The following is a 55,635-nucleotide window of genomic DNA, read 5'->3' as shown; positions in this document are numbered from 1 at the left end:
TCAACGCCGTCCCGGGTGAGCCCGTCCTGGAAGTCGGCGAGCAGCTCTTCCTTCTCCCGTACGGCATGCGGCGGGATCTCGCGCTCCAGGCAGAACGCCGCCAGCGCGCCGGCGACCTCGCCCGCGTTCCACTCGACCGGGTGCAGCCGGTAGGCGCCGTTGGTGATGTGGGTGGTGCCGATGTTCTTGGCGGCGGGCAGAAGGTTGGTCATGCGCTGCGGGATCAGCGCGCCGAGCGGGATCTGGAACGGCGAGCAGCCCACGTCGATGTAGTTGTCGCCTCCCGTGGAGGGGTGCAGGTCGATGCGGTACATGCCGATGCCGACCGCGTCGTCGTAGTCGACGGCGCCCTTGTCGCCGCGTATGGCCAGCGACAGGTCCTGCTCGACCACGGTGTACAGGGCGCGGATCCGCCGCGATTCCCGGATGTAGGCGGCCTGGGCCAGCCCGTCGGCCGAGCCGGTCACGTCGCCGCGCAGCCGCAGGCCGGGGAATCCGGTTCCGCCGTCGGGGCGGGGCGCCTCGGTCTGCATCCAGTACAGGACCGAACGGGACAGCTCGCGCGCCGCCTCCAGGTGCCGGTCCGCGTCCGGCACGTCGAAGACCGGCCCCTCCATGTAGTCGATCATCGGCCAGTTGACCAGCGTGATGTCGCTGGCGTAGGCGCCGGTGACGAAGTTGCGGCGTGCGGCGATCCGGCGGAAGGTCCACAGGTTGAGGTCCCCCTCGCTGTGCCGCTGGTCCGCGTCCATCAGCAGGGGGTCGTCGCCGGGATTGGGAGTGAAGGAACGTTCCATGATCTCCAGCGTCTGGGGTTTCGGGCACCGCCAGGACAGCAGCCGGTCCCCCCAGAAAGGAGGCTGGTACTTCCGCCAGAAGTCGTAGGAGGCGGGCCTTTCGATCGTGTGGTCCCCGTCGACGTGGTCGATCGCGAAGCACACCGAGACGGCCTGCATGTTCAGCGGCTGCGCCTGCGCGGGGGCGCTCGGCTCGCCGGTCTCGGCCTGCGACTCGAACCCCGTGACGTACTCGGTCCCGGTCAGCGGCAGCAGCTCGCCGGTCTCGGTGGCGTCCAGGACGTACGGCGCGCACACGGTGATCCGGCCGCCTCCGTTCCGGTGCTCAAGCTCCACGGCGGTCACCGTGTCACCGTCGACCTGGGCGCCCACCGGGCGGTAGGGCTGCAGGACCCGCAGCCGCCCCGAGCCCCGGTAGGGCGCCAGCATCGCCTCGATCACCGCGACCGCGACCCTCGGCTCGTGGCAGAGCCGGCTCACGTGACCCGCGCCCGGATTGAGGTGCCGCCAGGCCCGGGACCGTTCGGTCAGGGGGTAGTGCTCCCGGTAGTAGCGCCGGATGCCGTCGCGCAGCGCCCGATAGCTCGCGGTGACGCCGAACCGCTCCACCCAGGGGTGCTCGTCCGGCGGCACGGCCTGGCTGGTCAGCTGGCCGCCCAGCCAGTCGTGTTCCTCGGTCAGGATCACCGTACGGCCGGCGCGCAGCAGGGCCAGCGCGGCGGCGACGCCGCCCAGCCCGCCGCCGACGACGACCGCGTCCGCAGATGTCTCAACCACGTGGGGAATCTCTCCTGTCATTTCGGTTCAGCCCCTGGCCGGAGCCAGCGTGGCGCCGTCGACCAGTTCGCAGGGCAGCAGTTCCTGTGGGGTCCCGCCGCTCTCCAGCACCCCGGTCAGCAGCTCGACGGCCCTGCGGCCCATCTCGCGCCGGGGGATGCGGAATCCCGTGAAGTCGAGGTGGGCGGGGTGCGCGGGGATGCCGAGCGCGAGGATCGACAGGTCGCCGGGAATCACGAGGCCCCGTTCCCGGGCCGCGTGCGCGATCGCGACGCTGTCGGCCGACTCCTCGACGAAGGCCGCCGTCGTTCCGGCTTCCGCCAGGCCGGCGAGAAGGTCGTCCGGAGTCCGGCCGGCCACCGGCACGTGAATCCCGTCGACGCCCAGGGCGGCCGCCGCCTCGCGGAACCCGCGCAGACGATCGGCCCGGGACTCGGCGCCCTCCCCGAGACCGACGTAGGCCAGCCGCCGGTGGCCGAGCCCCACGGCGCGCTCGACGAGCTCCCGCACGGCCGGGGGGTAGTCGGCGCCCACGTACGGCACCGGCGCACCCGCGTCGTCACGGCGGCCGATGCACACGAACGCGACCCCCTCGGACAGCAGCCGGGCCAGGTCGTCGCGGTCGACGGTGCGGCCCAGGAGCACGCATCCGTCGGCCAGCCGTACCCGGTTCTCCGCGTTGAAGATCCGCCGCGCGCCCGTCGCCCTGGCGCCGGTGAACAGCAGCAGGTCGCAGCCCACCTCCTGCGCGCACTCCTCGATGCCGAGCAGGAACGGGTGGTAGAAGTCGGCGCTGGTGGTCGGGAAGACCACCTCGTAGCTGAACACGCCCAGGATGCGGTTGCGGCGCTCGGCGAGCCGTCGCGCGACGGGGTCGGCGACGTATCCGGTCTCCCTGATCACCCGCAGCACGCGCTCGCGCGTCTCCTGGGAGATCCGCACGTCGGCGTCCGTCCGGTTGTTGAGAACCAGCGACACCGTCGTCTGGCTCACCCCGGCCATCCGGGCGACGTCCTGTTGTGTGAGGCGTCGACGGGCAGCGGTCACGTTCCGTGGCACCTCATCGATTGGTAATGCGCATTAGCAGGGAAACTGCTTCTACTTTGGGAGCAAGCAACCGCGCCGTCAAGCCGTCGCAAAGAATCAGAAACGGAAGTTTCTCCTGAGGTAATTCGCATTATCAACTTCCGGCGGGGAACTCCTCAGAGTGATCTGCCGGGTGTCACCGAGAGCCGCCGGGTTCGGCGGCATCGCGCACCCGGACTCCGGGGTGGTTGGCCCGGATGTTCCTCGCCGCGAGGCTGACCGTTCGATCGATCCGGCGCCGCCTGGTGTCCGGCCTTTTCGCCGCCGCCACCCACTCCAGGATCAGCCGTTTCGAGGATGGCGGAAAATTCTGGAAGTTCTCGCGGGCGGCCTCGTCCCGGTCGAGCGACTCCCGCAGATCATCGGGTACGGCCGAGCTCTCCGCGTCGGACAGGACCTGCCAGGTTCCCTTGGCCCTGGCCAGCTCGATCAAGACCTGACCGTGCTCGGTCATCAGGCCCAGCCCGATCATTTTCTCGGCGCGCCGCCGGTTCACCCGGCTCCATGTGCTGCGCGGGTTGCGCGGGGTGAACCGGAGGCAAGAGCTGTCCGCGTCGCGTTTGCGGGCCTGGCTGTCGATCCACCCGTAGCACAGCGCGTGCTCGATCGCCTCGTGATACCGCATGCTCGGCGTGCCGCTGTCCTTGTGGTGGATGACCAGCCACACTTCCTTCCCAGACCGGCAGTTCCGCGCCAGCCACGCGCGCCACTCGGCGGGGGTGCTCGCGAAAAGGGTGTTCACGTCACGCCCCCGCCTTCGACCCGAGAACCTCCAGGTAGTGCTGGTTGTACATGATGCCCAGCACGTTGCCGAACGGGTCGGTCACCGAGGCGGCGACGAAACCGGGACCATACTCGGTGAGCGGCGTGTACGGCGTGGCCCCCATGGAAAGCAGCCGGTCCAGGGTGGCCCGCACGTCGTCGACGTGCCAGTGGACGACCGCGCCTCCAGGGGCGTCGGACGCGCCCGGCGGGGCGTAACGCCGATCGATGAGGCCGAGTTCGGCCTGGTAGTCGCCGATCCTGAACTCGTAGTAGGCGACCGTCCGCCCGTCGACCGACCGCTCGAAATACGGCTCGGCGCCCAGCAGTTCGACGTACCACTTCTTGGCCGCCTCCAGGTCGTCGGCGGAGAAGTTGACGGTGGCCAGTCCTCGCAGCATCGGTGATTCCTTCCTTCGGTCGGTGACAATGACCATCCTCCAACCCAAAGTGCTCACCAATTGAGCACTTTTTTGGAGAAACTGGGGACATGCGCGCCGACCGTCTTGTTGCCGTCCTCCTGCTCATGCAGACCCGTGGCCGGGTGACCGCCGCCGAGCTGGCCGCCGAGCTTGAGGTGTCCGTCGCCACCGCCCGCCGCGACCTGGAGGCGCTGTCCGCGGCGGGCGTCCCGGTGTACCCGCAGCCCGGGCGCGGCGGCGGCTGGTCGCTCGTCGGTGGCGCCCGCACCGACCTCAGCGGCCTGTCGGCGACCGAGGCGCAGGCGCTGTTCCTGCTCGTCGGACCGGCCGCGGCCGTCTCGGGTGAGGCCAGGGCGGCGCTGCGCAAACTCATGCGGGCGCTGCCGCAGACCTTCCGCGCCGACGCCGAGGCCGCCGCCGGCGCCACGATGATCGACCCCACCCGATGGGGCGAGCGTGATCGCCACCGGCCCGAGACGGTCGACCTGCTGCAGGCCGCCGTGATCCGCCGGCGGAAGGTCCGCCTGACCTACACCAGCGGCGCCCGGGAACGGACCGAGCGGCTGGTCGACCCGTGGGGCCTGGTCGACAAGGACGACATCTGGTACCTGATCGCCGGAACCGAACGAGGGCGGCGGACCTTCCGGGTCGACCGGATCATCGAGGCCGAGACGACCGGCCAGCCCGCCGATCGCCCGCACGATTTCACGCTCGCCACCGCATGGCAGCAGGTCGTCGGCGAGGTGGAGCAGCGGCGTTCACACACCTGGGCGACCGTGCTCATCGAGGCCAGGTTCGTTCCAGTGCTGCAGAACCAGTTCGGACGGCACTGCCACACCGACGGCGAGGACGACCGCGGACGTGCCCGGGTCCGGCTCGCCGCGCCGACCCCGTTGGACATCGCCCGGCACCTCGCCGGCTGGGGCGCGATGGTCGAGGTGGTCGAACCGCGATCCGTCCAGGCCGAGCTGGCGCGGATCGGCGCCGAGCTCGTCGGCCGCTACGCCGACGGGCACTGACGTGGAGCTCAGCGGTGAGGTGGAGACGCCGCGGTGTGCGGCCCCTCATTCGGGTGCGGTGTGCAGCCCGGCGGCCCGGGCGCGGAGGACGACCTCCAGCTCGAACCGGTCGCCGGGGGTGCTGAGCTGGTCGGCGAAGAGTTCGGTGGCCTGGCGCAGCCGGTAGCGGACGGTCTGGGGATGGATGTGCAACCTGGCCGCCACCTCGGTGGCGTTGCCGCTCTGGAGCCAGGCCAGAAGCGTCTCGGCCAGCCGGTCGCGCTGGGCGGGGCGCAGACCGCGGAGCGGGGCCAGCCGGGTCCGCCCCATGATCTGGATCAGCGCCTCGTCCTGGAAGATCATCAACGTGGCGAGATGGTTGGCCACCCTGATGCTCCGGCTGCCGTCGAGCACGCCACGGCAGGCGAGGGCCAGGGCGTCCCGGGCGAGCCTGAGTGACACCGCCGCCCCGCCCAGGCCGACCGCGGGGCCGATCGCCACGATCCAGTCGGTGGCCAGCGCGTCGAGCAGGCCGCGCCGTCCCGGGCCGTCGGGGTCGGGAACGACCAGGCAGGGGTCGGGGCGGCCGAGGTCAACGAGCACATCGGGGGGCAGGCTCGGCCTGAGCAGTTCGTCCTGGACACGGGAGGCGAGGGCGACGCAGGCGACGGTGCGCGGCACGGTCCAGCGCACCGACCTCGCGAGATCGGCCACGGCGCGGGGGTCGGCGGGCGGATCGGCGACGAGCAGGTCGAGCAGTCTCCGGCGGCGCAGTTCGAGCTCGCCCGCCACCCTCGCCTGAGCCTCGGCGTAGCCCTCGGCCGCCGCGGCGGCGATCTCGTCGAGGTAGACGAGGATCGCCTCTCCGATCTCGCACATGCGCTGCCTGGACAGGTCCAGCCGTTCCGACTCCTCGGCCAGCCTGCGCCATGCCACCCGGGCGCAGATCCGCAACGCGGACTGGAGGGAGTCGAGCGCCCGTCCCTCGGCGGCCTCGCCGCCGCCCACGGCGCGATAGACCTCCAGCAGCCTGGAGCGACTGGCCCCCCTGTCCCCGGCCCGGTTCACGAAGCCCGTGAGCGCCTCCTCGACGGCGTGCCTGACGATACGGGCGTAGGCGTCGCTCTGCCGGGAGTATTCGGGCACACTCGCCTGGATCTCACCGATCATCTCCTCTGCCATGTCACGCAGGTAGGGGCGGAGGGCGTCGGCGAACTCACGAGGGATGTCGGCCAGCGGCTGTTCGACGGCACGGGCAAGGCTCACGTGGGATCCTCCTGCCCTCGGACGCTACTCCGATCCCTTCGATCCTTCTCCTATCCGAAGCGCGCACTTTCCTCTGTGACTCCGCTCACACAGATGACAACAAACAAGTGAGGCGGGAACGGCCACGATCGCCGTTCCCGCCTGGCTCACCGCTTAACGCGGGATTGTTCATGCCGCTTGGAGGCGCCTAGAAATAACCGGTGCCCGCGATGGTCGCCGGGGTGTCGCCGAGGTTCTTCACGCTGAAGCGGAAGCAGGACGGGGACGATGCGGGCGTGGCCCCGCTGAGGACCACGTGAGGCATGTGGTCGTCGGCGGCGATCGCCACCTTGCCGAGGCGCTTGCCCTTGCAGGTGTCGACCTTGACCACCGTCGGCACGCTGTTGTTCCTGAGCGTGACCAGGATGTCGCCCCGGTAGGCGGGCGTGGGGACGAGCTCGGGGGTGAACGTCACCTCGGCACCGGGCTCGACCGTCATCTTCAGCTTGACGGAGTCGGCGTGGGCGGGGGCGCCGGTCGCGATCACGACTCCGGCTGCCATCAGGGCGAACATCGAAGACAGGGCGCGCATCAAGCGTCACTCTCCTTTGCGTCTCTGGGGATCAGACGGAGAGAGACACTACGGAGGGTGACGTATTGAAATGACTACGTAGTCGACAGCACCAGGTAAAGCATCCTCACGGCATGGCCGCATGGGGACACCGGGCACGCCGGACGAAACCGGCGCACCCGCGCGGATCCGCCCCCTCGGTCACGCCCGCGCCCCGCCCCCGGGTCGCGGCCGCCTAGCGGTCGAGCAGCTTGCGGGCCTCGGCGACCAGGTCGAGGCCGAAGCTGAGCTTCAGGCCGAAGTAGACGATGGCGGTGGCCGCCGCGGCGGCGACGAGGACAACCAGGATCTTGACGGTCCAGCCCTGGCGGCCGAGCCAGGCCGTCCAGGCCGAGAGGGTCCGCTTGCCGAACTCCAGCAGTCGATGGGCCCAGTGGAACTCGGTGGCCAGCACGGCGAGGCCGGCGAAGACGACCAGCCAGCCGGGGCCGGGGAAGGGGACCATGATGAGGCCGCCGACGACCAGCACGGCGCCGATGACGCCGATGACGATCTTCAAGGTGAGGCGGCCGGTGCGAGTGGACCTGACGCCGTCGAGCCAGCCGTGAATGCCGGACCGCCGGGCGGCCTCCTCCTTCAGCGCGTCGGCGTCACCGGTCTCGGAGAGCCGCCCGGACTCGTCGCGAGACTTCCGCACCTCGTCTGAGATAGCCACGTACTCCCCCGGGCAGTTGGTTTCGTTCCAGAATAGGCCTGTTCACTCCACGGCAGCTCATCCTGGAGGATGAGCCACGCACCCGACCGTAGGCGCACGGCAAGCCAGGCGGCTCGACTATGGCTCGCGCCCGCAAAGCACAGGCCAACCCTCTCTCAGCCCGGGTCGTGGATCACCGGCCTTGACATGCGCACGCGAACGCCCGGAGGGCCCCACGCCCCAGGTCCGGATCGTCAATAAGTTGAAAGAACAACTAATTCATCAAGGTAAAACCATCAAGATCTGGGTGATTTTCACACCAAATATGGGTTAATGTCCGTTCATGTTCGAGGCTCCCCTTGTCAGAACCGTCATCGGCTCCTGCCCCCCGTCCACGATCAGCGGGGCGGTCCTCCCCCGCGAACATCTGCGCAGCGACCTGCGCTGGGCGGCCGGCATCGACTCCGACCCGCATCACTGGCTGGACGAGGAGGATGCGGTCACCGGGGAACTGCGCGAGCTGCGCCGGTCCGACGCGCTCAGCCTGGTCGTCGAGCTGAGCTGCATCGGCATGGGCCGCGACGCCTCGGCGCTGGCCAGGATCGCGGCCGGCAGCCGGGTGGCCGTGGTGGCGGGGACCGGGTTCTTCGCCGGCCCGTTCGCGCCCTCCTGGGTGACCGGCGCCGACGTGAACGCCCTCACCGTGCACCTGCTGTCGGAGATCGACGGCGGGCTGGACGACACCGCCGTCCGTCCCGGCGTGATCGGCGAGATCGGCATCTGGGACGAGGAGCCGACCCCCGCCGAGGAGCGTTGCGCGATCGCCGCGGCCAGGGCGTCCCTGCTCTCAGGCCTACCCGTCGCCACCCATCACCGTGGCGGTCTGGCCCTGCTGGAGATCCTGCTCGGCGAGGGCCTGCCCGCCCACCGGGTCAGCGTCGCCGACGCCGGAACCGACTGCGCGGTCCCGCGCAAGATCGCCGAGGCCGGCGGCTACGTCTGCCTCACCTCCCTGGGCCACGACCGGCTCCGGCACGCGCTGGACCTCATCGAGGCCGGGCACGCCGACCGGCTGCTGCTCAGCAGCGGCCTGTCCAAGGTCTCCGAGATCGAGCGGTACGGCGGCGCGGGCTACAGCCACCTGTTCCGCACCTTCCTGCCCCGGATGCGTGAGGCCGGGGTCTCCGAGGAGACCATTCGCCTGATCACCCACGACAACCCTCTCCGCTGGCTGACCTGCGCGGAATAGAGAGGTGGGCGACCCCGGACGGGGCGTTCATCGCGCGCCCTCGCACGGGAGCTCGCAGTTGCTCACGGGGATGTCGCGCACGGGGACCATCAGGCGCGAGCCGGGTCCTCTGGCCGCCGCCACGTCGTCGGGGTTGGCCAGCGCGCAGCGGTCCAGGGACAGGCAACCACAGCCGATGCACTCGGTCAGGCCGTCACGGAGCCGCTGAAGCTGCTTGATCCGGTCGTCCAGCTCACCCCGCCACGCCGAGGAGAGCCTCGCCCAGTCCTCTCGCGTGGGAGTGCGCTCGTCGGGCAGCGCGGACAGCGCGGCCTGGATCGTCTTGAGCGGGATCCCCACCCGCTGCGCGACCCGGATGAAGGCGATCCTGCGCAGCGTGTCACGCGTGAAGCGGCGCTGGTTCCCGGCGGTGCGGCGGCTGCGGATCAGGCCCTTGGCCTCGTAGAAGTGCACGGCCGAAACGGCGACCCCGCTGCGTGTGGCAAGCTGGCCGACGGTGATCTCAGGGTTGTTGGACACGTCTCACCTTAGCTTGACCTCAACCTTGGTTGAGGTCGCATGCTGGAATCATGACGTTCACACAGGCAGAACTCGACTACCTCGCAGGTCAGACGCTGGGCCGACTGGCCACGGTGAGCCCCGGGGGTGTGCTGCAGAACAGTCCGACCACCTTCCACCACAACCCCGCCACCGGCACGATCGACATCTACGGCCGGGCCATGGGCGCGACCAGGAAGTTCCGCAACGTCCAGGCGAACGGCCAGGTGGCATTCGTGGTGGACGACGTCGCCTCCGTCAATCCCTGGTCGGTCCGGGGGGTGGAGATACGCGGCGTGGCCGAGGCCATCGAGGATCACGACCCGCCCATGCCGTACTACAGCCGGGAGGTCATCCGCATCCACCCCAAGCGGATCATCTCCTGGGGAGTCGATCCGTCCCAGGAGGGCATGAAGGGCCGGGACGTCTGACCCGCGCCCTGAACACGGGCCTGCCGTCGAGTGCCGCGTGACGGTGCGCCGTCGTGCGGGAAGGGCACCCGAAGGCACCCGTCAGGGGTGAAAGGCCGGGGTTATGATCCATCGGTGGATGTGACGGCTCTCACACCGGATGAGGCCCGGCGCCGCTTTCGCGAGGGGCTGCGAACGCCCACCGCCGGGTGGTGCCGAGGCTGGACCCAGGCCAACCTGCTCGCCGTACCCCGCGAGCTCGCCTACGACCTGCTGCTCTTCGCCCAGCGCAACTCCGTCGCCTGCCCCGTCCTGGACGTCGGCGATCCCGGCGCGGTCAGCACCGAGCTGTTCGGCGGGGATCTCCGCACCGACCTGCCCGCCTACCGGGTCTATGAGAACGGCACGGCCGTGGCCGACGCCGACGACGTCCGCGACCTCTGGCGGGACGATCTCGTGCCCTTCCTGCTGGGTTGCAGTTTCACCTTCGAGGACGCGCTGCTGAGGGCGGGGGTCCCGGTGCGGCACATCGAGGCCGGGACCAACGTGCCCATGTATCTCACCTCGCTGCCCTGCCGCCCCGCGGGCTCGCTGAGCGGCCCGATGGTGGTCTCCATGCGCCCGATCCCGGCGGCCCTGGTGCCGGCCGCGGTCCGGGTGACCGCGCGATACCCGGCCGTGCACGGTGCGCCGATCCACGTCGGCGATCCAGGGGAGATCGGAATCGCCGACCTCGCCGCGCCCGACTTCGGAGATCCGGTCGAGGTCGGCGCCGGGGAGATCCCCGTCTTCTGGGCCTGCGGGGTGACACCGCAGGCGGCGGTCATGGCGAGCGGCGTGTCCTTCGCGATCGGCCACCTGCCCGGCCACATGGCGATCACCGACGCCAGGGACGACCGTTTCCAGGTTCCCTGAGCGGGGTCATGCGGTGATCACGGACGTGGGAGGCCGTCTCCGGATTCCGTGATCCTGGCCGCCTGCCGTTCCAGCGACGGCGCGCCCAGGCGGTTGTCGATCTCGGTGTACGGCACCGCCGGAGGCTCGTCCACGCGGATCGCCCGTAGATACTCCTCGAAACGGGCCAGCTTCCCCCCGTCCCTGGCCAGTCCCCTGCTCTCCAGCCTGGCACGCAGGGTCGGGCCGTCCGACCGGACCCAGACCAGGCGGACGGGCGGCCCGCCCAGCTCCTCCACCCAGCGCTCCCACAGCGCCGCGTCGTGCACCTGGCTCGTGAACGGCCCGTCGAGCATCACCGGGCAGCCGTGGCCGCGGATCTGCCGGGCGAGCAGGGTCAGCCCCGCGTATTCGTGCCGCTTGATCTGCTGGTCATACCAGGGGCCCTCGCGTTCGCCCTCGTCACGCCCATGGGCCCGCAGCGTCGCCGCCACGAACCCACCGTAGACGGTGTCCTTGTCCAGCAGCGCGGGCACCGGATCGAGCCGTGCGAGCAGCGCCGCCGCCACAGTGGACTTCCCGGCCCCCGGCGGCCCGCTCACCACCCACAGGGGCGCCGGTCGTGCCATCAGGTCTAGCGAAGGGACTGTCGGGTTTACCCGGCAGGGGAATCGCTTCCCTGTTACGGTTCCTTTGTTTGAAATGGTCAGGGCTTGGCCGTCGCCTACCTCTGCCGAGGGAAGCGAGAAGCCGCTCTCTTCAGGGAGCGGAGGAGTCACATCCGGATCCTCCTTCATCATCCGCAAGTGGGGATCATCAGGCGGGCAGTCCCGCGACGGCGGCGACGGTGCCGAGGAGACGGCTGAGCGTGGCCTGGTCGGCAGGACTCAGACCGGCGGTGAACTCGGCGTCCACCTCCTGGGCCTCGCGGGCGCAGTCACGGAGCAGGTCGCGCCCGGAAGCGGTGAGGGTCAAGACCTGACGGCGGCGGTCCTCGGGGTCGCGGATTCGCTGGATCGCCCCGAGGTTCTCCAGGTGGTCGGCCAGGGAGACGACCAGGCTGGGGGCGATCCCCATGATTCGAGCGATCTCCAGCTGGGAGGACCCGCCGCCGGAGTCCAGCACGGTCATCAGGCCCACGTGCTTGGGCTTCAGGTCGTACGACTCGATCCGCGCCGCGAACCGGTCGGTCATCACGGCTCCCAGCGTTCCCAGCCGGAAGGCGACCGTCGCGACCGGCGACGCGGGATTGACATCGTTCATGGCGACGATGGTACTGTCCAATAAACATTCACACTATGAATGATTTGAGGAGAGAATCGATGACGAAGATCAAGGGCTGGTGGACCCTCGCGGTGGTCAACGGGCTCGGGGCGGCCGTGTCGATGGGATTCTCCGTGGCGGGCATGATCGATCCGGCGCTCGTGGCGCCCGGCAGCGAGGTGACCTCCACAATCGACCTCTACGCCCAGGCCTACGGTGCCCGCGCCCTGCCGCTCGGCGCCGCGATCCTGTTCCTGCTGGCCACCAGGTCAAAGGGAGGCCTGATCCCGATGCTCGCCGTGGCGGGCGTGGTCCAGGCCGGCGACTGTCTCATCGGAGCCACCCGGGGCACCGCCGGGATGGCGCTCGGCGGGGGCACGCTGGCCGCGGTCCATCTGGTCTCCGTCTGGTGGCTGGCCCGTCACGGGCGACGGGCTCCGGCGCCCGCCACGGCCTGAGCCCCCTGGGCTCCGGTGACCGGCCAGTGCCCTGCGGACGTCGGCGTCGGCGTCGGTATCGGCATCGGCGTCGTCTCCGGCCGCGCGGAGGGCCTCGGCCACGGCGGCGGCGGCGAAGATCTCCCCTCCCCAGGCACAGGGCGTCCACGGCGGTCGCGCGCACCAGCAGGTCGGGGTCGCGGTCCGCTCGGCCCCGGCGACGCGCTCCAGCAGCACGAAGATGTCGTTGTGCTCCAGGTCGGCGCCGAACAGCGGCTCGCCGACATCTCGCGCGAGATAGGCGAGGTCGAGCGAGGGGCCGCGGCCGCCCCTGAATCCAGACATGAAAAAGCGGCCGCCTTCCGGCGGGGAGGACACACGGCCGTGTCAGCTTCGCGGGACGCGCCCGCAGTACTGGATGATCAGGGGCTGCAGATCTCTGTAGTCGTCCGCCAGCGCGTCACGCGCGCTCGGGTAACCGGCGCGGCCCAGTGTGGCGAGGAAGGCGTTCTCGGTCTCGGCCAGATGTGCGAACGCCCTGGCCCAGTTCACGTGGTAGTTGTCTCCGAGCAGGGGAGCCGTGACAGCGACGATCGCCTCGGCGCACGCCGACTGCACCGTCCGGGTCCCGGGCCGACCCGGGGGCGGAACGGCCGAGGCCGAACTGCTGGCGGCCACCGCTCCCGGTCCCCTCGCGAAACCCTGCTCCGCCAGCCAGACCGGAGTCATGACCGCCATCCAGAGCAGCACGAACACGGCCGCTGCCAGGGTCGACAGCCGCCGCGCCCACGGACCGGCCGGACGCGCCGGGTGGTCGCGGCGGGCACCCCCGCGCCCGAACAGCCGGACCAGGCCACGCACTCCGCTCACCAGGCCGATCATGGCGGCGCTGAGCGGGGTGCCGAACGCGGTCACCACGAGCAGGGCGACGCCGACCCAGGACGCCAGAGCCGGGACATCGCAACCGGGGGCGGCCGGGCCGCACAACCCGGGCAGCACGGGACCGATGAGAACCGCGATGGCAGCGATCCCGCCCGCCAGCGCGGCGAGCATGCCGTGCGCCGGGCCGAGCACCGCCCCGCCGCGGCCTGCCACGATCGCCGACACGACCGCGGCGGTCACCTGGGCCAGCGCCGTGACGGCCGCAAGCGCGGCGACCTGGACCAGAAGGACGTCGAACCGATCCCCGGACGACCACTTGCCGGTCTCGATGAGCAGGGTGAAGAGGGCCCTTTCCGGGAGAAGCAGATCACCGGCCGTCCCGATGACGAGGATCAGCGCGGCGGGAGCCAGCGCGAGCACCGGGCGGACCCTGGCGGCGGGCAGCACGATCACGCCGTCGGCGGCCAGATACACGTTCCGGCCTCGGCCGGGACTCCCGTGACGGAACCACGATCCCAGCGGGTGGAGCACCGCCACCCACAGAGCCGTGAGCAGCGCGGCGTCGACGAGCTGCCCGAACAGACCGTAGAAACCCCGGAGAAGGTCACCCAGCTCCAACGCGATGTTCGCCGCCGCGGTCCAGGCCCCCAGCCAGAGGCCGAAGGCCAGAGCGGCCGGCACGAGACCGCCCAGCAGCACGGGAAGAAGCGTCCTGCCCCTGGCGACCGGCAGCCACGCCGCCGCGGCCACCGCGAGCCCGCGAGTGAGCGCCACGCACATCACGAGCAGCGCCGCGGCCATGCCCGCGGTGACGCCCGGCGCACCTGCCATGGCCTCGGCCCAGGACACGTTCAGGTTGGACGGGGAGATCAGCAAACCCAGCACGATCCCTGCCGCCAGCGCCGCTCCGGAGACCACCCCGCGCGGAACCGGGCCCGCCGCGACGAGCGCCGAAAGCGTCGCCCGGTAGGCGCCGGCCCCCACGACCGTCACGGCCAGGAGCCCGTAGGGCAGCGAGGTGAGCAGCAGGGCATACCGCGTGTTGTTTGCGGACCACAGCCTGGTGATCTCCCAGAAATGGGAGAGCCCGAGGCCCGCGGCGACGCCCGCGCCCAGCGCCTCGCCGGGCACCCACCGCATCAGGATGCCCGGGTCCCGGACGACCTTCGCCCTGCGGGTGTCGCGCGGGTGCATCGGCAGCAGTGCCCGGATCCAGCCGCCGCGGCGGGGCGGGCGCGGGATGAGCCGCCCGCCCGCGACGGAGGCTCGCACGTCGGCGTAGTGTTCGCGCGATCTGAGCACGGCGGCCGCCAGCACCATGACCAGCGCCATGGAGGCCGTCGTCCTGATGCCGACGTCGGGAAGTCTGGCCGGATCGCGCACCAGCGTGAAGAGCAGCAGGGGTGCCGCGACCACCCCGCCGAAGGCCCACGCACTGGCCAGCGTCAGGTTCGTCAGGTCGACGTCGCGGTTCCTCAGGTGGGCCAGCTCGTGCAGCACGACCGACTCAACCGTTTTGTCGCCCGGGGACTCCCTCTCCCGCTGGAGCACTCCGATGTTGAGCCGCAGGTAGTAGCGGGGGTAGCGGCCGAAAGCCCGGCCGTCGGGCGTCTTCCGGTGAACGTCGAGCATGATCTGCGGGACGCGCCGCAGTCCTTCGGACTCGGCGAGCCGCCGGACGGTCTCGTGGAGACCGGCATAGGCGGCGGGGTCGGCCGGGACCAGGTGCTGGCGCCTGATGGTCAGGCGGGGCCTGATCGCATACAGCCCGACGATCGCGAGGGCGACCAGCAGCATCGCCCCGGCCCCGGCCAGTCCCCGGCTCAGGCCGATCTCGTCGAGGCAGGACAGATATCTCTGCGCCAGCGGCTCCGCCGGCAGCCGGAGGGCGTCGGCGTCGGCGGCTCGGTCACACCGGAGATAGGCCTCCCGCCAGCCGGAGGGGCCGCCCGCGACCAGATCGTAGGAGGAGCCCGCGGCGGACAGCGTGATCGCGATCAACAGGATGAAACGTGAGCTGGTCGCCGCGGGCAGCAGGAAGGGGTTGACCGGCCCGGGCGTCATCCCGGCGGAGTCCAGTCGCGCCGTCCCCACCTGTCGACGGTCCGCTCCGCGACGGCTTCGGCCTCCGGGTACCCCATCTGTGCCAGCTGCCCGGCGATCCGGCTCCGCTCGGAGGTCTCGGCCCCGGGCCGCAGGACGGGCAGCGGGGCGTCAGGTCCGGGCTCGGCCTTCCTCTTGCCCAACAGCCGCTTCAACCGCGATCCGCCGCTGCGGACCCCGACGACGATCGCCTCGGTGGCGAGCCCGCCGATCACGGCCCACATCAGGTTGGTGAACGTCGGGTCCCCCGGGTCGAAGGTGAAGCCGCCGGGCTCGTCTCTCGGCTTGCGCGCCCGGCGGGCCGCACCGGGCGAGGCGAAGTAGGCCTTGGTCATGAGATCGAAGTCGGGCAGTTCCTCCGGCGCGAATTCGGCGACCAGGGCGCGTACGAGCGCGCGTCGCTCACCCTCGGCGGGAAACGTCATTCAAGCCTCCAGGATGACGTGCGAAGGTGGTGACTCCGGACCGGGCGCTTGCCGCGTCAGCGGGGCAGGCAGCCGGTCACGCCGTAGTTCGCGCCGCGCTTGAAGAAGGACATGCGCTGGGCCGCGGTTCCGTGATCGCCGATGTCGGTCCAGGGCGTCTCGTCGCCCAGTCTTCGATGTGCCGCGGCGATCTCCTCCACGTCGCCTCTCTCGAACCGCAGGGTTCCGTCGGCCGCCGCGCCGTACAGGACCGCGCCCGCGAAGCAGTCCGCCTGCAGCTCGTAGGCGCGCATGATCAGCGAGGCGTGGAGCCGTCGTTGTACGGCGTGGCCCCACTCGTGCGCGATGACCAGATACACCCACGCGTCTCCGGAGCGATAGCCCTCCGCCATGAGATCGATGTCCCAGGCGATGTAGTCGCCGTCACGGCAGTACCACGCGTTGTAGTAGTCAAGGCGCCTCGGGCCGCAGAAGGGAGGCCTCCGCCCGCCTTTCTGGTATCCGCCGAAAATACTCGGGGGCGAGTATCTTCCACTGAAGAATTGCGACCAGTGTGTGGCCCAGTATCGGTTGACCACATAAACGGCCGTGGAAATGTCATCGTCCATGCCGTCCCACCGCCGCGCGGACGCGGAGGCGACCCCGCCTCCCGCGCCGACGGTGATCAAGGATGTCAGGGCAAGCGCCAGCAGGGCCGTTCTCCATCGCCGCATGCGCGCGACCGCCTCTCGTCGGCCCCCGATCCTGCCTTGACGGTAAATGCGCGCTTAGCGATAAGGAAGAGGAATACGCAATTTGTAATGACATTCCACGCGGGTCGTCAAATTCGGCGCCACGCATGCCCGAAATCACATCATATGTCGTAAATCATATTCACGCTGGAATGGCGCTCTTTTGTCATGCTTCCTTTCGATCATTGATCTGTTGATCCATTGAAAGGAATGACCTTGGTGACGCTCCGCTCTCCCGACGCCCGCGAAGAAGGCGGCCGCCCCGGAAGTCACCCGCGCCACCGCGGGCATGCCGGGATGATTCCCGACCAGGGTCAAGCGGTAAGGCGGAGTTTCGTCCAGACCTGATGATTTCGCGGTGCGGGCCCGCCGCGCCTGCGCGACACCTTGGGGCAGGAGACGAAGCGACGCCTGATTTCCGGCTTACCGGACGAATCGGCGCAGGGCCGTCGCGGCCTAGCGTCGGACGGGACCCCTGCGACGAAGTGGAGAGACCATGAAGATCACCGGAGTGGAACTACGCCGGATCGCCATGCCGTTGGTCGCGCCGTTCCGCACCTCCTTCGGCACCGAGACCTCCCGCGATGTGCTCCTGGTCAGAGTGGTCACGCCGGACGCCGAAGGATGGGGCGAGTGCGTGGCGATGTCGGAACCGCTCTACTCCTCCGAGTACGTGGAGGGCGCGGCGGAGGTGATCCGCCGCTTCCTGCTGCCCTTGCTGACGGACGACCTGGACGCGTACGGCGTGAGCAGGGCCATGGAGCCGATCAAGGGCCACCGCATGGCCAAGGCGGCGCTGGAGACGGCCGTGCTCGACGCGCAGCTGAGGGCGTCGGGCGAGTCGTTCGGCCGCTTCCTGGGCGCGGCGAGGGAGCGGGTCCCCTGCGGGGTGTCGGTCGGCATCATGGACTCCATCCCGCAGCTGCTCGACGCGGTGGAGGGCTACCTCGACGAGGGCTACGTCAGGATCAAGCTGAAGATCGAGCCGGGCTGGGACGTCGAGCCGGTGCGGGCGGTCAGGGAGCGGTTCGGCGACAACGTGCTCCTGCAGGTGGACGCGAACGCCGCCTACACGCTCGCCGACGCCCAGCAGCTGGCCAGGCTGGACGACTTCGGGCTGCTGCTGATCGAGCAGCCGCTGGCCAACGACGACCTGGTGCAGCACGCCGAGTTGGCCAAGCGGCTGCGCACGCCCGTCTGCCTCGACGAGTCGATCGAGTCGGCCGAGCACGCCGCCGCGGCCATCTCGCTCAAGGCCTGCTCGATCATCAACATCAAGCCGGGCCGGATCGGCGGCTACCTGGAGGCGCGGCGCATCCACGACCTGTGCAGGGCGCACGGGATCGCGGTCTGGTGCGGCGGCATGCTGGAGACGGGCCTCGGCCGGGCCGCGAACGTGGCCCTCGCCGCCCTGCCCGGCTTCACCCTGCCCGGCGACACCTCCGCCTCGCGCCGCTACTACGCCACCGACATCACCGAGCCCTTCGAGCTGGACGGCGGTCACCTCGACGTGCCGTCCGGCCCCGGTCTCGGCGTTGAGCCGATCAAGGACATCCTGGAGGAGGTCACCACGGCCACGGAGTGGATCGGCCTCGGCTGAGGCCGGTTGGGCTGCCGGACGAATCGACCCCACGTCTTGATGTTTCCCGACGAACTCCTCCGGCGGCCCTTGGCATACCGTCACGGCATGCCGTTCGATCTCCACCACCGCGCCCTTGTCGCGGACACGCATAACGACCTGCTCATGGCCGTCGCCGCCCGTCCGCCGCAGCGCTGGGCGGGCTTCTTCCGCGACCGGTGGCTGCCCCAACTGCGGGAGGGCGGTGTCAAGCTCCAGGTGCTGCCCGTCTTCATCGACACCACCCACTCCTCGGCCCGCGCCCTGCGCGACCACCACCGCAACCTGACCGACGACCAACTGAGAGGGGTCGCCGCGACCGGCGGCGTGGTCTGCGTCAACTTCGTCCCTGAGTTCCTGGCCGACGACCCGGCCGACCACACTCTCGACCGGCTCGTCGACCACATCGCCGTCGCCGGCGTCGACCACGTCGGTCTCGGTCCTGACTTCGTCCGCGAGGTCATCGTGACTCCTCCGCTCCCCGAAGAGAGCGGCTTCTCGCTTCCCTCGGCTGAGGGAAACGACGGCCAAGCCCTGACCGTTTCAAGCAAGAAAGCCGTAACAGGGAAGCGATTCCCCCGCCGGGTGAACCCGGCAGTCCCCTCGCTAGAGATGATGGATACCACCCCGCCCTGCTGCGAGGAACTCGGCTACGGCGAGATCGACCCCCTGGCCACCCTGCCGGGACTGGACGGCCCGCGTGGCCTGCCGCTGGTCACCGAGGCCCTGACCCGCAGGGGCATGCCGGAGAAGGACATCCTCAAGATCCTCGGCGGCAACGTGCACCGGCTCCTCGGCGAGGCGCTGCGATGACCGAGATCAGGGAGCTGCACAGCCTCGAGGAGTTCGGTGAGGCCTTCGGGCTCTTCACCGGCATCTGGGGCTTCGAACAGAGCAACCAGCCGATCAACCCGGAGCTGATGCACGCCCTGGCGCACGCGGGCAACTACGTCGCCGGAGCCTACGAGGGCACGCGGATGGTGGGCGCCTCCGTCGCCTTCTTCGCCGAAGGCGGAGCGCTCCACTCCCACATCACCGGCGCGGTCACCGGCCGGGGCGTCGGCTTCGCGCTCAAGCAGCACCAGCGCGCGTGGGCGCTGGTGCGCGGCATCGACCGCGTCACCTGGACCTACGACCCGCTGGTCCGCCGCAACGCGCACTTCAACCTGGCCAAGCTGGGCGCCAGGCCCGAGGAGTACCTGCCGGGCTTCTACGGCGTCATGCAGGACGCCGTCAACAGGGGCGACGAGTCCGACCGGCTGCTGGCGGTGTGGCGGCTGGCCGAGCCGCCGGTGCCGTACACGGTGGAGGGGGCGGGCGTGGCGCTGAGGGAGGATGACGGCAGGCCCGTCGCGGGCGACACGGACGCGAAGGTGCTGCTGGTCGCGGTGCCCGCGGACGTGGAGACGCTTCGCAGGCGGGATCCCGGCACCGCGAAGGCTTGGCGGCACGCGGTGCGCGAGGTGCTGGGCGGACTGCTGGAGGACGGCGCCCGGGTAACAGGTTTCCATACGAAGTCCCATTACGTGGTGGAGCGGCCCTGAGGGGCGCAGTGCTGGGCGGGCCTGACCCTCTCCTCGTGGAGCCGGCCAGGCCGATCGACCTGCTGGTCGTGGGCAGAGGGCACAGGAGCGGGCTGGACCGGCTGCTGATGCCGTTCACCCGCCGCTACTGCACCGCCCATGCCCGCCGCGCGAGGCGGCCGGGCGCCGGTGCTCAGGTGGTGGGCAGGCGCGGCACGGCCGCCAGGAGGGCGCGGGTGTAGTCGTGCGCGGGCGCCTCCACCACTTGGTCGGCGGGCCCGTACTCGACCAGCCTGCCGTGGCGCATGACGGCGATGTCGTCGGCGACGTAGCGGACCACCGCCAGGTTGTGTGAGATGAACAGGATCGACAGGCCGAGCTCGGCGCGCAGCGAGCGCACCAGGTTGAGCACGGCGCCCTGCACCGACACGTCCAGCGCCGAGGTGATCTCGTCGGCGACCAGCAGCCGGGGCGCGGCGCCGAGCGCCCTGGCGATCGCGACGCGCTGGCGCTGGCCGCCCGACAGCTCGCGCGGATAGCGGGCGGCCGTCTGCGCCGGCAGCGACACCAGGGCGAGCAGCCGTTCCACCTCCTGGGTGTCGGGCCTGCGCAGGCCCTCGGCCACCGACGCGCCCACCGTCATCCGTGGGTTCAGCGAGGCGTAGGGGTCCTGGAAGACCATCTGCACCCCGCCGCCGTCCTCGATCACCCCCGTGTACGGCACCAGCCCGCTCACCGCTCTGGCCAGCGTCGACTTGCCCGAGCCCGACTCGCCCACCAGGCCGACGACACGCCCTGGCGGGATCTCCAGCGAGACGTCGTCCACGGCGGTGAACGTGCCGAACCTGACCGTCAGGCCGTTGATGATCATGAAACCTCCCAGCAGGCGACACGGTGCGCCTTGCCGTGCTCTTCCAGTGGCGGACGCTCGGCCGTGCAGCGGCCGGTGGCCAGCGGGCACCTGTCCGCGAACGCGCAGCCCTCGCCGACCTCGGCCGGCCCCGGCTGGCGGCCGGGGATGCTGGCCAGCGGCAGCGACCTGTCGGTGGCCATGTCGGGCACCGAGGCGACCAGCGCCCTGGTGTAGGGGTGGGCGGCGGCGGCGAGCCGGTCGGCGGGCAGTTCCTCGACCACCCGGCCGGCGTACATGACGACGACCCTGTCGCACAACGCGCCGACCACCGCGATGTCGTGCGAGATGAACAGCGTTCCCGCCTGGCTCTCCTCGGTCACCTCGCGCAGCAGGCGCAGGATCTCCTGCTGCACGGTGACGTCCAGGCCGGTGGTGGGCTCGTCGGCGATGATGAGTCTGGGCGCGCCCATGAGCCCCATGGCGATGACGGCGCGCTGGCGCATGCCGCCGGAGAACTCGTGCGGGTGCTGGCGGGCGCGGCGCTCCGGGTCGGTGATCCGCACATGGCCGAGCCGGTCGACGGCCCTGCGCCAGGCGTCGGCGCGGCCGGCGCGCTGGTGCACGGTGGCCACCTCGGCCAGCTGCCCGCCGACCTTCAGCGCCGGGTTGAGCGAGGCCATGGGGTCCTGGAAGACCATGGCGAGGCGGGTGCCGAGCACCTTCCTGCGCTGCTCCTCGGGCAGCGCGTGCACGTCCTGGCCGCACAGCAGCACCGGCCCGCCGCCGACCACGCCGGGGTAGGGCACCAGGCCGCCGACGGCGTAGGCGGTCAGGCTCTTGCCGCTGCCCGACTCCCCCACGACGCCGACGATCTCGCCGGGGCCGACGGTGAGCGAGACCTCGCGCACCGGGGTGACACCGCCGGGGAAGGTGACGGTGAGGTTCCTGACCTCCAGCACCGCCTCGTCGCCCTGCCGCCCGTCCTCGTCCGCCGGGGGTGGCGGGACGGCCGGAGGCTCCCGGTGGACGTCCGCGCGGCTCGCGGTCCTGGCCAGCGCCTCGCCCAGCAGGTTGAACCCGACGCCGGCCAGCACCACCATCAGCGCGGGACCGAGCGCCACGACGGGGTTGACGTAGATCCGGGCGAAGCCGTCGAACAGCAGCCGCCCCCAGTCGTAGCCGGGCGACTGCACGCCAAGCCCGAGGAAGGACATCCCGGCCAGGCCGAGCAGGCTGCCGCCGATCATGGTGGTGAGGTTGAGGATGAGGGGTTCGGCGATGTTCGGCAGCACGTGCCTGGTGACGATCCTGGTCCTGGACACGCCGAGCAGCCTGGCGGCGGCCACGTAGTCGGAGGCCGCCACGGAGGCGGCCAGCGTCTGGGTCAGCCTGGCGAAGCCGGGAGCGACGGCGACACCGATGCCGAGCACCGCCCCGCGCGCGCCGAGTCCGGCCACGACGGCGGTGAACATGGCCAGCAGCAGCCCGGGGAAGGCCACCAGGGCGTTGACGGTACCGGTGACGAGCCGCCCCGGCCGGCGCGGCAGCACGGAGGGCAGCGTGCCGAGCACCGCGCCGATCGCCGCGCCGATGGCGGTGGCCAGCATGGCCAGCAGCAGCGACATCCTGGTGGCCACCAGCACCCTGGCCAGGATGTCGCGGCCGAGGTTGTCGGTGCCCAGTGGGTGCGCGGCCGAGGCGCCCGACAGGGCCGCCGCCGGGTCGATGAGCTCGGCCCTGTCGCCCCAGATCGGTGGCCCGGCGATGGCCAGCACCAGCATGAGCGCGACGATGGCCGCTCCGGCCGGCCCTGCAGGGGTCCGCATCAGCCCTCCTTGATGGTCGAGCGGGGGTCGAGCACGCCGAGCACGAGATCCACGGCCAGGTTGACGACGAGCACGATCGCGCCGTAGACGAGGATCACGCCCTGGGCGACGGGGAAGTCCTTCTGCGTGATCGCCTCGGTCATCCGCATGCCGAGGCCGGGCCAGGCGAAGACGTACTCGACGAGCACGCTGCCGGCGATGAGCCCGCCGAGCAGCAGGCCGCCCGTCGTCAGCGTGGCCGTCAGCGCGTTCGGCAGCACGTGCCGGATGTTGATCATGGCGGCCGGCAGCCGCTTGGCCCTGGCCAGCCTGACGTAGTCCTTGCCGAGCTCGCGTGCGGTCTCCACGCGGACCAGGCGGGCGATCAGGGCGGCGGGCCCGATCGCCAGCGCGATGACCGGCAGCACGAACGACAGAGCGCCCTCCTTGCCGGCCGGCGGGAACCAGCCCAGCGTGATGGCGAAGACCACGACCAGCGCGATCGAGTAGAAGAACTCGGGGACGGCCACCGCGGCGCCGGTGCCGGCGGTGAAGCCGAGCTCTGTGCCGCGGCGGCGGCCGTTCTCGGTGCGGATCGCCACCCACAGCCCGAGGGGCACCGCGACCAGCAGCGCGACGAGGGTGGCGAGCACGGCCAGCGCCAGCGTGTTCGGCAGCCGCTCCAGGACGATCTGGCCCACCGGCTCCCCGGTGAGGAAGGAGGTACCGAGGTCGCCGGTGAGGACGCCCCTGACGTAGGTGACGAACTGCATCGGCAGGGGCTGGTCCAGGCCGAGCGCCGCGGTGCGGGCGGCGACCAGCTCCACGGGCGCGGCGGGCCCGAGGGCGGCCCTGACGGGGTCGCCGGGAATGAGATGGATCATCGCGAACGTGGCGACCGTGAGGGCGGCCAGGGCCGCCGCGAACCTGGCCAGGCGCGGCAGGAGCAAGGCTCAACCCGCCTTCGTCATGCGGATGGAGGTGGGCGTGACCAGGCTGGCGAAGCCCTCCAGGGTGGCACCCTTCGTCGCGACGACCGCGGTGTTCTCCACCACCGGCACGAGGTCGGCGGCCTCGAACAGGGCCGACTCGGCCGCCAGCCAGTCGGGGCAGCTCTCCGCGGCAGGCCTGGCCGAAGCCTTGGCGACCAGCTCGTTGTAGCGGCTGTTGTTCACATGGGCGAAGTTGGCGCCCTTCGGCGCGCTCGGCCCGCTCAGGAATCCGGTCAGCTGGGAGGGCAGTGCCACGCCGATGGGCAGCCAGACCACGTCCCAGTCCTGGGTGACGTTGAGCGATTCGGCCAGCTTGGTGTCGATGACGCCGTTGAGCCGCACCTCGGCGCCCAGCTTCTTCCAGGTGGCAGCGAGGTATTCGGCTGCGGCGAGGACGCCCTGCCCATGGGTCGTGACGTACAGGAAGCGCAGGGTCAGCCGCTTGCCGTCCTTGACCCTGACGCCGTCAGGACCGGGCCGCCATCCGGCGGCGTCGAGGGCGGCGGCCGCGGCCGCGGGGTCGTGGACCGGCATGTGCCCGCTGACGCTGTCGCCCTTGCAGGGGCGCGGCTCGAGCATCAGGCTGGTGGCCTTCCGCCCGGTGCCCTCGGCGGCGATCGCGGCCAGTTCCATGAGGTTGACGCCCTGGGTGAGCGCCTTGCGCACGGCGGGATACCCGGTCGGCCGGTCCTCTCCCTGGTGGTAGAAGAACTGGCCGTTGGCGGCGCCGATGACGGTCTTGGCGATCGACCGGTCGGCCTCCAGCCGCTGCCTGTCGGGCCCCTGGACGGTGGCCAGGTTCAGCGCGCCCGACCTCAGCAGGTTGACGGCGGTCTGCTCGTTGGGCACGACCTTCAGCACGACCTTGGCCGGCAGCCCCGGGGTCCTGGCGGTGACGCCTTCGGGGCCCCAGGCGTAGTCCTGACGCCGGGTCAGGGTGTAGTGGTCGCCGGAGACGGCCTCGGCGAGCTGGAACAGGCCCGAGCCCGAAGTGTGCCTGGCCAGCAGCGAACGGTCCTTCAGTCCCTTGCCGCAGACGATGTACACCTGGGCCGCGCTCTCCACGATGAAGGAGAAGGGCTGGGGCATGGTCAGGGTGACGGTTCCGGCGGCGTCGTCGGCCTCGGCCTTGATGCCGGCGGGGACGAGCACGCCGTAGACGGGGGACTTGGTGGCGGGGTCGGCGATGTGGGTGAAGTTCTCGGCCACGACCGACGGGGTGACGGGCGAGCCGTCAGCGCAGGTGACGTCCTTGCGCAGGGTGAAGGTGACCGACTCGGGTCTGATGTCCCACTTCGTGGCCAGGGCGGGGGTGAGCGTCCCGTCGGGCCGCATGCCGACGAGGGTGTCGTAGGCGAAGTTCAGCACAGTGTTGGTGACGGACAGGATGCCCGTCGCGGGATCGAGGGCGCCCGGGTCGGCGGGGATGGCGGCGGTGAAGGTGGCGTTGTCGGCGAGGCCGCCGACAACGCCAGGGGTGGAGGGCGCCGCGCCGCAGGAGGCGACGAGCAGTCCGGTCAGGGCGAGCACAGTCGCCGCGGTGGTTGCGTTCATGCGAAGCTCCCGGCTGGAGGGGTGGCCTCACCTTCCCCTGTGATCCCGCGGGATTCTTCGTGCGCTGCGACGAAAGCGGCCACTCCTCTAGTGCCGCCGACCGAAGATGCGCATCATGAGCATCGCGGCGAGCCGCGCCTCGGGGTCGGCGAGATCGAGACCGCTGATCTCGGTCAGGCGGCGCAGGCGGTACCTGAAGGTGTTGGAGTGCACGTGCACAGCCGCCGCGGCGGCGTTGACGTCGCCGAAACTGTCGAGGTAGGCGCCAAGAGTGGCGGCCAGCTCGGTGCCGTGCTCGGCGTCGTAGCGCAGCAGCCGGTGGTAGGGCCCGGTCGGAACCTGGTCCTCCGCCGCGGCCAGGTCGCCCAGCTGGAGCAGCAGCGACTCGAAGTGCACGTCGCTGTAGCCCGCCACCTGTCCCGCGACGCCCCTGGAGCGCAGCACGCGCAGCGACCTGTCGGCGTCGGCCCGCGATCTGGCCACCTCGCCCAGGTCGGCGGCCAGCCTGCCGACCCCGATGTTGGCGCTGTGGCGGGGCCCGACCCTGGACAGGAAGCTCTCGGCGACGCGTACGGCCCTGGCCTCCTCCTCACCGCTGGCGTGCAGCGGCAGGAGCGCGTAGGCCACCGAGCCGACGAGGGCGGCGGCCGCCCTGGGATGGATGGCGCCGACGTGGAGGGCCAGCGCGTCGCAGAAGCGCTGGCTGTCGGCCTCGGCCTGGGCGGCGTCGGCCCGCGTCTCGGTGAGCTGCGCGGCCAGCACGCACAGCCGCTCGCTGGCCACCCCGAGGCGGCCGGCGGCCTCGGCGGCGTCCCTGCCGCCCTCCAGGATCGTGGACAGCAGGTCGGCCTGCAGCCGCCGGCGGGTGTCGGCGCCCACGCGCTGGCGCAGCAGGTGCAGGGCGACGATCTTCGCGGCGTCGATGAGCGCCCACTCGCGCTGCTCGCTGAGCGGTTCGCGGACCACGACCCAGATGGAGCCGAGGATCTCGTCGCCGGAGCGGACGGCGATCGCCACCCGGGGCAGCCCCTCGGACAGGTCGATGAAGACCGGTCTTGTGCTCTGGTAGAGCTTGCGGAACCAGCCCTGCTCATCGAGCATGCGCTGGTACACCTCGGGCACCTGGCGGCCGAGCACGGTGGCGATTCTGCTGGAGTCGGCCTCCTCCTGGCGGCCGGAGAAGGCCAGCACCCGGGCCGAGCGGTCCTCGATGGTGACCGGCGCGTCCAGCAGCGCGCACAGCGCGTTGGCCAGGGAGAACAGATCGTCGGGCGGCTGCTGGCCGGACTCCGTCAGATCGCCTTCGGCCAGCAGCGAGCGCAGCAGCGCCGCCACCTGGGACCAGGAGGCGGCGCGGGTGAGGCCGAGGACGGCGACGCCGGTCTCCAGCACCTTGGCCCGCACCCGCTCGTCGGCCGCCACGGGCTGCTTGATCACGACGCCGGAGCCGGGACCCGCCTCCAGCAGGTCGCAGATCGCCTCGGCGCCTTCGACCCCCACGCCGAGCAGCAGGCCGCCCGGGGGCAGGAGCAGCTCGTCGAGGGGGTCGTAGATGTGGACGCCGCTGACCTCGGCGTCGAGGTTGCCGGGCGAGGCGGCCACGTCGAGCACCGTGCTGCCCAGATCGTCGAGGATCCGGCGCAGACTGGCCCGTGGCCGAGTCGTCTTCTCCTCACGATAATGGGCGAAGACCGACATCAGCCGCGTAGCTCGTCGAGAGCCTCGCGGGCCGCCGCGCCGATGACGGCATCCGCCTTGGGCAGGCGGAAGCCGAGCGAGCGCGGCCGGAGGTAGACGGCGACGGCGTAGCGTCTCCCGTCGGGATACTCCACGACGCCCGCCTCGTTGCGGATGCCGAAGATCGTCCCGGTCTTGGCGGAGATCCGGACGTCGTCGCCGAAGCCCGACGACAGCCGGTGCGGCCAGACCTGCCGTTCCATGATCTGCCTGACCTCGGCGCAGGCCTGCGGCGGACCCGCCTCGTCGCGCCAGATCTTGGCCAGCAGCGTGGTGGTCTCGCGGGGGGTGGAGGCGGAGGTCCTGGCCGGGTCGAGCACCGACAGCGTGCGCAGAACCTCCGGCGGTGTGGCCGCCGCCTCCTCCCACGAGTCGGCGCCGAGCTCGGACAGGACGCTGCCCAGCAGCACGCGGCAGTCGCCGACCAGGCGCGTGGCCTTCAGCCCGAGCCCGGCGAGGGTGGCGTTGACACGCTCCACCCCCACCTTCTCCAGCAGCACGTCGGTGGCGGCGTTGTCGCTCATCGACATCATGAACAGGGCCAGGTCGCGCAGGGAGAGCTCGATCTCGTCGGCGCAGCCGGAGGTGCCGATGCCGCCGTCGCGGTGCTCCATGGTCACCGGCAGCCGCTCGGTCCTGGAGACCAGGCCCGCGGCGGCCTGCCTCGCGTACTCCAGGACGATCGGGATCTTGAAGACCGAGGCGAGCACCACGGGGTCGTCGGCCCCGTGGCACACCTCGCGCTCGCCGTCGATCTCCCTCGCGTGCAGGAACCCCTCGACCTCGGCGGCCGCGAACAGCTCACGCACGTGCCACCGCCCTGCCGCCGCTGTGGAGGAAGAGCCGCCCGTCCCGCTCGAGGAAGGTGATCGTCGTCTTGGCCTCGACGGCGATGAAGGACTCGCCCGAGTGGTGGACGAACCTCTCGGTCGTGCGCTCCACTCCGGCCTGGCGCATGAACGCGCCGGGAATGGTGGTCACCTCCAGGCCGCCGTCGACCGCGGCCACCTCCTGCACGGCGACCGGCCCTTGGTAGGTGCCCGCGTAGCGGGTGGCGTCCACCGCCGCGGACTGGTCGGGCACGGTCGGCAGCGGGGTGGGGGTCACCCCCGCCAGCTCGCGGACCAGCGAGAAGGCCAGGTCGCCGAGGAAAGCGGGCACGTCGCCGCCGTTGCAGCTCATCGCGATCGTGAAGCGGCTGCCGGGGACGATCCGCCAGAACGTGCTCTGCCCGACAGTGCCGCCGTCGTGGCCGAAGACGGGAGCGCCCCAGTCGAACAGCTCGAAGCCGAGCCCCCACCGGTCGGCGAGCAGGCCGGGCACGCCCGGCACGTCCACCTGGGCGGTGGTCATCGCCGCGACCGTCTCCTCCTCCAGCAACCTGGAGCCGTCGGCCGTGACGCCGCCGTCGAGGAACATCCGGCCGAAGCGGACCAGCTCGCGCGGCGCCAGGCACAGGGTGGATCCGGCGGGCGCGTTCGAGCGCGGCATCTGCCAGTTCAGGTTGACCGCGTTGCCGGGCCCGAGGTGCCCGACCGAGGCGCGGAACAGCACGGCCTCCTCGGCCATCAGCGCCCCGTGCGTGACGCCGAGCGGGTTCATCAGCCGCTCGCGCATGGCCCGCTCCCACGTGCCCCCGGCGAACCTGGCGGCCAGCGCGCCGAGCACGACGTACCCCGAGTTGCAGTAGGAGAACATCGCGCCCGGCTCGTAGACCTGCGGCGCGCCGTGCAGGAAGCTCACGAAGCGGTCGAGGCAGCCGTCGCCGCGCCCGGTGTCCTCGAACAGGTCGCCGGCGAACCCACCGGTGTGGGTCAGCAGGTGCCTGACCGTGACCGTCTCGGCCGCGGCCGCGTCGGCCAGGCCGAACTCGGGCAGGTACTTGCGCACGGGCGCGTCGAGGTCCACCGCGCCCTCCTCGACCAATCGCATGACCAGGGCGGCCGTCCAGATCTTGGTTGTGGAGCCGACCTGGAACAGGCTGTCGGTCGTCGTCTCCACGTCAGTGTCGCGGTTGACGACGCCGGTGGCCGCCTCGATCAGCCGGCCGTCCGCCCACACGGCGACGGCGGCTCCGGGGACGTTGTGGTCACGCGCGGCCTCGTCGAGGCGGTGCTGCAGGTCCATGGATGATCCTCAGGCGATCTTGGGCGTGGCGCGGACACCCATGTGGACGTAGGGCGAGCCGTCGGCCAGCTCGTAGAAGACCGCCGACAGCCACTGCGGGTCGTCCTGGAGGCGGCCGACGAAGGTGACGTCGTCGACGGGCAGCAGGTCCAGCTCGGCCGGCTCCTGCAGGCCCGCCAGGGCGCCCGTGACCTCCATCAGCAGCCGCAGGCCGCCGTCGCGGACCGTGACCGTCATCCGGCTGCCGACCCGCTCGTAGACTCCGGCGTACCGCGCGGCGTCCACCTCGACCGGCTGCTCGGTCGGCCCGAGCACCGGGGGGACGGCCACGCCGTCCAGCTCGCGGAACAGCTCGGTGGCCAGGTGGTGGAAGAAGGCCGCGCTGTGCCCGCCGTTGGCCACGGCGCACACGATGGTGCCGGTGCCGGGCAGCATCCACAGCATCGACGACTGGCCGATGGTGTTGCCGCCGTGGGAGACGACCCGCTGGCCGTCCCACTCGTCGAGGATCCAGCCGATGCCCCAGTGCGTGCCCAGCGTGTGCGGGTTGGGGATGGCGACCTGCGGCTCCCACAGGGCGCGCGGGTCCTTGAGCAGGCCGCCCTCCAGGTGGGCACGTCCGAAGGCGACGACGTCGGCGGGCCTGGCGGTGATCAGCCCGGCCGGGCCGCAGGAGCGCATGAGGCCCCAGACGGAGCTGGGCTCCCCGTCGACGTGACCGACGGCGGCGCCGAAGCGCAGCACGTCCTCGGGCAGGGTCCAGGTGTGGGTCAGGCCCAGCGGTTCGATGATCTGCTCGCGCAGCGCCTGGTCCCACACCGTGCCCGTCAGGTGCTCGACGACACGGCCGGCGATGACGAATCCCGCGTTGCAGTAGGACTGGGTGGCGCCGAGCGGATGGTTCTGCGCCAGGTCGGCGCAGGCGGCGACGTACCGCTCGAGGCAGTCGTCGCCGCGGCCGGTGTCGAGGAACAGGTCACCGTCGATGCCCGAGGTGTGACTGAGCAGGTGCCGGACGGTCACCGTCCCGGTCACCTCGGGGTCGCCGACCCGGAAGCCGGGCAGCAGCTCGGCGACGGGGGTGTCGAGGGTGAGCGCGCCCTGCTCGGCCAGCAGGGCCAGCTGGGTGGCGGTCCACACCTTGGTGACCGAGCCGATCTGGAAGAGCGAGTCGGGCGTCACCTGCGCGCCCGTGCGCCGGTTGAGGACACCGGCCGCGCTCTCGTGCATCTCCCCCTGGTGGAGGTAGGCGACAGCGGCCCCGGGTACGTCGTATGCGGCGATCAGCTCTCCGAGCCAATCATCCATTGCTCCAGCCACGCGACGATCCTTTCGTTGTAGTCGAGTCGGTGGGACGGGCGTCCGTTGAGGATGAACAGGTGCGAACCGCCCGGGTAGCGCACGAGCCTGGCGGGCACCCCGCGCTCGCGCAGCGCGGCGAACCACTGCTCGGCCTGCCCGACGGGGCAGCGGTCGTCGCGCTCGCCGTGCAGGACGAGGGTGGCCGCGCGCACGCCGGCCACGTGCGTGATCGGCGACTGCGCCGCCAGGTCACCGCGGCATTCGAAGGTCTTGAGCAGGTGCCCGGCGTCCGAGGTGCCCGACATGCTGGTCAGGTCGCTGACGCAGCCGCCGGGGATGGCGGCCCTGAACCGGTCGGTGGTGGCCGACAGCCAGCAGGCCATGTAGCCGCCGTAGCTGTAGCCGGTCACGGCCAGCCGGTCCGGGTCGGCCAGGCCCTCCTCGACCAGGTCGTCGATCGCGGCCAGGAAGTCGCCGGCGTCGGCCAGGCCCCACGCGCCGATCGCGGCGGTGTAGAAGACCTCGCCGTACCCGTCGCTGCCGCGCGGGTTGAGCGTGAGCACGCTCCAGCCGCGCGCGGCGAGCACCTGGTGGTAGAGGTGGACGCCGTCGAAGACGGGCGCCCACGCGTTGTGCGGGCCGCCGTGCACGTCGAGCAGGAGTGGTCCCGGCTGCTTCAGCGCCGGGTCGCGCAGCAGGAAACCCTCGACGGGGGTGCCGTCGGGTGCGGTGAACACGCGGCGTTCGAGCGGGAAGAGCTCCACGTCCGGGAGCGCGTGATCGGTGAGCCGCAGGCCGTCGAGGTAGACGTCGCCGGCGCTGCCCGGGGTGGCGGCCACGTAGGCCAGGCGACCGGCCGCGGCCGTGGCGCCCGACACGCCGAACTCCCCGCCCACCTTCGCCCGGCCGTCCAGGCCGAACAGGTGGGTGAGGCCGCCCTCACGAGCGCAGAACAGCAGCTCGTCGTCCAGCAAGAGCGGCGGGGCGCCCGGGTAGCCGGGGGCGCCCACCATGACGTTGCGGTCCAGGCCGGTCTCGATCTCGGCCAGGCCGTCGGCCTCGAGCGTGAACAGGCGGGTGTGGCCGACGGGATCGCCGGTGAATCCGGTCGCCACCAGGCGCTCGCCGAGCCACCACACGCCCGTGCAGATCACGCCCTGGTCGGTGAGCCGCTTGGGCTGCCCGCCGTCGAGATCGACGAGATAGACGGCGCCGCCGGGCACCAGGTCGCGGTCGGGCTCCATGTCGGCGACGAAGGCGAGCCGCTGCCCGTCGGGCGACCAGGTGGGCTCGCCGGCGTGGAAGTCGCCCTCGGTGAGCCTGCGCCACGCGCCTGAGTCCACCTCCACGACCACCACATGGGCGCGCCGGTCGCACAGCAGGCCGGCGCCGTCGGCCTTGTACTCCAGGGTGTCGGCCACGACCGGGTCGTGCGCCTGCGCCTCGCCGTACGGGGCGGTGAAGGCCAGGTGGCGGCCGTCCGGCGACCACACGGGCGGGCCCGCGCCGTCGGTGGTCAGCACGCGCGGCTCGCCGCCGTCCATCGGCAGCAGGTGGATCTGCGGCTTGCCGTCCACGGCGCGCAGGAAGGCGAGCGTGCGGCCGTCGGGTGACCAGCGGGGAGCCAGGTCCGCGGGGCCACCGGTCAGCCGGCGCGGCTCGCGGTCCGGCTCGGCCAGCCACACCTCGCAGTGGTTGTCGTCGGCGTCCCTGTCCGCGGTGGTCAGCGTGTAGGCGACCGCACCACCGTCCGGGCGCACCTGCGGATCACCGGGTACGGCGATGCGGAAGAGGTCGTTCAGGGAGAGGCGGGACATGGTGGAACGGTAGGTGAGAGGCCCGGACGCATCTTCGGCCGCGAGCACAAATGCGGGCGCCGTTCGTTGTGCCGCCGCACGAAGGCGGCACGGGACAGGGCCTCCTCGACGCCGAGGGGCACGAGACGCGCTGGGGCGCCGTCGTCCGTTCGGATGCTCCCGAGCGCCTGACCTCGGCAGGCCGGTCGGCGCTGACCGCGCATGACATCCGCACGATCATTGACCTGCGCAACGACGACGACCGTCAGAACAGCAGCGAGCTTCGCGCAACTGACGTCGACATTGTGCACACTCCGCTGGAAGACCTGACCGACACCGAATTCTGGGAGCACTGGGGCAAAGGCCTGCATGGCACACCGGCAGACGGCATTCTCGACAGGCCTGCTCCGGGATTGCCGAACTGACAGTCCGCATCGACATCACCGCATTCCAGCCCACCGTGGTGCGCGACATCGGTGACCGCTGATCAAGACTTTGCTTGGTCGTCTACCAGGGAATTCTGATGACCGCCGATCTGGATCGTGCCGGCCGCCCATCAGGAAACGGCCGCCCATCGGGAAATGTCGTATCCGTTCACAACAACCAAGAAGCTGACACTCAGAGCTCCAGGCCCCAGCCGTGGGGGCCGAGGACGTAGGCGGTCCCGGCCGTTCTCAGCCAACCGGCCTCGACCAGCGCATCAAGGCTGCGCCGTACCGCCTCCTCCGGCAGGGTCGTGGCGTGGGCCACCTCGTCCGCCGTCGCCGGTTTTCCGGCCACCGCGAGCCCGGCCACCGCCTCGTAAACGCGGGTGTCGACATCCGACAGAGCCTGGGCGTCAGGGATTCCCTCCTCCATGACCACACCCCTAGCGCTGCCGCGCGCCCTCGCGCAGCCGCTCGGGATCGATGTCCCGCTCGGGGTGACGGCGCAGGTATTCCCCCTCCAGTTCCCGGGTCCGCGCGGTGTGGTTGGCAAGCGCGTCATCCGAACCGTGCATGAGCGTGTCGGTCCGGGTCTTGTGCATGTGCCGCAGTTCGCGCAGCAGATCGTCTTCGGCCAGGTCTTCCGGGTTGATTCCCATCGTCATAAGAACTCGCTACCCCACCACGGCTTCTCCTCACCTTCCGGGTGACGCATCCCACGGGAACGATTTCACGAAATTAAGTCAGATTTCATGACTCCTTTGCATTGCAGGCACAAGGTCGCAGCTTTACGTTCCCGGTATGGATCTCGAGCTCCGACACCTCAAGATCGTGCGCGCGGTTGCCGAGGCCGGGAGCGTCACCAAGGCGGCCACCCGGCTGGGGTTGGCCCAGCCTGCTCTGACCACGCAGCTCAAACGGATAGAGCGGGCGCTCGGGGGAGCCTTGTTCGACCGCGATCACAACGGCGCGCGACTGACGCCTCTCGGGGAGCTGGTGCTGTCCAGGGCGATGGTGCTGCTGCCCGCCGCCCAGGAACTCCAGGAGGAGGCGGTACGGTTCGCCAACGCGAGCGGGAGCGTCCCCTGCTACCGGCTGGGCGCCACCAACGGGCCGATCCTGGGCGGGCTGGTGGACCGTCTCGCCACGGCACGGCCGTCGACACCGGTGAGCACCCACACCTCCTGGTCCGCCAGAGAACTCACCACGATGGTCATCCTGGGCCGGATCGACTTCGCGCTCATCGGCGCCTGCGGAGAGAGCCCGCCGCCGGTGGAGAGCCCGGTGGTGTGGGTGACCGTGGGGATGGACCCGGTCTTCGTGCTGCTGGACGAGGACCACCCTCTCGCGGACCGCGAGGAGGTGGAACTCGCCGAACTGGCCGGCGAACGGTGGGCGGTCACTCCTGGCGACAGCTGTTTCGGCGACTGCTTCGCCACGGCCTGCGCCCGCTCGGGTTTCACCCCTCGGACCATCTACGAGACCGACGTGGGCACATGCGCGCACCTGGCCCAGGTCGGCCGCGCCGCCGTACTGTGCCAGGCGACCTTCCAGCCCCCCGCGGGCACGGCGATGGTGCCGCTCGCCGGCGCGCCCCTGCGCTGGCGGCAGCTGCTCGGCTGGCACCCGGAGGAGCCCGCCGCGCGGGTCGCGGCGTCGATCGTCGAGCACGCGAAGGCCGCCCACGCCGACGCGGTACGGCGAAGCGCGCGATACGCCGCCTGGCTGGCCGGACATCCCCGCTTCGGCACCGTCCCCTAGCGCGGTGACCCGTCGCCCCCGAATGTCAAGAACAATAGACCTCATGAGCGAGCTTCTGAGGCTGAGCGAGGGCGCGGTGCTGACGCACCTGGTCACCCGGGCCGAGCTGGCGGCCGGCGCACTCGCGGCAGCCGACGACCTGCGGCTGTGGGCGCGGCTGGCCGACGGTGACGGGGTGCCCCTGGCCGGAGGCGGTCTGGTCCGCACCGTGATCGACGCGGGCGAACCGGTCCTGACCGGGCCCGACGGCTGGCTGGCGGGGGTGGAGCCAGAGGACATGGTCGCTCTGCGCCTGCGCGAGGGCAAACTGGAACTGTCCACCACGGTGCTGGCCGACTTCCCCGCCGAGCGGGCGATCCAGATCGCCCAGGAGTTCGGCGAGCAGGCCCTGGACGCCCTGCGTGCCTTCGCCGAGGGACTGGAGTCCAGTCCGGGCGTCCCGATCGACGTCGTGGTCCTGGAGTTGCTGATGAAGGCCCCCGAGGTCTTCTCCGACCCGCTTCCCCCACTGGCCCCGCTGCTGCGCGAGGCCTCGCTGGAGCTGCGGGGCGGCCGGGCCGGCGTCGTGGGCGCGCCGTGGGACCCCGAGTCGGTCGCCGACCTGGCTCCGCTGGACATCATCAGGCTGGCCCTGGTCCGCAGCGCGCTGCGGACCTACGACCAGCACGCCGATCTGTCCAAGGCGATCACCTATCTGTCACGCTCGGAGACGGTGCTCGCGAGGATCGCCGACGAGGTGGAGCGTGAGCCGCTCGGCCCCGGCCTGGTCGAGGCGCTCCCCCGCACCGAACCGGCCGCGCTGCTGCTGATCGCCAGGTCGGCCGAGGGCGAGGGGCGGTCGTTCGAGGCGGCCGGTCTCATCTCCGAGGTGCTCTCCCTCTCCCCCGGTCTGGCTCCTGCCGAGCGGGACGCGGCCGAGTACGCCGCGTGCCGTACCGACCCGGACGACCCGCTTCCGGTCCGGGCCGCCCACCTGTTCCGGCAGCTGCTGGCCTACGGCTACCGTCCGGCCCGCCGCCGCCTGATCGACGACCTGATCGCGCTGAGCGTCCGGGTGGCCGAGCCCGCCCTGGCCGACCTGGCGTTGTTCGAGAACGACGTCGTCGGCGAGTTCCTGGACGCGCGGGGCGAGTGGCTGCGTGACGACGAGGTGGAGCTTCTGGAGTCATGGCGCAGGACACCGCTGCGCCTGTGGGAGGTCCTCGACGTCGCCGGGGAGGAGATCACCCTGCGCGACACGGGCCGAGCGGAGAGCGGGCCGATCACGCTGGCCGACGAGCTGCTCTCGCGCCAGGCTCGGCGCGGCGACCTCATGCTGACCCGGCTGCTGGGCGACGGGGAGGGCCCACACGTGTTCGGTCACCCGTTCAAGGTGGACCCGGCACGCAAGGACGAGATGCTCGCCCTGCTCACCGATCCCGTCGACCCCTACGCGGTGGCCGCCTTCTTCAGGCGGGCCCCGCGAGCACCCGGCGCGCCTCCCGCCACGACGCCGCCTCGCTGAACGGCGTGCCGTCTTCGGGGTGAACGCGCCCCGGCATGCCACAGGCTGGAGAGCGCCGCCGCGCCGTCGATCCGGCTCGCGGCGGCGCTCGGCCGGCCGCCGTACGGGTAGTCGCCGTACGGGTCAGTCGTCGTAAGGGCCGTCGTCGTCGCCGTCATCCGGGTCGGCGTACTGCCGGCCGGAATTCGCGGCCACCATGAAGACGGACGTGATGCCCGCATCAGCCGACCGGGCCGACGTCGCACCGGCGGGCTGGGCCGACATCGTCACGGGGACGACGAGGGCGGAGACCGCCACGGCGCCGGTGGCGAGAGCGTATCTGATCTTGATCATGAGATCACCCCATGTCGAGTCGGCCACGCCCGGGTGATGCCGGGTCGCAGAACACCGGACCGATGTCGCAGGTGACGCCGGAACGGCACAAAACCTGAATTCAACGCTAGCCCGGAAAAGCACCCACGGTCTTCCCGGGAGGATAAAGGCATCAGTTTCCTCGGATTACCCTCCGGCCACGAAGAAGAACCAGAGGAGAAATTTCCGTCATGCCCGACCATGCTTCCTCGCAGGCACCCTTCCCCTGGAATTCCCCTCGGCTTTTACGAGACTTCCCGCTGGATCGCCCTCCCGCGGCCGGCCTTAAACACGAGAAGCACTGCGAGCAAAATCTCCCTCCCGGCCTTCGGGAACCGGAAAAGAATTTCCCGGAATGTTTTCCGCGCTCTCCACCGGGGCGGCCAACGGGTCCGTACGGCTCGGCGACGGACGCCCGGAGGACATGCGGCGGACCCCGGCCCCCTGACCCCGTTCACAGCCCTCGGAGACGAGGGGGCGACCCGCCGTAGCGGCCGCCTCGCCGCCGCCGGCGCCCTTCCAACCCCTCCAGACTCCGGCGACCCCTCCAGACTCCGGGGTGCCGAAGGGTTTATGCCGATGATCAAGCTAAAATAGCGGATCTCCAGGCATAATGAAGCAAAAAGCGAACGTAAGTTGCTTTGACTGGTTGGAAGCGAGGAGTGTTGACTGTGCGCATGCTGAGCGAAGCGAACAGTTCAATCGCCGGTGCGGGGGCGCTTCTGAAGATCCTGCGCGACGGTCAGGCCCGGACCCGGGCCGAACTGGTGCAGCTGACAGGGCTGGCCCGGTCCACCCTTGGACAGCGCCTCGACGCGCTGCTGAGCCAGCAGTGGATCGTCCCGACAGAGGAGGCCATCTCCTCAGGAGGCCGGCCCGCGGTCGCCTTCACCTTCAACCGCGCCGCCCGCGTCGTCCTCGCCGCCGACCTCGGCGCCACCCACGCCAGGGTGGCGATCACCGACCTCGGCACCGAGGTTCTCGCCGAGCGGGCGGAGGAGATGCCGATAGAGCGCGGGCCCGAGGAAACGCTCACCTGGCTTCAGCGCACCTTCGAGGAGATGCTCGCCGAGACCGGTCACACCACGGACGAGGTCTGCGGCATCGGCGTGGGCCTTCCCGGCCCGGTGGAGCACAGCTCGGGGCGGCCGGTCAATCCGCCGATAATGCCGGGATGGGACGGTTTCCCCGTCCCCGAGTGGCTCGGCGAGCGCCTCGGCGCACCCGTCCTCGTCGACAACGACGTGAACATCATGGCTCTGGGCGAGCACTGGGCCGCCCGCCCCGAAGCCGACCACCTCATCTTCGTCAAGATCGGCACCGGCATCGGCTGCGGCATCATCAGCGACCGCCGCCTCCACCGGGGCGCCCAGGGCGCGGCGGGCGACATCGGCCACATCCAGGTGGCCTCGGCCGTCGACATCGTCTGCCGCTGCGGCAACCTCGGCTGCTTGGAGGCGGTCGCGAGCGGCGCCGCCATGGCCGCCCGCCTGCGCGCCGGCGGCGTGGACGCCACCGGCAGCCGCGACATCGTCCGCCTCGTGCGGGGCGGCAACACGCACGCCGTCCAGCTCATCCGCCAGGCGGGCCGCGAGGTCGGCGACGTCCTCGCCTCGATCGTGAATTTCTTCAACCCCTCGGTGATCGTGGTCGGCGGCGACATCGCCGAGGCCGGGGAGCAGGTCCTGGCCGGTCTGCGCGAGGTCATCTACAGCCGGTCCCTCCCCCTCGCCACCCAGCACCTGACGATCGTCGCCAGCGAGCTGGGCGACCGCGCGGGCGTGATCGGCGCCGCCGTCATGGTGATCGAGCACGTCCTGGACCCCGGCGCCGTCGACCAGTCCGTGATCGGCTCCTGATCCGCTCCGCCGGCACCCCGCCGCCACCGGAACCGCCGGAAGGCGGCGTCGAGGACGTCCAGGACGCCGATTTCCAGATCAGTTCGGCCGGGTCGGCCGCGATGCCGTACCAGCCGAGCAGGTCGCACCACCGCCGCACACGGAGATCGTCGCAGTGTGGGCGTCCACGGCGGACAGCGCGATGCTCAGGCGCGACAGATGTGGGTACACGGTCAGCCTCCCGCCACAGCGATCCCGGTCCGGCGACCGGCGAGCACGGCCAGGTAGACGGCCTCGGTGCGTGCGGCCACGCGCGGCCAGCCGTACCTGGACCGGGCACGCCGCAGGCCCGCCTCCGACAGTGAGGCTCGCAGGTCCGGGCGGCTCAGCACGTCGCTCAGGGCCCGGGTGAGAGCGCTCGGGCGGCGAGGTGACACCAGCACCCCGCACCCGGCGACCGTGTCGAGGTGGCCGCCGACGGCGGAGGCGATCACGGGCACCCCGCAGGCCATCGCCTCCAGCGGGACCATGCCGAACGGTTCGTACCAGGGCACGGTCACCAGGACGTCGGCCGAGCGAATCAGGGCCGGAACCTCGGCGCGGCCGACGCTGCCGATCAGGTGGACCCGGCCGGTCAGGCCGTATCCGCCGGCCATGCGTGCCAGCCGCGTCGCCTCGTCGTCCTCCGGCACGCCGCCGGCGATGAGCAGCTCGGCGTCCGGCAGGTGGCGCAGGGCCTGGATGACGGTGTCCAGGCCCTTGCGTGGAACCATACGGCCGATGCTGAGGACGCGCGGTCCCGGCCCGCGAGGGGCGGCCGGCCCGTCGGGCCGGAAGAGGCCGAGATCGACTCCGCAGGGCACGACGGCGATCCGCTCGCCGCAGACGCCCATCCGTAGCAGCTCGCCCGCCTCGTCACGGCAGGTGGCCACGACCGCGTGGACCTGCCGCCCGATGTCGGCCTCTACGGCGATCCGCTCGGGCGGGCTGGTGTCGGCGGCACCCTGCCAGCGCCGTTCGACCGTGCCCAGGGCGTGGAAGGTCTGCACGACGGGGATGCCGAGGCCTCGCGCGGCCGTCAGCGCGGCCAGCCCGCTCATCCAGAAGTGGGCGTGGACCACATCGGGAGGCCGGTCGGTCCAGCGCTTCGCCAGGTGCGCGCCGAAGGCCCCCATGTACGGCAGGAGCTCGTCCTTGGGAACGGGCGCGGGAGGACCGGCGGGGACGTGCTCGACGCTCACGCCGGGACCGGCCGGGACGGTGTCCGGCTGAGCCACGGCCGTGCGGCGGGTGTGGACGGTGACCTCGTGCCCCCGCGCGGCCAGCGCGGTGGCCAGGGCCTCGACGTGGACGTTCTGGCCGCCCGTGTCGACGCCGCCGATGGCCGCGAGGGGGCTGGCGTGTTCCGATACCAGGGCGATCCTCATTGAACGGCCTCCTCCCAGGAACGCCAGGCGGTTGGCGGCCTCGACGACCTGCACGGTCGCCGTCGGCGGCAGACCCGGACGGCCGGGAAGCGGGCGGATCCGGGTTCGGACGGCCCGGCGGGGGGCGTGCCGGTCGCCGAGCATCGCGGCGGGCCCGGCGAAGGTCGTCTTTCCGCCCACATCGGTGACGGGTTCCGGGGTGAACCTCTCTCTCTGCCCACCACGGGCGACGGATCCGCCCTCCCGAGAAATTCCATAGGCCCGCCTCTCCGCATGTAACTGGATAACTACCAGGCGAAGCGATTTTCAAAACGGACATATGGGGAAAGACATGTTAAGAGCGTTATATATCGCCAAATATCTTTCTTAAGTTTTCGGGCTGTTCGCCTGGCCCGGGGTATCGAACACGTCCGCGAGAACACGCCGGAGGTACCCGTGCCGCCGCCGTGGACATGATGATCGGATCCAGCGCCGAAGCCGCCCCGTGAGAATCCTGCTCTGGCATGTGCACGGGTCGCGGACGATGGCGTTCGTCCAGGGCCGCCGCGACTACCTGGTGCCGCTCGTGCCGGACCGCGGTCCCGGCGGACCGCGGAACGCCGTGATCAGCTCTTCGCCTGCGGGATGATCGGGCCCTCGCTGGCCTGGACCAGGACGAAGCCCTGCCCCTGGAAGGCCAGCTGCGCGGCCTCGCCGCTCCCCCGGCCGATGAGCGCCCCCGCCTTGAGGGTGTGGTTGACGCCCACGCGCAGCCCGGCGCTCCAGCACACCGCGGACTGGCTGTCGGCGAAGGTCGGCGCGTGGGAGGTGTCGAGCAGCACCGGTGCCCCGTGCGCGGTGACCGCCACCCAGCCGGTGCCCTGGATCGTGGTGTTGAACAGGCCGCCGGTGGCGATGCCGGCGCCTTGCACGCGCTGGATGTCCCAGGTGAGCTGCGGGTCGAAGGCCAGCAGGTTGGTCCCGTTGACGGTGAGCGCCTCGTTCTCCAGGTAGAACAGGTGCACGTCGTCGGCGTTGCTGGCGAGGAAGAGCAGGCCCTGCCCGCGGACCCGCATCAACGGCGTGCCCTCACCGGTGACCATCTTCTTCAGGAACCGTCCCACCCCGCCGGATCCCTCGTAGTCGAAATCCATCTGCCCCTGGAAGGCGACCATCGACCCCTGCCTCGCCAGCACGTCTCCGTTCAGCTGCACGCGCAGCATCTTGGAGTTCTGCAGAGCGAAGTGACCGGGGACCTGGCCCTGATCCAGGTTCCCGAAGAACGGACTGCGCACGGCGGAAGGCCTTTCGGTGTCGGAAGAAACTCCATGGGAGAGGAATTCCATGGGAAAGGACGAGCGGAGCAGGCCAGGAGTTCCCCGGCGGATTCACTCCCGCCATGGCGATCAGGCCGACGGCCGCCGCGAGCGGCTCAGCCGTCCTTCGCACCGGCTCCGGGCAGGCGGGATGCGTCGTTCACCGTACGCCCCTCCCGCTCGATCTCCCTGCTCAGGAAGAAGTTCAGCACGGTCCGGATGGTGGCGATCGCCGCCAGCTGCCCTATCTGCGTGAAGCTCGGCGCGATGGCCGTGCGCAGCACGTCGCCGGCCAGCTGGAACTCCAGCCCCAGCGTGAGGAACCGCCCCAGGGACAGCCGTACGGTGACGAACCCGTCGTCACCCTGGCGGCGTACGGCGACCCACACGAACCGCACGAAGGCCACCGCCGCGCCGACGAAGATGACGAGCGCGCCGGCGGCCTCGACAAGGCGAACGAACAGATTGACGACCTCCACCAGGGTTTCCTCGGGTAAAAGATCAAGCATGTGCTGCTGTTACCCCTGGTCCGCAGGCCTAACCGGGGCGGCCTCACGCCAGGCAGCGCAGGGCGGCCCTGAGCCCGGGGTCGAGAGGAACGCTGTCCGGCAACCGGCCGACCGTCGCCTCGACGAACTCCGAGGGAGGCAACTGGGCGCTCACCCCGTCCGCGTACAGCCACACCCCGTCGGCGGTCAGCTCGACCTGGACCTTCGAGCCCTGCTCGCCGAGCACGAACGCGCCCACCGCGGCCCGCCACCATTCCCGCTCGTCGATCTCGTGGTCCGACACGGGCACCCCCACGTCGTCGGCGTGGGTGGCGTACTCGGAGTCGTAGTGGAAGGTCTGCAGGCCCACCGGGTACGGCCCGGCCAGGGTCTGCAGCAGCGCGTCCCGGCCGAGCGCGCGCATGCGTTCACGCGTCTCACCGTTCGCCCGCCGCCATTCCTGGAGCACCTCCTCGAGGGGGACGTCACGGCGGCGCCGTACGCACCACTCGTTGAAGCCGTTGAAACCGCCACCGACGCCCTCGCGCCGGAGCATCTCGGAGAACCCCTCGACGTCGCCGTTCAGGCAGGCGTGGTTGTACAGCTCCTCCCCGGCCAGGTGCCCCAGGACGTCCCGCACGGACCAGCCCTCGCACCGCGAGGGACGGTCCCAGCCGTCATCGCCGAGGCCCGAGAAATAGCGGTCCAGGCGGGCCGCCTCGGCGTCGAATATGTCGAAAGGATTGAGATCCGCCAGCGGATCCTTCGCATGTGAAGCCATGTCAACAGCGGTACCCACGGACACCGGTGCGGAACGGCGGGCGGCCGGTCAGTGAACCTCGACCCAGTTGAAGGTGCGTTCCACGGCCTTCTTCCACTGGGCGTACCCTTCCGCGCGCTGCTCGTCGGACCACTGCGGCTGCCAGCGCCGGTCCTCGTTCCAGTTCTGCTCCAGTTCGTCGGTCGTCTGCCAGAAGCCGACGGCCATGCCGGCGGCGTAGGCCGCGCCCAGCGCGGTGGTCTCGGCCACGACCGGCTTGGACACCGGCACGCCGAGGATGTCGGCCTGGAGCTGCATGCACAGCTCGCTGGCGGTGACCCCGCCGTCCACCCGCAGCACGTCGAGGACGACTCCCGAGTCACTGTGCATGGCCTCGACGACGTCCCGGGTCTGGTAGCAGATCGCCTCCAGGGTGGCCCGGGCCAGGTGGGCGTCGGTGTTGAACCGGGACAGCCCGACGATGGCGCCGCGGGCGTCGGAGCGCCAGTACGGGGCGAACAGGCCGGAGAAGGCGGGCACGAAGTAGACCCCGCCGTTGTCCTCGACCTGCCGGGCGAGCGTCTCGCTCTGCGCCGCGTCGGAGATGATGTGCAGCTGGTCGCGCAGCCACTGGATCGCCGAGCCGGTCACCGCGATCGAGCCCTCCAGCGCGTAGACCGGCCGGTCGGCGCCGAACTGGTAGCACACGGTGGTGAGCAGGCCGTGCTTGGACCGGACCGGCTCGTGGCCGGTGTTGAGCAGCAGGAAGTTGCCGGTGCCGTAGGTGTTCTTGGCTTTGCCCACCTCGAAGCAGACCTGTCCGACGGTCGCCGCCTGCTGGTCTCCCAGGTCGCCCGAGAGGCCCACCTCACCGCGCAGCGGCCCCCTGGGCCGGGTGCGGCCGTACAGGTCCGGGTCGGAGGAGGGCCGGATGGCGGGCAGCATCCGCCGGGGGATGCCGAAGAACGACAGCAGTTCGTCGTCCCAGTCCAGGGTCTCCAGGTTCATGAGCATGGTGCGGCTGGCGTTGGTGGGGTCGGTGACGTGCACGCCGCCGTCGGTGCCGCCGGTGAGGTTCCACAGCAGCCAGGTGTCGGTGTTGCCGAAGATCGCCTCGCCGGCCTCGGCGGCCTCGCGGACCCCCTCGACGTTCTCCAGGATCCATTGGATCTTGCCGCCGGAGAAGTAGGTGGCCGGTGGCAGGCCCGCCTTGCGGCGGATGACGTCGCCCTTGCCCTCGCGCTCCAGCGCGGCGGCGATGCGGTCGGTGCGGGTGTCCTGCCAGACGATGGCGTTGTAGTAGGGCCGGCCGGTTGTCCGGTTCCACACCACGGTGGTCTCGCGCTGGTTGGTGACGCCCAGCGCGGCCAGGTCCGCCGCGGTCAGATTGGCGTTGGCCATGGTCGTCTCGATCACCGCGCGGGTGCGTTCCCAGATCTCCACCGGGTTGTGCTCGACCCAGCCGGCCTGGGGCAGGATCTGCTCGTGCTCCAGCTGGTACCGGGCGATCTCGTTGCCGCCGTGGTCGAAGACCATGAAGCGGGTGCTCGTCGTGCCCTGGTCGACCGCTCCAACGAAGTCAGCCATGAAATCTTGCCCCCTTTGTGGCGTGTCCACCGGCGCTTCAGGCCGGTCAGCGCTCGCCTTCCGTCGGTACGCGGCCAGGCTCGGGCTCCGCGATCGGCAGGAACCGCCCCACGAGGAGCTGGTACAGGCCCGCGCCGAGCACCCCGCCGATCAGCGGTCCCACGATCGGCACCCAGAAGTAGAGCTGACCGTACTGATCACGCCAGGCCGTCTCGTAGCCGGTGAGGAACGAGGCCAGGCGCGGGCCGAGGTCGCGCGCCGGGTTGATGGCGTAGCCGGCGTCGGTGCCCCAGGCCATGCCGATCGCCACGACGATCAGCCCGATGATGAACGGAGCCATGTTCGCCCCGGGCGCGGTGTTGTTCAGGTCGGTGACGGCGAGGACGAGGAACAGCAGAATCGCGGTGCCGATGATCTGGTCACGGAAGGCTCCCCACGTGTCCACCGGAAGCACCCCGTTACCCGGCAGCGTCGAGAAGACGCCCTGGGTCTTGATCGTGTGACCGGGATCGGCCTTGGCGAGCACCTCGGTGTAGTTCCACCGCACGATCAGCGCGGCCACGAACGCGCCGGCGATCTGCGCCAGCGAGTACGGCAGCACCTTTCGCCAGGAGAAGCCCTTGAAGACCGCGAGCGCGACCGTGACGGCCGGGTTGATGTGCGCGCCGCTGAGGCGGCCCGCGGTGTAGACGCCGAGCACGACGCCGAGACCCCACCCCCACGCGATGCTGTCGTGATCACCGATGCCACCGGCGACCACCTGGGCCACGACGCCCACGCCGAACAGGATCAGGATCATGGTTCCCGCGAACTCAGAGGCTAACTCGCCGATAAGTCTGGGGGTTTTTCCTGGTTCGGCCATGTCTCCCCCTTCTTCGAAGCTGCGCGGCTCGTCCTTCCCGTGAACCGCTCCGAGGCGAAGACCGGTCATGGGCGGGCCGCTCCCAGGTACGCCGCCGTGGGCCGCGCGGCCTTCCTCGCGGCCGGCGATTGCCCGGCCATCAAATGCCAGACAGCATTACCCGATCGCTATCAAAATCTCCCAATACGGCACATATTACACATATCCCGCTATCAATAGATGGTGCGAATTATCCAAAGAAGCGTACCGAAATTGACAACAGCCCATCTCACAGGCATATCGAAGATCGTCAAGGGCTTCCGGACCCGCCGGGGCGGCCATCGGTCACAATGACGCCGTCCATCCCGGATTCTCCCTGCCCGTTACGGCCGCCGGTCGACCACGGCGAACGCCACATGTTTCCCGTTCGGCGGCGGAACCCGCCTTCCCGCCGATCACGGCCCACCCCCATTAAATTCCTATGACATATCGCGCTTTAGTAAGTCAAGTGCTTGAAAAGTAGACATGATCCATTCACGATTCTCCACGTGGGTTGTAAAGATCATGTGCACCCCGCGCCACTTTCCCCGGCGGGACCCTCCCGCCCGGCGTGAAGGAGACTGCGTGTCCAACACCCCCCGACACTGGCGAGCGGTCCTGATGGGGGCCACCGCCGTTCTCATGCTCCTGCTCCCCCAGGGCGTGGCCCAGGCCGCACCCGATCCCGACAAGATCGACAAGGCCGTCCTGGCGGAGCTGGCCGCGGATGACAAGGCCACCTTCTGGGTGCGTCTGAAAAGCGACGCCGACCTCAGCGCGGCCCGCAAGGCCACGACCAAGACCGAGAAGGCCAGGCAGGTCTTCCAGGCCAAGACCGGGCTCGCCGCATCATCGCAGGCGGGCCTGCGCAGGCTCCTCACCGCCGAGCACGCCGACTTCACCCCGTTCTGGATCGTCAACGCCATCCAGGTGACCGGCGACACCAAGCTGGCCACGGAGATCGCGAAGCTGCCCGAGGTGGAGCGGATCGAGCCCAGCCGCGCCGCCAAGCTGCCCGAACCGCTGCCGGGCGAGCAGGTGGCGAAGGTCAACGCGGTCGAGTGGAACATCGACCGCGTCAACGCCCCCAGGGTCTGGAACGAACTCGGCACCCGCGGCGAGGGCGTCGTCGTGGCCAACATCGACACCGGTGTGCAGTTCGACCACCCCGCCCTGGCCACCCAGTATCGCGGCAGGAGGGCCGACGGCAGCCTCGACCACAACTACAACTGGTTCGACCCGGCGGGGGTGTGCCCGGGCGCCGCACCGTGCGACAACAACGACCACGGCACCCACACCATGGGCACCATGGTGGGCGGTGACGGCGGCGCCAACACCATCGGCGTCGCCCCCGGCGCGAAGTGGATCGCCGTCAAGGGCTGCGAGTCCAACACCTGCTCCGACGCCTCGCTGCTCGCCGCGGGGCAGTGGGTGCTCGCGCCCACCGATCTGAGCGGCCACAACCCGCGCCCCGATCTGGCACCGGACATCGTCAACAACTCCTGGGGCGGCGGCGGCTTCGACCCCTGGTACAAGGAGACCGTCGAGGCGTGGGTCGCGGCGGGCATCTTCCCCGCCTTCGCCAACGGCAACCTCACCGGCGCGGGATGCAACTCCAGCGGCTCCCCCGGGCAGTACGTCTCCAGTTACAGCGCCGGCGCGTTCGACGTCAACAACGCGATCGCGAGCTTCTCCACCCGCGGGGCCGGCGAGAACGGCGAGATCAAGCCCAACCTCGCGGCGCCCGGCGTCAACGTGCGCTCGTCCGTGGCCGGCGGCGGCTACGACGCCTTCTCCGGCACGTCGATGGCCGCCCCGCACCTGGCGGCCACCGTGGCGCTGATGTGGTCGGCCTCGCCCGCCCTTCAGGGCGACATCGCCGCCACGCGGGCGCTGCTCGACCGGACCGCGATCGACGTCGACGACACGCGCTGCGGCGGCACCCCCGCGGACAACAACGTCTGGGGCGAGGGCCGGCTCGACGCGTTCGCCGCGGTCCAGGCCGCTCCCGTCGGGGCACTCGGCGGGCTGAGGGGCACCGTCACCGCCAACGGCGCACCGGTGGCCGCAGCGAGCCTCACCGTCACCGGGCCGCAGAGCCGTATGGTCACCACCGCGCAGGACGGGACGTACACGCTGCCCCGGCTGCTGGAGGGCGACTACCAGATCACCGTCAGGAAGTTCGGGTACGGCGACGCCACCGCGACCGTCACCATCGTGGCCGACCAGACGGTCACCAAGGACGTGCCGCTGACGCAGCAGCCCTCGGGCGCGGTGTCGGGAACGGTCACCGCCGCGGGTGCACCCGAGGCGGGCGCCACGGTGACCGCGGTGGGCACCCCGGTCAGCGCGGTCACCGACGCCGCGGGGCGGTACCGGCTCACGCTGCCGAACGGCACCTACGAGCTGACCGTCACCCCGCTCTCCCGGTGCGCGAGCGGCCTCACCGCGTCGATCACAGTGAACGGCGACCTGACCAAGGACATCGAGCTGCCACGCCGTGCCGACTCCTTCGGCTACACCTGCGCCAGCGCCGCCGAAGCGTACGTCGCGGGCACCGAAAGGCATCCGCTCACCGGCGACGACGCGGCCCAGCCGGTCACGCTCCCGTTCACCTTCCCGTTCTACGGCAGCGGCTACACCGGCGGCTGGATCAGCAGCAACGGGTTCCTGAGCTTCACCGCCTCAAGCACCACGGCGAGCAACGGAGCCCTGCCCTCCACCGGCGCGCCCAACGCGGCGCTCTATCCCTACTGGGACGACCTGGTGCTGGACGACCAGGCCGGGGTCTACACCGCCACCGTCGGAACCGCACCGAAGCGCACCTTCGTCATCGAATGGCGCAACGCCCGGTTCTACTCCGACGCCACCCAGCGCATCTCGTTCTCGGCGTTGCTCGGCGAGGACGGCTCGATCGGATTCCGCTATCGCGGCATCACCAACGACCGCGCCTCCGGCACCAGCGCCACGGTGGGCGTCGAGAACGCGGGCGGCACCGACGCGCTGCAGTACTCCTTCAACAGCGCCGCGCTCAGGGACGGCCAGAGCCTGACCTTCACCGCGAGCCGGCACGGGCTGCTGACCGGTACCGTCACCGACGCCAACGACGGCAGGCCGCTGGCGGGCGCGACGGTGAGGGTGAGCAGCGCGGCGACCCTCGCCGCCGAGAGCGACGTGGCGACCTTCACCACCGGGGAGAACGGCACGTTCCTCGGGCAGATCCCGGTGGGCGACTACCGGGTCGAGGTCTCCAAGGAGAACTACGGAACCTTCTCCCGGGAGGCCACCGTCACCGCCGGAGCCCAGACCCGGGTCGACACCGCCCTGACCACCGGCCGGGTGACGGCCGCGGCCGGCGAGCTGACCCTGGTGATGCCGGCCGAATCCACCAGGAACGGCGCGGTCGAGCTGACCAACCTGGGCAGCGCCACCGCCTACACCGTCGTGACCGATCCCGCCCAGGGCTGGCTGGGCGTGACGCCCGCCAGTGGCGAGCTCGGCTCGGGCGCGTCGGTGGCGTTGAAGGTCACCGCCTCAAGCGCGGGCGTCCAGCCGGGCACCGTTCGCACCGGCAGGCTGCTGGTTCGCTCGGCGAGCGGCCGCAATCCGCAGATCGAGATCACCGTGAAGGTCGTGGTGCCCAAGCACCAGGTCGCCATCGACGCGGGAGGCACCAAGGAGGTCGTCGACGCCGCCGGTGACCGCTGGACCGCCGACCGGAAGTACAGCCAGGGCGGCCACGGCTACGTGGGCAGCAACAGGACGCACACGGCGAGCAAGGCGATCAAGGGCACGACCGAGCAGGCGCTGTTCAAGAGCGCCCGCGAGTCGATGCTGGAGTATCGCTTCGACCAGGTGCCCAACGGCACCTACACCGTCGAGCTGGGCTTCGCCGAGACCCGGGCCATGCGTGAGGGCCGGCGCGTCTTCGACGTCATCATCGAGGGCCAGCTCGCGATCCCCGCGCTGGACCTGGCTCTGGAGGTCGGCGCCTACACCGCCACCACCCGCCAGTACACGGTGAAGGTCACCGACGGTCAGCTCAACGTGCGGTTCGCCGAGCGGACCGGCGAGACCATCGTCAACGCCATCCGCATCTCCGAACGCCCCGACAAGGCCACCCCGTAGCGGCCTGAACCGGCGTCGGCCCGCCCCGCCCCCGTGGCGGGGCGGGCCGCGCTCGTCAGACGGCTTCGGCCCAGACGCCGCTCAGCGCATGGGACACGTCGACGCGTGCCGTCTCCGCCGCCAGCTCGCGGAGCTGGTCGGCGAACACGAGCGCCTGCTCCGGTGTCATGCGCGGCTCGGGACCGAGGTAGAAGACCACGATGTCACCGCTCTGGGACACCGTGGCGGCGAAAGGAAGAGAGGGGGTTGTAACGGTTGTAAACATGATGGGGATCATTCTTTCCTACCCCACCGACAATTTGCAGGTCGTTTAATTCCGGCCCGGCTCCGCGCCCGTCGCCGGCGCCTGGCGCCGGGTCACCAGCCAGTTGATCACCCACAGGACGAGGCCGATCCCCAGCAGCACACCGGCCCGGATGTAGACCTCGGCGGGCCTGCCCGTCAGGGGACTGGCCAGGACGAAGGCCAGAACGGCTCCGATCACGGGCAGAACCGTCGGCGTCCGGTAGTGCGAATGCTCCACGGTGTCCCTGCGGAGCACGAGGACGGCCACGTTCACGACCGTGAAGACGCACAGCAGCAGGAAGGCCGTGGTGTCACCGAGCCCCGCGATCTCCCCCGTCGAGACCAGGGCGACGGCGAGCGCCGTGGTGAAGATGATCCCGACCACCGGTGTACGGCGGCGCGGATCGACCCATCCCAGGGCGCCCGGCACGACCCGTTCCCGGGCCAGGCCGTACACCAGCCGAGACGCCATCATCATGTTGATCAGCGCGGAGTTGGCCACGGCGAACATGGCGATCGCCGCGAACAGCTGGGGCGGGAAGCTGATCCCTCCCGCCTTGACCACCTCCAGCAGGGGCCCTGACGACTTCTCCAGAACCCGGTAGTCGACCAGGAGCGAGGAGGTCAGAGCGACCAGGATGTAGATCGTGCTGGTGATCGCCACCCCGAGGAAGATCGCCCGAGGGAAGTTGCGCGAGGGGTTCTCGGTCTCCTCGGCCATGTTCACCGAGTCCTCGAACCCGACGAACGCGAAGAAGGCCAGGGCCGTACTTCCGAGAAGCGCGAGAAGCAGGCCTCCGGCCTGGTCGGTGCGGACCTCGGTCAGCCTGGCGGGTTCCCCGGCGCCGGTGGCGACCGCGTACACGCCGATGGCGATGATCACCACGAGCCCGGTCAGCTCGATGAGCGTGAACACGATGTTGGTCTTCACCGACTCCGAGACGCCGCGATAGTTCAGCAACGCGATGGCCAGGATGAAGACGACACCGACGGCGACGCCGGGGACCGTGACGAACGCCTTCAGGTAGTCACCGCCGATGGCACGCGCCGCCGCGCTGGCCGAGGTGAGCCCCGAGCACATGACCGCGAACGCCACCATGAACGTCAGGAACGGCCTTCGGAAGGCCCGCTGGGTGTAGAGGGCGGCACCGGCCGCCCGTGGATACTTCGTCACGAGCTCGACATAGGACATCGCCGTCAGCAGGGCGATGACGAACCCGAGCAGGAACGGCATCCACAACGCCCCGCCGACCTTGCCCGCCACCTTGCCGGTGAGCGCGTAGACGCCGGTGCCGAGGATGTCGCCGATTATGAAGAGGACGAGAAGTTTGGGGCCGATGACCCGCTTGAGGGAAACCCGTTCGGCCTCGGGGGTGGGCAGTGTCATACGTGATCTCGTTCCCTCACCCGTGCCCTTGATGCGACCCGTCCATCGGTTCCGGGAACCTCGGGAGGCATCGGGTGGTAGAGAAGGCATGAGACGTAAGAACAGCTTTCTCCTGGTGGCGTTTCTCGCCTCGGTTCTGGTCGTCGCGGCCCCGCCCGCATGGGCGAAGGGGGTGGACAGCGCGATCCTCACCGGACCGGGGCTGTCCGCTCCCGTCACGGTGAAGCCGAGCGACCCGGCCGCGAGCGCCAGGCTGAGCACGCTTCGCATGGGCACGGCCATCGACACGGCTCTCATCAGCGAGTTGCCGGGCCGGTTCCAGAGCGAACGGCCGTCGGGCCGGCTCGGGCCGGGCTACCGGCTGGCCTGGCACGCGCCGGGCGAGCAGGCCGAGGTTGTCCAGGACCTCTATCCCTACGCGCTTCCGGCCCCGGTCGTCCACACGCCCTCGCAGAAGCTCGTGGTGCGGACCGGCTGGTATCGCGCGCCCGCCTTCCTCAAGGACACTCTCACTCAGCTCGGCCTGCCCGCCGAGCCTCCGGCCGGCACCGCCCTGACCGGTGAACCGGGTCCCGCCGCGACTTCCGGCCCGCCGGGGTGGATCTGGGGCGCAGCCACCGGGCTCGCGGCGGGCATCGCGTTCGTCGCGTTCGTCGCGCTCAGACGCCGCCGGGCGAACGCCGGGACGGCCACCGGGAGGCGATGACGGCCGGGAGACGACGACGGCCGACGCGGGCCGGAACATCGGCATACCCGTTACCGGCGCACGCGGGACAGGCTATAAAAGGGCATACCTAAATAGGACAGTAAGTATGACCGTTATTGGGATTATGTACCCCGAGCCATAAAATGCCATCCAAAATATGGCCATTAGTGCGACCATTACCATCATGATGTGGGATGAATCACGAAGCACGCTTTTCCCCAAACAGATCTATTGACCCGCCAATTACGAATGATCAACACTGGGGCGGTCTTTCAGCTGTCAAGTAGATCAAGTAAGGGGACCCATGGTCGCCACTCTGTCCCAGATCGTCCGGCTAGCCCCCGACGGATCCCGGCTCGACATCGCCCTTCCCTCCGAGGCCGGCTCGCTGGCGTGGCACGGCCACACCCGGCTCGGAGGGCCGTCCCTGGTGCGCAACTTCAGCTTCGCCCAGGCCGGCCAGCACCGCGTCATCCCCAGCAAGATCTTCCCCGGTGGCCGCACCGAGGTCTTCCGGCAGAACGGTTACGACCTGGTGCTGTACGAGGCCGCCGACCGCTCGCAGAGCTGCCTGGTGTGGGCCGGGCCGCACAACGAGGTGACCACCTGGTTCGGCGGCGCGGCTCCCCGGCGCGCCGTGCTGAACCACACCGTCTCCGCGGTGTCCTTCACCGACTCCCCCGAGGGCGCCAGGCTGGTCCCGGCCGTGCCGGCGATGAGCCTGCAGCAGTTCGGCACCGTGGTCATCGGACGCAGCGACGACCTGATCGTGATGATCAAGGACGCCCGGGCCGCCCGGGAGGAGCTGCCCGAGCACCGCGGGGCGGTCCAGGGCGACACGGAGATGTGGAAGGAGAAGCTGGAGCTGGACGGCGAGCAGGCCGCCCAGCTCGCCGGCACCCCGTACGAGTGGCGTTACATCTACGCCAACCCCACCTCCATCGCCGAGATCATCTTCCCGATGTCCCCGGACGCGGCGCGGGCGCGCGTCGCCTCCGACGACGCCCGCGTCGACTCGGTGCTGTCCGGCCTGCGGGTCACGTGGGCGGCATGACGCTCTCCACCTCACTCGCCCTGATCGCGATCGTCCTTTCCATCTTCGCGATCCTCGCCGTCGGGGGTGTCTACATACGGCTGCGGATGCTGGAGCAGTCGGTGCTGAACCCGCGCGGCGCCATGCTCGCCGACGATGCCAGGGCCGCGCCCGACGCGCTGCGTCCCACCGGCGACAACGCCCGCACGCTGGTGCTCCTGATCGACGCCGGCTGCGGCACCTGCCACCGCGTGTGGGAGTTCGCGCAGCGGCCGATCCCGGGCGTCCGCGTCGTCAGCCTGTTCTCCTCCGCCGAGACGGCCGAGGTGTTCGGCGAGCCGTCGTCCGGGTCCGTCGAACGGATCACGGATCCCGACTTGTGGACGGCCCTCTACGAGGGTTACACCCCCTGCGTCTACGTGATCGGCACCTCCGGCGAGATCGTCGAGCGCCGGTTCGTGTACGGCGACACCGACCTCTCCCTGCTCTGGACCGAACTCTTCCCCACCCTCTCCGACTCCGGGAGCCTTCATGCGCCATGACCTGATCCCCTCGCTCCACGACGTTCCCGCCGACGCCGCGCCCAGCATGGTGCGCTCGATGATCCCGGCGACGCCCGCAGCTCGCCGTACGGTCCTCAAGGGCATGGCCGTCGCGGTCGCCACCGCGGCCCTGGTGCCGTTCGACTGGGTCATCTCCCGGCGCGCGGCTTTGGCGGTCGGCCCCACCTCGGAGTGGACCCGCACCAACTGCCGGGACGCCTACTCCGGCGGTTACGCCGAGGAGCCCTCGAACTGGGGCGGCGGCCCCAAGGCCTGCTTCGGCGGCTGGCGGATGGGCGGCTACCCGTGCAACTCGAACAAGCGCCACTTCGAGGGGTTCCGCGGCTACCACGACGAGGGTTACACCTCTCACCGGGTCACCACGTGCTCCAACCGCAACGCGTGGCGGTGGACCGTCAGCGGCAAGGTCTACCGCTGCTCCGACGCCAGCACCAGGACGGTGTGGAACGACGGTGAGAGCTACACCGACCTGACGATCTCGGTGTGCAAGCTTTGATCGAACTCCGGCGCCGGGCCCTCCACCCCCTGCTGCTGGCGGTGCCGATCGTGCTCGGCCCCGCCGTGCCGGCGGTGATGAAGGGCCCGGCTCTCCTGTTCTTCTTCTGGGCGGGGCTCAACGCCGGATACGCCAACTCCGGCAGCACTTGAAGCCACAACTCGGCGTTCCTGCTGAGCGCGTCGGTCTGGCGCGGTTCTGGTGCTCTCGGTTACTTCGGCGTCGGCCTGCTGCTCGGCGCGTGGAGCGTCGCGGTGGTCGCCGCCGCGTTCGGCGGCGTGGTCCAGTCGGTGCTGCCCACGGCGGTACGGCTGGCACTGCTGGGCGTGCTCGCGGTGATCGTGCTGCTGCGGGAAACGGGGCTGATCACGTTGCGCGTTCCGGAGAACGCGCGGCTGGTTCCCGAACATGTGCTCCATCGCGGGCGTGTGCTCGGCGGCATCCAGTTCGGATTCGAGATGGGCACGGGCATGCGCACCTACTCCCCGTCCTCGCTGCCGCATCTCGTCCTCCTCGCCCTGCTGCTCGCCGTGCCGTTCCCCGGCGCGCTGGCCGCGGGGGCCGGTTTCGCCCTCGCCCGCTGGATCATGGCGGCGGCGAGCGTCACGCACAGCGACGACGGCTCGTGGTCCTTCCTCTGGGACGACAACAAGCGGCTCCTGGCGGCCGCGACCGCCGCGTCGGCCGTCGCCTCGCTGGCGCTAGGGTTGCTGGCGTGATCGTCTCGCTGGTCGTGGTCTACGACGCCACCTGCGGGAGCTGCTCGGCCATCGCCGGGCGGCTCTCGCGGGTCCTGGCCCCGCCGGTGATCGTGCGGTCCTGCCGGGACCCGCACCTGGGCCGGGAGTTCCCGGCGCTGGCGGGGCTTCCCCGGTGCGCGGCACCCTTGCTGATCGTGCGAGGGCCCGGCGGGGCCGTCGAGGTCCTGAAGGGACCGCGCATGATGTGGCGGGGCGCCACCCTCGTCGCCCCAGGGCGATGGCCCGCCGCGCTGAAGCTCGCGGCGTGGATCGGCTGGCAGCGCGCGCTGCATCTGCCCAGGCGCCGGGAGACCGGGAGGACGGCCACCTACTGAGCGCGGGGACCCCAATCGGCGTCACCAGCCGACACCGGGCGTCACCGGGCGGCGTCGAGCCCCGCCGCCGGCCGCGGGGCACGTGCCGGGCGGAGGAGAATCATAGGCGTGGAACGGATGGATCCGGACGAACGTCACCAGCACCTCCTCACCCGGGCACGGAACTCCCTCAGGGAGTTCCCCTGTCGCGAGACGTCCGGCACCATGATCGCCACGGTCCCGGGCGGGCGCGGCGGATGCTGAGGCTGGATCGGCTGGTGAACGTTCTCGGCGGCTACGGGGCCCACCTGTGCTGCGCTCCGGCGTCGCGGAACGTGGAACTGCGCAGCGTGGTGGTGCACGATCCGACCGACACACGCCCCGCGACCGGTGACGTGTTCCTGTCGGTCGGCGTGGATTCGGCGGCCGACGCCGTACGCCTGGCACGGTCGGCACGTGCCGCCGCGGTGCTGGTGCGCGGAGACCCGCCACTCGACGAGGACGCCCTCGCGGGCGCCCGTGACGCCGGGATCGCCGTGCTGCTGGTCGAACCGGAGGTGTCCTGGAGCCAGCTCTTCGGCGTGGTGTACGGCCTGGTACTCGAAGGCCGCGACACCGAGGCCGGGCGCGGGCCGACCGACCTGCTCGCCTTCGCGGACACGCTCGCGGCCGAGATCGGCTGCGCGGTGACGATCGAGGACCAGATGTCACGTGTCCTGGCCTACTCCGGCTCGCAGCAGACCGCCGACCCGGCACGGCTGGAGACGATCCTGGGCAGGCGGGTGCCGGACAGGATCCGGCGGCAGTTGGAGCGGCAGGGCGTCTTCGCGCACCTGGCGGCCTCCGACGAGCCGCTGTTCGTCGAGCCCTCACCGGCACACGGGCTCAGAGGCCGCATGGTGGTCGCCATGCGCGCCGGACGCGAGCTGCTGGGGTCGATATGGGTCGAGTGCGATCGCCCGCTGTCCGACGAGCGCCGGATCGTCCTGGGCGACGGGGCACGGGCGGTCGCGTTGCACCTGCTGCGCTCCCGGGTCAGCGCGGACCTGGAGCGTCAGGTGGAGTCCGATCTCGTCATCCGGCTGCTGGAGGGCACGGCCGACGCGCCCGCCGTGATCAGCAGGCTCGGCCTGCCCCGGGGGCAGTTCCGGGTGATCGCGCTCCAGGCGCACGTCGCCGAGGAGAGGCACGCCGCGATCCTGCTGGCCTTCGAACGCGCGACCACCGGTTTCGGCTGGTCACGGCCGGGACGCAGCGCGCTGTTCGGCAACACCCTGTACACGGTGCTGCCCTGTGACAACGACGTCGCCCCCGCACGCGACTGGCTCGCCGCAATCGTGAACGCCCTGCCGCAGCAGGTCACCGTGTACGCCGGCGTCGGCGGGGCGGCGGGGCCCGCGCAGCTGCCCGCGAGCAGGCAGGAGGCCGACGAGAGCCTCGCCCTGCGGACGGCGCGGCCCGGTGGCGCCCCGCCCGTCGTCTACGACGAATCGTGGGACGAGATCCTGCTGCAACGTCTCCGGGCGGCCGCCTCGTCGGGACGCGTTCCCGCCCGCGGGCCGGTCGCCGAACTGACCGCGCATGACGCGGAGCACGGCACCCGGTACATCGCGACGCTGCGCGCCTGGCTGGAGGCGCAGGGAGACCTGGCCGTCGCCGCAGGCCGCCTCGCGGTCCATCCCAACACCGTCCGATACCGGCTCCGGAGAATGGCCGAGATCACGAACCTGCGGCTCGACCTGCCCGAGAAACGGCTGGCGATGATCATCGCACTGGCCGCCGGCCAGGATCGGCAGCTCTAGTAGGGCTTGGAGGCGGAAACGGGCCAGGCGTTTCTGGGCAGGTCTCGGCGGCAGGTGGGGCGACTCACGGACCAGTAGGAACGCCTCCAGCCGCTCGCGCACGGCCTCGTGTTCCTGTGGTGTCATCTCCTCACCCCCGCAGGCAACCCACCGCCTCCTACCCGAGGTAACCAAGCCCTACTAGTTGAAGCAGTCCTGATTGTTGAGGGCGATGCCGTACTCGGCGACCTTGCCGTGCGTGACGCCGAAGCTGTAGTAGGCCTTCTTGTTGCCGG

Annotated in this window: 55 protein-coding genes (1 of these 55 only partly in view); 22 read left to right on the top strand and 33 right to left on the bottom strand. The window is 70.7% G+C overall.

Features of this window, described 5'->3' with window-relative positions:
- The 4 genes from ACFY2X_RS44420 to ACFY2X_RS44405 form a co-directional block, all read right to left on the bottom strand.
- A protein-coding gene (locus ACFY2X_RS44420) for an FAD-dependent oxidoreductase (protein ID WP_389950614.1) crosses the window boundary here: on the bottom strand, window positions 1–1,574 show its 5' portion. Its footprint begins 31 nt before the window's first position; the window shows 1,574 of its 1,605 coding nt (coding positions 1–1,574); it begins with the start codon at window positions 1,572–1,574; the stop codon falls past the left edge of the window.
- Window positions 1,575–1,601: 27 nt separating this feature from the next.
- A complete protein-coding gene (locus tag ACFY2X_RS44415; RefSeq protein ID WP_389950611.1) occupies window positions 1,602–2,621 on the bottom strand; it encodes a LacI family DNA-binding transcriptional regulator in 1,020 nt (339 codons plus the stop codon).
- Window positions 2,622–2,796: 175 nt separating this feature from the next.
- Entirely contained in the window at window positions 2,797–3,402 is a 606-nt protein-coding gene (locus ACFY2X_RS44410; RefSeq protein WP_389950607.1) for a YdeI family protein, read from the bottom strand.
- Between the two features lies 1 nt (window position 3,403).
- The gene (locus ACFY2X_RS44405) at window positions 3,404–3,823 is read right to left on the bottom strand and encodes a VOC family protein (protein WP_389950604.1); all 420 of its coding nucleotides are present in this window, start codon (window positions 3,821–3,823) and stop codon (window positions 3,404–3,406) included.
- A gap of 89 nt (window positions 3,824–3,912) precedes the next feature.
- On the opposite strand from ACFY2X_RS44405, the gene ACFY2X_RS44400 reads away from it, so the two are divergent.
- Window positions 3,913–4,863, top strand: a complete 951-nt coding sequence (locus ACFY2X_RS44400) for a helix-turn-helix transcriptional regulator (protein WP_389950601.1) — start codon at window positions 3,913–3,915, stop codon at window positions 4,861–4,863.
- A gap of 45 nt (window positions 4,864–4,908) precedes the next feature.
- Here ACFY2X_RS44400 and ACFY2X_RS44395 read toward each other — a convergent pair whose 3' ends face one another.
- The 3 genes from ACFY2X_RS44395 to ACFY2X_RS44385 form a co-directional block, all read right to left on the bottom strand.
- A complete protein-coding gene (locus ACFY2X_RS44395) occupies window positions 4,909–6,108 on the bottom strand; it encodes a PucR family transcriptional regulator (protein ID WP_389950599.1) in 1,200 nt (399 codons plus the stop codon).
- Window positions 6,109–6,295: 187 nt separating this feature from the next.
- Window positions 6,296–6,679 (bottom strand): hypothetical protein, encoded by a 384-nt coding sequence (locus ACFY2X_RS44390; protein ID WP_389950597.1) that lies wholly within the window; start codon window positions 6,677–6,679, stop codon window positions 6,296–6,298.
- Window positions 6,680–6,893: 214 nt separating this feature from the next.
- The gene (locus ACFY2X_RS44385; RefSeq protein WP_389950594.1) at window positions 6,894–7,373 is read right to left on the bottom strand and encodes a TIGR02611 family protein; all 480 of its coding nucleotides are present in this window, start codon (window positions 7,371–7,373) and stop codon (window positions 6,894–6,896) included.
- 322 nt (window positions 7,374–7,695) lie between these two features.
- On the opposite strand from ACFY2X_RS44385, the gene ACFY2X_RS44380 reads away from it, so the two are divergent.
- Entirely contained in the window at window positions 7,696–8,601 is a 906-nt protein-coding gene (locus ACFY2X_RS44380; RefSeq protein WP_389950592.1) for a phosphotriesterase, read from the top strand.
- Between the two features lie 27 nt (window positions 8,602–8,628).
- On the opposite strand, the gene soxR is transcribed toward ACFY2X_RS44380, so the two are convergent.
- On the bottom strand, window positions 8,629–9,120 hold the full coding sequence (gene soxR, locus ACFY2X_RS44375; protein ID WP_389950589.1) for a redox-sensitive transcriptional activator SoxR: 492 nt from the start codon (window positions 9,118–9,120) through the stop codon (window positions 8,629–8,631).
- Between the two features lie 50 nt (window positions 9,121–9,170).
- On the opposite strand from soxR, the gene ACFY2X_RS44370 reads away from it, so the two are divergent.
- Complete coding sequence (locus tag ACFY2X_RS44370; RefSeq protein WP_389950586.1) at window positions 9,171–9,569, top strand: PPOX class F420-dependent oxidoreductase; 399 nt, start codon at window positions 9,171–9,173, stop codon at window positions 9,567–9,569.
- A 114-nt stretch (window positions 9,570–9,683) separates the two neighbouring features.
- Window positions 9,684–10,463 carry a putative hydro-lyase gene (locus tag ACFY2X_RS44365; protein WP_389950583.1) on the top strand — a complete coding sequence of 260 codons (780 nt, stop codon included), beginning with the start codon at window positions 9,684–9,686 and terminating at the stop codon, window positions 10,461–10,463.
- A gap of 17 nt (window positions 10,464–10,480) precedes the next feature.
- Here ACFY2X_RS44365 and ACFY2X_RS44360 read toward each other — a convergent pair whose 3' ends face one another.
- Window positions 10,481–11,071, bottom strand: a complete 591-nt coding sequence (locus tag ACFY2X_RS44360) for an AAA family ATPase (protein ID WP_389950580.1) — start codon at window positions 11,069–11,071, stop codon at window positions 10,481–10,483.
- Between the two features lie 187 nt (window positions 11,072–11,258).
- Window positions 11,259–11,705 (bottom strand): MarR family winged helix-turn-helix transcriptional regulator, encoded by a 447-nt coding sequence (locus ACFY2X_RS44355; RefSeq protein WP_389950577.1) that lies wholly within the window; start codon window positions 11,703–11,705, stop codon window positions 11,259–11,261.
- A 59-nt stretch (window positions 11,706–11,764) separates the two neighbouring features.
- Between ACFY2X_RS44355 and ACFY2X_RS44350 the strand changes: the two genes are divergently transcribed.
- A complete protein-coding gene (locus ACFY2X_RS44350) occupies window positions 11,765–12,163 on the top strand; it encodes a hypothetical protein (RefSeq protein WP_389950575.1) in 399 nt (132 codons plus the stop codon).
- A 366-nt stretch (window positions 12,164–12,529) separates the two neighbouring features.
- Here ACFY2X_RS44350 and ACFY2X_RS44345 read toward each other — a convergent pair whose 3' ends face one another.
- Genes ACFY2X_RS44345 through ACFY2X_RS44335 form a run of 3 tightly spaced genes read right to left on the bottom strand, consistent with a single transcriptional unit; the run spans window position 12,530 to window position 16,160 of the window.
- Entirely contained in the window at window positions 12,530–15,118 is a 2,589-nt protein-coding gene (locus ACFY2X_RS44345) for a M48 family metalloprotease (protein WP_389950572.1), read from the bottom strand.
- Window positions 15,085–15,552, bottom strand: a complete 468-nt coding sequence (locus tag ACFY2X_RS44340; protein WP_389950570.1) for a hypothetical protein — start codon at window positions 15,550–15,552, stop codon at window positions 15,085–15,087. The genes ACFY2X_RS44345 and ACFY2X_RS44340 overlap by 34 nt, the downstream gene beginning before the upstream one ends.
- Window positions 15,553–15,608: 56 nt before the next feature.
- Complete coding sequence (locus ACFY2X_RS44335) at window positions 15,609–16,160, bottom strand: neutral zinc metallopeptidase (protein ID WP_389950567.1); 552 nt, start codon at window positions 16,158–16,160, stop codon at window positions 15,609–15,611.
- A gap of 619 nt (window positions 16,161–16,779) precedes the next feature.
- Here ACFY2X_RS44335 and menC point away from each other — a divergent pair.
- The 4 genes from menC to ACFY2X_RS44315 all read left to right on the top strand — a co-directional run bounded on the left by menC (window position 16,780) and on the right by ACFY2X_RS44315 (window position 19,666).
- Window positions 16,780–17,883, top strand: coding sequence for an o-succinylbenzoate synthase (gene menC / locus ACFY2X_RS44330; protein ID WP_389950564.1), 1,104 nt, complete (start codon window positions 16,780–16,782; stop codon window positions 17,881–17,883).
- A gap of 87 nt (window positions 17,884–17,970) precedes the next feature.
- The gene (locus ACFY2X_RS44325) at window positions 17,971–18,714 is read left to right on the top strand and encodes a membrane dipeptidase (RefSeq protein ID WP_389950561.1); all 744 of its coding nucleotides are present in this window, start codon (window positions 17,971–17,973) and stop codon (window positions 18,712–18,714) included.
- Window positions 18,711–19,445, top strand: coding sequence for a GNAT family N-acetyltransferase (locus tag ACFY2X_RS44320; protein WP_389950558.1), 735 nt, complete (start codon window positions 18,711–18,713; stop codon window positions 19,443–19,445). The genes ACFY2X_RS44325 and ACFY2X_RS44320 overlap by 4 nt, the downstream gene beginning before the upstream one ends.
- Window positions 19,446–19,480: 35 nt before the next feature.
- Window positions 19,481–19,666 carry a hypothetical protein gene (locus ACFY2X_RS44315; protein ID WP_389950556.1) on the top strand — a complete coding sequence of 62 codons (186 nt, stop codon included), beginning with the start codon at window positions 19,481–19,483 and terminating at the stop codon, window positions 19,664–19,666.
- On the opposite strand, the gene ACFY2X_RS44310 is transcribed toward ACFY2X_RS44315, so the two are convergent.
- The 9 genes from ACFY2X_RS44310 to ACFY2X_RS44270 form a co-directional block, all read right to left on the bottom strand.
- Window positions 19,618–20,295 carry an ABC transporter ATP-binding protein gene (locus ACFY2X_RS44310; protein WP_389950553.1) on the bottom strand — a complete coding sequence of 226 codons (678 nt, stop codon included), beginning with the start codon at window positions 20,293–20,295 and terminating at the stop codon, window positions 19,618–19,620. The two genes, ACFY2X_RS44315 and ACFY2X_RS44310, sit on opposite strands and share 49 nt — an antisense overlap.
- Complete coding sequence (locus ACFY2X_RS44305) at window positions 20,292–22,103, bottom strand: dipeptide/oligopeptide/nickel ABC transporter permease/ATP-binding protein (protein WP_389950550.1); 1,812 nt, start codon at window positions 22,101–22,103, stop codon at window positions 20,292–20,294. The genes ACFY2X_RS44310 and ACFY2X_RS44305 overlap by 4 nt, the downstream gene beginning before the upstream one ends.
- On the bottom strand, window positions 22,103–23,032 hold the full coding sequence (locus ACFY2X_RS44300; RefSeq protein ID WP_389950548.1) for an ABC transporter permease: 930 nt from the start codon (window positions 23,030–23,032) through the stop codon (window positions 22,103–22,105). Before ACFY2X_RS44300 ends, ACFY2X_RS44305 begins: the two co-directional genes overlap by 1 nt.
- A gap of 3 nt (window positions 23,033–23,035) precedes the next feature.
- Window positions 23,036–24,628 carry an ABC transporter substrate-binding protein gene (locus ACFY2X_RS44295; RefSeq protein ID WP_389950545.1) on the bottom strand — a complete coding sequence of 531 codons (1,593 nt, stop codon included), beginning with the start codon at window positions 24,626–24,628 and terminating at the stop codon, window positions 23,036–23,038.
- A gap of 87 nt (window positions 24,629–24,715) precedes the next feature.
- Complete coding sequence (locus tag ACFY2X_RS44290; RefSeq protein ID WP_389950542.1) at window positions 24,716–26,326, bottom strand: PucR family transcriptional regulator; 1,611 nt, start codon at window positions 26,324–26,326, stop codon at window positions 24,716–24,718.
- Window positions 26,326–27,174, bottom strand: coding sequence for a serine hydrolase (locus ACFY2X_RS44285; protein WP_389950539.1), 849 nt, complete (start codon window positions 27,172–27,174; stop codon window positions 26,326–26,328). Before ACFY2X_RS44285 ends, ACFY2X_RS44290 begins: the two co-directional genes overlap by 1 nt.
- The gene (locus ACFY2X_RS44280; protein ID WP_389950537.1) at window positions 27,167–28,492 is read right to left on the bottom strand and encodes a serine hydrolase domain-containing protein; all 1,326 of its coding nucleotides are present in this window, start codon (window positions 28,490–28,492) and stop codon (window positions 27,167–27,169) included. Before ACFY2X_RS44280 ends, ACFY2X_RS44285 begins: the two co-directional genes overlap by 8 nt.
- Window positions 28,493–28,501: 9 nt before the next feature.
- Window positions 28,502–29,812 carry a serine hydrolase gene (locus tag ACFY2X_RS44275; RefSeq protein ID WP_389950534.1) on the bottom strand — a complete coding sequence of 437 codons (1,311 nt, stop codon included), beginning with the start codon at window positions 29,810–29,812 and terminating at the stop codon, window positions 28,502–28,504.
- A complete protein-coding gene (locus tag ACFY2X_RS44270) occupies window positions 29,776–31,611 on the bottom strand; it encodes a S9 family peptidase (protein WP_389950531.1) in 1,836 nt (611 codons plus the stop codon). Before ACFY2X_RS44270 ends, ACFY2X_RS44275 begins: the two co-directional genes overlap by 37 nt.
- Window positions 31,612–31,661: 50 nt before the next feature.
- Between ACFY2X_RS44270 and ACFY2X_RS44265 the strand changes: the two genes are divergently transcribed.
- Entirely contained in the window at window positions 31,662–32,015 is a 354-nt protein-coding gene (locus ACFY2X_RS44265) for a tyrosine-protein phosphatase (protein WP_389950528.1), read from the top strand.
- 193 nt (window positions 32,016–32,208) lie between these two features.
- On the opposite strand, the gene ACFY2X_RS44260 is transcribed toward ACFY2X_RS44265, so the two are convergent.
- On the bottom strand, window positions 32,209–32,448 hold the full coding sequence (locus tag ACFY2X_RS44260) for a hypothetical protein (protein ID WP_389950526.1): 240 nt from the start codon (window positions 32,446–32,448) through the stop codon (window positions 32,209–32,211).
- Window positions 32,449–32,458: 10 nt separating this feature from the next.
- Window positions 32,459–32,680 (bottom strand): DUF6158 family protein, encoded by a 222-nt coding sequence (locus ACFY2X_RS44255; RefSeq protein WP_389950523.1) that lies wholly within the window; start codon window positions 32,678–32,680, stop codon window positions 32,459–32,461.
- Between the two features lie 136 nt (window positions 32,681–32,816).
- Between ACFY2X_RS44255 and ACFY2X_RS44250 the strand changes: the two genes are divergently transcribed.
- Both ACFY2X_RS44250 and ACFY2X_RS44245 read left to right on the top strand, forming a co-directional pair.
- Window positions 32,817–33,776 carry a LysR family transcriptional regulator gene (locus tag ACFY2X_RS44250; RefSeq protein WP_389950520.1) on the top strand — a complete coding sequence of 320 codons (960 nt, stop codon included), beginning with the start codon at window positions 32,817–32,819 and terminating at the stop codon, window positions 33,774–33,776.
- 43 nt (window positions 33,777–33,819) lie between these two features.
- Complete coding sequence (locus ACFY2X_RS44245) at window positions 33,820–35,280, top strand: hypothetical protein (RefSeq protein ID WP_389950517.1); 1,461 nt, start codon at window positions 33,820–33,822, stop codon at window positions 35,278–35,280.
- A gap of 123 nt (window positions 35,281–35,403) precedes the next feature.
- On the opposite strand, the gene ACFY2X_RS44240 is transcribed toward ACFY2X_RS44245, so the two are convergent.
- Entirely contained in the window at window positions 35,404–35,613 is a 210-nt protein-coding gene (locus ACFY2X_RS44240; RefSeq protein ID WP_389950514.1) for a hypothetical protein, read from the bottom strand.
- A 695-nt stretch (window positions 35,614–36,308) separates the two neighbouring features.
- Between ACFY2X_RS44240 and ACFY2X_RS44235 the strand changes: the two genes are divergently transcribed.
- A complete protein-coding gene (locus ACFY2X_RS44235; RefSeq protein WP_389950512.1) occupies window positions 36,309–37,490 on the top strand; it encodes an ROK family protein in 1,182 nt (393 codons plus the stop codon).
- Window positions 37,491–37,702: 212 nt separating this feature from the next.
- Here ACFY2X_RS44235 and ACFY2X_RS44230 read toward each other — a convergent pair whose 3' ends face one another.
- From ACFY2X_RS44230 to ACFY2X_RS44205, 6 genes are all read right to left on the bottom strand, one after another.
- The gene (locus tag ACFY2X_RS44230) at window positions 37,703–39,076 is read right to left on the bottom strand and encodes a glycosyltransferase (RefSeq protein WP_389950509.1); all 1,374 of its coding nucleotides are present in this window, start codon (window positions 39,074–39,076) and stop codon (window positions 37,703–37,705) included.
- A 425-nt stretch (window positions 39,077–39,501) separates the two neighbouring features.
- Window positions 39,502–40,170, bottom strand: coding sequence for an AIM24 family protein (locus tag ACFY2X_RS44225; protein ID WP_389950507.1), 669 nt, complete (start codon window positions 40,168–40,170; stop codon window positions 39,502–39,504).
- A gap of 137 nt (window positions 40,171–40,307) precedes the next feature.
- Window positions 40,308–40,700, bottom strand: coding sequence for a DUF1622 domain-containing protein (locus tag ACFY2X_RS44220; RefSeq protein ID WP_389950504.1), 393 nt, complete (start codon window positions 40,698–40,700; stop codon window positions 40,308–40,310).
- Window positions 40,701–40,743: 43 nt separating this feature from the next.
- Entirely contained in the window at window positions 40,744–41,460 is a 717-nt protein-coding gene (locus ACFY2X_RS44215) for a maleylpyruvate isomerase family mycothiol-dependent enzyme (RefSeq protein WP_389950501.1), read from the bottom strand.
- 48 nt (window positions 41,461–41,508) lie between these two features.
- The gene (gene glpK / locus ACFY2X_RS44210) at window positions 41,509–43,026 is read right to left on the bottom strand and encodes a glycerol kinase GlpK (RefSeq protein ID WP_389950498.1); all 1,518 of its coding nucleotides are present in this window, start codon (window positions 43,024–43,026) and stop codon (window positions 41,509–41,511) included.
- A 46-nt stretch (window positions 43,027–43,072) separates the two neighbouring features.
- Window positions 43,073–43,888, bottom strand: a complete 816-nt coding sequence (locus tag ACFY2X_RS44205; protein ID WP_389950622.1) for an MIP/aquaporin family protein — start codon at window positions 43,886–43,888, stop codon at window positions 43,073–43,075.
- A 603-nt stretch (window positions 43,889–44,491) separates the two neighbouring features.
- Between ACFY2X_RS44205 and ACFY2X_RS44200 the strand changes: the two genes are divergently transcribed.
- Window positions 44,492–48,034, top strand: a complete 3,543-nt coding sequence (locus ACFY2X_RS44200; protein WP_389950496.1) for a S8 family serine peptidase — start codon at window positions 44,492–44,494, stop codon at window positions 48,032–48,034.
- A gap of 55 nt (window positions 48,035–48,089) precedes the next feature.
- On the opposite strand, the gene ACFY2X_RS44195 is transcribed toward ACFY2X_RS44200, so the two are convergent.
- Together ACFY2X_RS44195 and ACFY2X_RS44190 are read right to left on the bottom strand one after the other, a co-directional pair.
- A complete protein-coding gene (locus tag ACFY2X_RS44195) occupies window positions 48,090–48,299 on the bottom strand; it encodes a hypothetical protein (protein ID WP_389950493.1) in 210 nt (69 codons plus the stop codon).
- A 45-nt stretch (window positions 48,300–48,344) separates the two neighbouring features.
- Window positions 48,345–49,706 carry an APC family permease gene (locus tag ACFY2X_RS44190; RefSeq protein ID WP_389950491.1) on the bottom strand — a complete coding sequence of 454 codons (1,362 nt, stop codon included), beginning with the start codon at window positions 49,704–49,706 and terminating at the stop codon, window positions 48,345–48,347.
- A gap of 88 nt (window positions 49,707–49,794) precedes the next feature.
- On the opposite strand from ACFY2X_RS44190, the gene ACFY2X_RS44185 reads away from it, so the two are divergent.
- From ACFY2X_RS44185 to ACFY2X_RS44150, 8 genes are all read left to right on the top strand, one after another.
- A complete protein-coding gene (locus tag ACFY2X_RS44185) occupies window positions 49,795–50,412 on the top strand; it encodes a hypothetical protein (RefSeq protein ID WP_389950488.1) in 618 nt (205 codons plus the stop codon).
- A 304-nt stretch (window positions 50,413–50,716) separates the two neighbouring features.
- Window positions 50,717–51,466: a hypothetical protein gene (locus tag ACFY2X_RS44180; RefSeq protein ID WP_389950485.1), complete on the top strand. Its 750-nt coding sequence runs from the start codon at window positions 50,717–50,719 to the stop codon at window positions 51,464–51,466.
- Entirely contained in the window at window positions 51,463–51,987 is a 525-nt protein-coding gene (locus ACFY2X_RS44175) for a hypothetical protein (protein ID WP_389950482.1), read from the top strand. The genes ACFY2X_RS44180 and ACFY2X_RS44175 overlap by 4 nt, the downstream gene beginning before the upstream one ends.
- Entirely contained in the window at window positions 51,977–52,504 is a 528-nt protein-coding gene (locus ACFY2X_RS44170) for a hypothetical protein (RefSeq protein ID WP_389950479.1), read from the top strand. Before ACFY2X_RS44175 ends, ACFY2X_RS44170 begins: the two co-directional genes overlap by 11 nt.
- Window positions 52,492–52,656 carry a hypothetical protein gene (locus tag ACFY2X_RS44165; protein WP_389950477.1) on the top strand — a complete coding sequence of 55 codons (165 nt, stop codon included), beginning with the start codon at window positions 52,492–52,494 and terminating at the stop codon, window positions 52,654–52,656. The genes ACFY2X_RS44170 and ACFY2X_RS44165 overlap by 13 nt, the downstream gene beginning before the upstream one ends.
- Window positions 52,657–52,758: 102 nt before the next feature.
- Window positions 52,759–53,223 carry a hypothetical protein gene (locus ACFY2X_RS44160; RefSeq protein WP_389950474.1) on the top strand — a complete coding sequence of 155 codons (465 nt, stop codon included), beginning with the start codon at window positions 52,759–52,761 and terminating at the stop codon, window positions 53,221–53,223.
- Window positions 53,220–53,579, top strand: coding sequence for a hypothetical protein (locus ACFY2X_RS44155; protein WP_389950472.1), 360 nt, complete (start codon window positions 53,220–53,222; stop codon window positions 53,577–53,579). Before ACFY2X_RS44160 ends, ACFY2X_RS44155 begins: the two co-directional genes overlap by 4 nt.
- A gap of 236 nt (window positions 53,580–53,815) precedes the next feature.
- Window positions 53,816–55,360 (top strand): PucR family transcriptional regulator, encoded by a 1,545-nt coding sequence (locus tag ACFY2X_RS44150; protein WP_389950469.1) that lies wholly within the window; start codon window positions 53,816–53,818, stop codon window positions 55,358–55,360.
- Window positions 55,361–55,635: the final 275 nt, after the last annotated feature.

It is taken from the genome of Streptosporangium sp. NPDC000396 (genome assembly GCF_042898655.1).
Lineage (GTDB): Bacteria > Actinomycetota > Actinomycetes > Streptosporangiales > Streptosporangiaceae > Streptosporangium.
This window is presented reverse-complemented; position numbering and strand designations above follow the sequence as displayed.

What these genes read in the sequence shown, in the direction of transcription:
- ACFY2X_RS44405 (WP_389950604.1), bottom strand. Translation starts at nt 3,823, where the DNA reads ATGCTGCGAGGACTGGCCACCGTCAACTTCTCCGCCGACGACCTGGAG.
- ACFY2X_RS44400 (WP_389950601.1), top strand. Translation starts at nt 3,913, where the DNA reads ATGCGCGCCGACCGTCTTGTTGCCGTCCTCCTGCTCATGCAGACCCGT.
- ACFY2X_RS44390 (WP_389950597.1), bottom strand. Translation starts at nt 6,679, where the DNA reads ATGCGCGCCCTGTCTTCGATGTTCGCCCTGATGGCAGCCGGAGTCGTG.
- ACFY2X_RS44380 (WP_389950592.1), top strand. Translation starts at nt 7,696, where the DNA reads ATGTTCGAGGCTCCCCTTGTCAGAACCGTCATCGGCTCCTGCCCCCCG.
- ACFY2X_RS44370 (WP_389950586.1), top strand. Translation starts at nt 9,171, where the DNA reads ATGACGTTCACACAGGCAGAACTCGACTACCTCGCAGGTCAGACGCTG.
- ACFY2X_RS44360 (WP_389950580.1), bottom strand. Translation starts at nt 11,071, where the DNA reads ATGGCACGACCGGCGCCCCTGTGGGTGGTGAGCGGGCCGCCGGGGGCC.
- ACFY2X_RS44355 (WP_389950577.1), bottom strand. Translation starts at nt 11,705, where the DNA reads ATGAACGATGTCAATCCCGCGTCGCCGGTCGCGACGGTCGCCTTCCGG.
- ACFY2X_RS44350 (WP_389950575.1), top strand. Translation starts at nt 11,765, where the DNA reads ATGACGAAGATCAAGGGCTGGTGGACCCTCGCGGTGGTCAACGGGCTC.
- ACFY2X_RS44340 (WP_389950570.1), bottom strand. Translation starts at nt 15,552, where the DNA reads ATGACGTTTCCCGCCGAGGGTGAGCGACGCGCGCTCGTACGCGCCCTG.
- ACFY2X_RS44335 (WP_389950567.1), bottom strand. Translation starts at nt 16,160, where the DNA reads ATGGACGATGACATTTCCACGGCCGTTTATGTGGTCAACCGATACTGG.
- menC (WP_389950564.1), top strand. Translation starts at nt 16,780, where the DNA reads ATGAAGATCACCGGAGTGGAACTACGCCGGATCGCCATGCCGTTGGTC.
- ACFY2X_RS44325 (WP_389950561.1), top strand. Translation starts at nt 17,971, where the DNA reads ATGCCGTTCGATCTCCACCACCGCGCCCTTGTCGCGGACACGCATAAC.
- ACFY2X_RS44320 (WP_389950558.1), top strand. Translation starts at nt 18,711, where the DNA reads ATGACCGAGATCAGGGAGCTGCACAGCCTCGAGGAGTTCGGTGAGGCC.
- ACFY2X_RS44310 (WP_389950553.1), bottom strand. Translation starts at nt 20,295, where the DNA reads ATGATCATCAACGGCCTGACGGTCAGGTTCGGCACGTTCACCGCCGTG.
- ACFY2X_RS44305 (WP_389950550.1), bottom strand. Translation starts at nt 22,103, where the DNA reads ATGCGGACCCCTGCAGGGCCGGCCGGAGCGGCCATCGTCGCGCTCATG.
- ACFY2X_RS44295 (WP_389950545.1), bottom strand. Translation starts at nt 24,628, where the DNA reads ATGAACGCAACCACCGCGGCGACTGTGCTCGCCCTGACCGGACTGCTC.
- ACFY2X_RS44290 (WP_389950542.1), bottom strand. Translation starts at nt 26,326, where the DNA reads ATGTCGGTCTTCGCCCATTATCGTGAGGAGAAGACGACTCGGCCACGG.
- ACFY2X_RS44280 (WP_389950537.1), bottom strand. Translation starts at nt 28,492, where the DNA reads ATGGACCTGCAGCACCGCCTCGACGAGGCCGCGCGTGACCACAACGTC.
- ACFY2X_RS44270 (WP_389950531.1), bottom strand. Translation starts at nt 31,611, where the DNA reads ATGTCCCGCCTCTCCCTGAACGACCTCTTCCGCATCGCCGTACCCGGT.
- ACFY2X_RS44265 (WP_389950528.1), top strand. Translation starts at nt 31,662, where the DNA reads ATGCGGGCGCCGTTCGTTGTGCCGCCGCACGAAGGCGGCACGGGACAG.
- ACFY2X_RS44260 (WP_389950526.1), bottom strand. Translation starts at nt 32,448, where the DNA reads ATGGAGGAGGGAATCCCTGACGCCCAGGCTCTGTCGGATGTCGACACC.
- ACFY2X_RS44255 (WP_389950523.1), bottom strand. Translation starts at nt 32,680, where the DNA reads ATGACGATGGGAATCAACCCGGAAGACCTGGCCGAAGACGATCTGCTG.
- ACFY2X_RS44250 (WP_389950520.1), top strand. Translation starts at nt 32,817, where the DNA reads ATGGATCTCGAGCTCCGACACCTCAAGATCGTGCGCGCGGTTGCCGAG.
- ACFY2X_RS44245 (WP_389950517.1), top strand. Translation starts at nt 33,820, where the DNA reads ATGAGCGAGCTTCTGAGGCTGAGCGAGGGCGCGGTGCTGACGCACCTG.
- ACFY2X_RS44240 (WP_389950514.1), bottom strand. Translation starts at nt 35,613, where the DNA reads ATGATCAAGATCAGATACGCTCTCGCCACCGGCGCCGTGGCGGTCTCC.
- ACFY2X_RS44235 (WP_389950512.1), top strand. Translation starts at nt 36,309, where the DNA reads ATGCTGAGCGAAGCGAACAGTTCAATCGCCGGTGCGGGGGCGCTTCTG.
- ACFY2X_RS44220 (WP_389950504.1), bottom strand. Translation starts at nt 40,700, where the DNA reads ATGCTTGATCTTTTACCCGAGGAAACCCTGGTGGAGGTCGTCAATCTG.
- ACFY2X_RS44215 (WP_389950501.1), bottom strand. Translation starts at nt 41,460, where the DNA reads ATGGCTTCACATGCGAAGGATCCGCTGGCGGATCTCAATCCTTTCGAC.
- glpK (WP_389950498.1), bottom strand. Translation starts at nt 43,026, where the DNA reads ATGGCTGACTTCGTTGGAGCGGTCGACCAGGGCACGACGAGCACCCGC.
- ACFY2X_RS44205 (WP_389950622.1), bottom strand. Translation starts at nt 43,888, where the DNA reads ATGGCCGAACCAGGAAAAACCCCCAGACTTATCGGCGAGTTAGCCTCT.
- ACFY2X_RS44195 (WP_389950493.1), bottom strand. Translation starts at nt 48,299, where the DNA reads ATGTTTACAACCGTTACAACCCCCTCTCTTCCTTTCGCCGCCACGGTG.
- ACFY2X_RS44190 (WP_389950491.1), bottom strand. Translation starts at nt 49,706, where the DNA reads ATGACACTGCCCACCCCCGAGGCCGAACGGGTTTCCCTCAAGCGGGTC.
- ACFY2X_RS44185 (WP_389950488.1), top strand. Translation starts at nt 49,795, where the DNA reads ATGAGACGTAAGAACAGCTTTCTCCTGGTGGCGTTTCTCGCCTCGGTT.
- ACFY2X_RS44180 (WP_389950485.1), top strand. Translation starts at nt 50,717, where the DNA reads ATGGTCGCCACTCTGTCCCAGATCGTCCGGCTAGCCCCCGACGGATCC.
- ACFY2X_RS44175 (WP_389950482.1), top strand. Translation starts at nt 51,463, where the DNA reads ATGACGCTCTCCACCTCACTCGCCCTGATCGCGATCGTCCTTTCCATC.
- ACFY2X_RS44170 (WP_389950479.1), top strand. Translation starts at nt 51,977, where the DNA reads ATGCGCCATGACCTGATCCCCTCGCTCCACGACGTTCCCGCCGACGCC.
- ACFY2X_RS44150 (WP_389950469.1), top strand. Translation starts at nt 53,816, where the DNA reads ATGCTGAGGCTGGATCGGCTGGTGAACGTTCTCGGCGGCTACGGGGCC.